The organism is Streptomyces sp. NPDC058295 (assembly GCF_042880655.1).
GTDB lineage: Bacteria > Actinomycetota > Actinomycetes > Streptomycetales > Streptomycetaceae > Streptomyces > Streptomyces coriariae.
Map to the genome: position 1 here is coordinate 1 of NZ_JBHVYO010000030.1, position 55,352 is coordinate 55,352.

Consider the following 55,352-nt stretch of genomic DNA (forward strand, 5'->3'; position numbering starts at 1 on the left):
CCGCTACGAAAAACGCGCCTACATCTACCTCGGCACCGTCACCCTCGCAGCCCTCACCATCTGGCTCCGAACATGATCCGAGAAACAGTCCCTAGTTCACGATGATGATCTCCGGTTGCCCGTGGCGGGGATTTCCGTTGCGTGGCCGAGGTGTTCGCCGCCAGGTACGGGAAATGCCGCGCCTGGGCGCTTGCGGTCGACCGCTTCGCCGAGGGTTGTTGCGCGGGTCATACAGCCCTTGCAGCACCTGTACGACGAGTGAGGAAGGGCCGATGCAGCACACGAGAACGCCTGACGGGGTCCGTATCGCCTACCAGGTCCTGGGCGGGGGAACGCCGCTCGTTCTGCTGGCGGGTCAGGCGAACAACCACCCCTGGTGGGACGGGGTACGCGACGACTTCCACGCCGAACGCAGCACCGTCACGGTCGACTACCGGGGCACGGGCGAGAGCGACAAGCCCGACAGCCCCTACAGCACCGAGATCTTCGCGCAGGACGTGATCGCGGTGCTCGACGCACTCGGCATCGACCGGGCCGACGTCTACGGCACGTCCATGGGGGCACCCACTGGCTAGGATCATCCGGATGCCAGGACCGACCGCAGGAAGCGTGAGCCGTACCCGTGGGTAGGGCCCGGACGCTCGCTCAGGTGTACCGGCACTTCGGTGAGGTCGACGCCGCCGGGACATCGCCGCTGTACGAGCGCGTCGCCGTCGCCCTGAGCGAGTCCGACGAGGCGCTGCGCGCCATCCGGACGGCACCGGCACGCAAGCGGCACCCCACGGTGATCCTCGCCGCGCTGCACGACCTCGCCCTCGCTGGCCGCGCCCCGGCGCTGGCCGCGGCCTACGCGTCGGCGGACGGCGACGCCGCCGCCGACGCGGCGATCGACACGCTGCTGCGGATGACCGACCCGGTCGTGGCGATCGCCGCGCGCCGCACGACGCGGGCCGACGAGACCGGCCGCTCCGCGGTGCTGTATCCGGCGATCGCCGAGGCGGCACGCCGGGTGGGCGCCCATGCGGTCGGGCTGATCGACGTGGGCTGCTCGGCCGGGCTCAATCTCCAGGTCGATCGCGTCGGCATCACGTACAGCAACGGACAATCGCTGGGCGATCCCTCGTCTCCCGTCCAGCTGTCGGCGTCGATCGTCGGAGCTCGGCCCCTCCCGACGCGGGCGATGCCTGAGGTCGTCGCCCGCGTCGGCGTCGACCTCGATCCGATCGACGTGACGGACGCGGAGGACGCCCGATGGCTGCGCGCCTGCCTCCGGCCCGATCAGCTGGAGCGGGCCGCGAGGCTCGAAGCAGAGATGGCGTGGGCGGCGACAGCCCCTGCGCTGCTGCTGCGAGGCGACGGCGTCGAGGTGCTGCCGGACGCCTTCGCCCGGGTGCCCGCGGACGTCCTGCCTGTCGTCACCACGACGTGGGCCCTGTCGCGCTTCCCGCTCGAGAGCCGTCTGCGCTTCCTGCGACGCCTCGAGGAAGCAGCGGCCGGCCGGGCGGTGGCGTGGGTGTCGGCGGAGGGGGTCGGAGTCGCGCCGACGGTACCGACACTCGGCGATCGCCGCGCCTCCGGCCACAGCATCATCGGCCTGGTCGTCTTCGACCGCTCGGCCGTGCGCTCCGAGGCCGTCGGCCGCTGCTGGTCGCGCGGTCGCTTGCTGGCGTGGCTGGCGGATTCCTAGCGCTCCGACCGCATTCCCGACGGTGATTCCTGGACGGCTCCGGATGAGCGCCGGTCACGCCCTGACGGCACCGTGCCGGGGGTCGCGAACGGGTCGACGGCAGCGCTCCGTCGCGGACGTCGATGGCTCCGCCCGTCTCAGCCGCCGTCAGGTTCTCGGCGCCCTGTGAGGGCGGTTCGGAGGGGCACGAAGGCGGGGTGACCGCGAGGACGCCCACATCGGCGCAGCCCAGGTCGATAGGTGCCGCCGGGGAGCCCCGCAAGATCCGCCGATCGGGCGGCTCCGGGGTCGGCCCGACCGCCTGGCGTCGAGCTGTCGGTGCGATGTGCGCGAACGTCCGCAGCGCGCATCGCTCCGTACAACCGTGGAAGAAGGGCCCCATGACTGCACTCACGGAACAGCAGAACATGGCCGACTTCTACGACTTCGAGTCCGCACTCACGGAGGAGGAGCGCAAGGTCCTGCTCAGGACCAGGTCGTTCATGCGCGACGAGGTCCAGCCCCTGGTGGCCGAGCACTGGGCCGACGGCACCTTCCCCATGGAGCTGATCAGTCGTTTCCGTGCGAGTGGACTGGTCGGTCTGTCGTACGAGGGCTATGGCGACCACGGCCCTGCCGCCAGCCATCTGCTGACCGGGATGATGGCGATGGAGATGAGCCGTGTCGACGCTTCGGTCGCCACCTTCTTCGGCGTCCACAACGGACTCGCCATGTACGCGATCCACGCGGGCGGCGACCAGGCCCAGCGCGACCGCTGGCTGCCCGGCATGGCGAGGATGGACACCATCGGGGCGTTCGCCCTCACGGAGCCGCTCGACGGTTCCGACATCGCGGCCGGCATGCGCACCACCGCCCGGCGGGACGGCGACACCTGGGTGCTCAACGGAGCCAAGCGCTGGATCGGCAACGCCACCTTCGCCGATCACATCGTCGTCTGGGCCCGCGATGTCGATGACGACCAGGTCAAGGGATTCGTCGTCGACCGGGGCACGCCCGGATTCGAGGCGGAGAAGATCGCCCACAAGACGTCGTTGCGCATCGTCGAGAACGCGGACGTCACCCTCACCGACGTCCGGGTGCCGGAGACCGGTCGGCTTCAGAACGCGTCCTCCTTCCGTGACGTCGCGGAAGTCCTGCGCGCCACGCGCAGCGGGGTCGCCTGGCAGGCCCTCGGCGTCATGATCGGCGCGTACGAGCTGGCCCTGCGCTATGCCACGCAGAGGCAGCAGTTCGGCCGTCCGCTCGCGGGCTTCCAGCTCGTGCAGGACCTCTTGGTGAAGAGCCTGGGCAACATCACTTCCAGCTGGGGCATGCTGCATCGGCTCGCCGGGTTGCAGGATGCCGGGGTGTTCCGGGACGAGCACTCGTCCCTGGCCAAGGCCCACGTAACCGCCCGCATGCGCGAGGTCGTGGCCTGGTCGCGGGAGATCTTCGGGGGCAACGGCATCGTCCTGGAGTACGACGTGGCGCGCTTCTTCGCGGATGCGGAGGCCATCTACTCGTTCGAAGGCACCAGGGAGATGAACACGCTGATCGTCGGTAAGGCGATCACCGGGCAGAGCGCCTTCGTCTGATCGGCCGGGGGAGTGACGCCGTGCACGGATGGGCGTACGGATCAATGAAGACGGCCGGCCGGGGTACTCGGTACTGCCCCAGGTTCCTCGTGACGAAAGTGAAGCCCGTTCCCATGGCCGACATGCCTGACACGCCCGACACGCGAGACGTCGTCGCACTCATTCTCCAGGATCACCGAAGAATGGAGGACCTCTTCCGCCTGATGCGCAGCGTCGAAGCCGACCGGGCAGCCGCCCTGCGGGAGTTCGCCGACCTGTTGATCGCGCACGCGCTCGCGGAAGAGGCGAAGGTGTACCCCGCCCTCAAGCGCTTCAAGAAGATCGACGACGAAGAGGTCGAGCACGGCGAGGAGGAGCACGAGGAGGGCAACAAGGCGCTCCTGGAGCTCCTCGAGGTCGACGAGGTGGGCTCCGAGGAGTGGGACGAGAAGCTGGAAGAGCTCGCGAAGGCCATCGCCCACCACACCGACGAGGAGGAGCGCACGATCCTCAACGGTGCCCGTGAGAACGTCGCCATGGAGCGGCGGGAGGAGCTGGGCGAGGCGTTCCTTGAGGAGAGGGAGCGTCAGCTGAAGGCCGGCTGCGGCGCTGTGGACAACGTGCGCAGCATCGTCCGCTCCTGACCGCGTCTCGTCGCGTTACCTCCGAATCCCGGCCGGCGAGCCCTTGCGGGAGCAACTCACGCCTCGGCTCGCCGGCGGCGACGCACCGTCGCGCCGCACCCGCCTTGATGCCTGCGGATTCGTGAGCTCAGACAGAGATTGAGCTGGGGTTGGGGCGGGCGTTGGAGCCGGGCCGGAGCCGGGATCGGCACCGAATGCGCAGGGCGGTGACTCGGCGCGTGGCGGCTTGCCGCCCGAGGCCTTCGTCGTCGGCCGATGGTGCCGACCTGCCGGCGACCCGCGGCTGGGTGGCGCCATCGGCACGATCCTCGCCTCAGTCGTCCGGGCCGTCGGCACGAGTGCGCAGGGCCTGGTACACAGACCACAGCACGGCCACCAGCGGTACGGCGACCACGGCGCCGATCACCCCCGCCGCGACCGCTCCGCCGACGACCGCCAGCGCGACCACCACCGGGTGCAGCCGGACGGCCCAGCTCATCACGATCGGGTGCAGGAGGTGGCCCTCGATCTGGCCGATGACCACGATCAGGGCCACGACCACCAGGGCGATGACCGCGCCCTTCGACGCGAGTGCGACGACGGCCGCGATCGACAGGGCGATCGGCGAGCCGATCAGGGGAATGAACGCGGCCAGGAACTCCAGCAGCGCCAACGGCACCGCCAGGGGCACCCCCAGAGCGAACAGCGCGATACCCACGAGGACCGCGTTGGTCGCGGCCACCAGCAGGATGCCGTGCGTGTAACCGGTGAAGGCCCGCCAGGCGGCCCGGCCCGCGACCGTGACCTGCCGCCGTGCCCCCTCGTGGAGCTGGTCGCACACCCACTGCCATTGCCGGTCGCCGGAGTACGTGAAGAAGACCGCGCAGAACACGGCCAGGGCGAGCACGGTCAGGACCTCGAGCAGTCGGCTCGCGCCGCTGAGCGCCGTACTGATGAGGGTGGAACGGTGGCTCGACAGGAGCTTGCCGATCCGGGACTGGAGATCGTCGAACGCGTCCGGGGGAAGGCGGAAGGGGGGTTCCTCCAGCTGGCGTTCGATCCGGTCGATTCCCGTGACGAACTCCCTCTCCAGCCCACTTCGCTGATCCGCCGCGGTCTCACCCACCAGGGCCAGCGCGCCGAGGACGAGGACGACGCCGCCGATGAGCGCGGCGGCCACCGCGAGCGGCCGGGGCATGAAGCGTGCGAGAAGGCCGGCCACCGGGCGGAGTACGGCGGTGATGACAAGCCCCAGGAAGACGGCGACGGCGATCCGGTGAAACTGCCCGAGCACGGAGAAGGCGACGTGGACGACGACGCCGACGGCGATGATCCGCCACGCGTACGCGGCCGCGGTCCGCAGCAGAGCCGGTACGTCCGGCTCCTCGCTGCTTGGACGTTCGAGCGGCACGGTGGGCTGATCGGGGGGTGTGGGCATCTCATGCCCGTACCACTCGCCGGCCGTCGGAGAGCGGCGGAGCCCCGAAGTTCCCCCGAAGGCCGGTAGGGACTGTGTCGTCTCACCGCGGCCGGGTCACAGTGCTTTGCCGAACCGGCCCCTGGGCGAGGGCCTCCGCCGTGCCCACCGTGGCGCCGGGACCCTTCGCGCATCACGTCCAGGGCCTGGTGCGCGATGGCGGCGCGGGGTGCGCATGGTGTTGTTCGGTCGACGGGCGTACCAACGCCGACGGCTCCCACCCGGAGGAAAGGGTAGGAGCCGTTCGGATGCCTTACCGTCTACGACGTCGGCGGTTCACGCGTGGCGGTGCGAACGCCGGTTGCCGGTGACGAGGCGGTAGATGGCGAGCAGGATGAAGGAGCCTATGATCGCGGCGATCCAGGTGGAGAGGTCGAAGAACCCGTCGATGGAGTCGACGCCGAAGATCTCCTTGCCGAGCCAGCCGCCGAGCAGACCGCCGGCGATGCCGATCAGCATGGTGATGATGATGCCGCCGGGGTCCTTGCCCGGCATCAAGGCCTTGGCGATGGCGCCGGCGAGCAGACCGATCACGATCCACGCGATGATGCCCATGGTGTCTCTCCGCTTCGTCGTGTAAAGACAGTGTCAGCTTCTCGTGTGCACCAATTGCCTTCGAACAAACGCCTATGGCGAATACTTGGTGGGATGAAAAGCGACGCCCGGCTTCGACGGGGGTGGGGAGGGCGGTGCGGGAGACGCGGTCGCGGTGCGGGTGTCTGTGGTGACGCATGATCTGCGCGGCTGCCTCCCCGATCCGGCCGACGGACTGCCGGGCCCCGACGCTGGTGGACCGTCACGGCCCCGACAGCCGGTGCACCGTCAGGGATCCGACGGCTGGTGGACTGTCAGGGCCCGACCGACCGGCGCCCGGTGTTCCGGGCGAGCGGTCCGGAGGTCGAGGTCCTCGGCTCTACAGCGAGGGTGCCGAGCCCGGCAGCGGCCGCCCCGCCGACTCGGCCATGAACCACACCGCCACTCCGCCGATCACGGCCGCGGCCATCATGTAGTACGCGGGCATCATCATGTTCCCGGTCGCCCCGATCAGGGCCGTCACCACCAGCGGGGTGGTGCCACCGAAGAGCGACACGGAGACGTTGAAGCCGATCGACAGCGATCCGTAGCGGACCTTCGTCGGGAACAGCGCCGGCAGGGCGGCCGGCATCGCGGCCGTGAAGCAGACCAGCAGCAGGCCCAGCGCGCCCATGCCGAGCGCGACGGCGAACAGGCTGCCCTGGCGGATCAGCAGCAGGGCGGGGACGGACAGCAACAGGAATCCCGCACACCCCGCGGCGATCACCGGTCGGCGGCCCACGCGGTCCGTCAGGGCTCCCGCGAAGGGCTGGACGATCATCATCACGGCCATCACGCCGAGTACGACGAGCAGGCCGTGCGTCTCGTCGTAGTGGAGCTCACCGGTCAGATAGCTCGGCATGTACGACAGCAGCATGTAGTCGGTGACGTTGAAGACCAGCACCAGGCCGACACAGAGCAGCAGCGCCCGCCACTGGCCCACGATCATCTGCCGCAGCGGCACCTTCGGGCGGTTCGACTCGGCCTTCTCGATCTCGGCCGCGAACGCCGGGGTCTCCTCCAGCCGCATCCGCAGGTAGAGGCCGACGATGCCCATCGGGCCCGCGATCAGGAACGGGATCCGCCAGCCCCAGCTCAGCAGGTCCTCCGTGGACAGCAGAGCGGTCATCACCGTGACCAGGCCGGCGCCGCCGATGTACCCGGCGAGCGTGCCGAACTCCAGCCAGCTGCCGAGGAAGCCGCGCCGCTTGTCGGGCGCGTACTCGGCGATGAAGGTGGAGGCGCCCGCGTACTCGCCGCCGGTGGAGAAGCCCTGCACCAGGCGGGCTGCCAGCAGGAGCACCGGGGCTCCGACACCGATCGACGCGTACGACGGGATGAGGCCGATGGCGAAGGTGCCCGCGGCCATCAGGATCATGGTGACGGCCAGCACCTTCTGACGCCCGACGCGGTCGCCGAGCGGCCCGAAGACCATGCCGCCGATCGGTCGGACGAGGAAGGCGGCGGCGAAGGCGCCGAAGGTGGAGAGCAACTGGGTGCTCGGGTTCCCGGACGGGAAGAAGACCTTGCCCAGGGTGACCGCGATGTAGCTGTAGACGCCGAAGTCGAACCATTCCATCGCGTTGCCCAGCGCGGCGGCCCTCACCGCGCGTTTCACCAGTGCGGGGTCCGTGACGGTGGCGTTCTCGGGGGCGGTGGCGTCCTTCGGGAGGGATGTCGGGGGAGAGGCGACTGTGGCAGTCGGCAAAGCTTCGCTCGCCTACTTTCGTCGGGGGCAGTGACGGGTCTGCTCGACGGCGCCGGCGGCAGGCCAGAGAGCGACGATAGGCGGACATGTCCCCTTCACGGGCTGTGCACACTTCGCTGCATACTGCAGGTAAATGCGGTGTGTGCAGGCCCGTAGCGCCGCTCCGGAGGGCACTTCACGGGATCATGTTGTGACCCATCTCGCGTCCTGCGAACGCAACCGAACCTCGGGGCCGGGCCGAGGGAGCTCGGGGCCGCGGCCCGGTCACGGACTCGGACACTTGAGGCAGCCTGTTCCGTACCCTGGCGGCATGCGCATGCGCCCCACTCTGAGCTGGACCCCCGCCGAGGACCTGCCGCCGGGCACGACCGATCCGGAGCAGGTCGTCGACGCGCTGAGCGCCGGCGGCGTACTGGTGCTCAGCGGGGCGGGTATTTCCACGGAGTCGGGCATCCCCGACTACCGGGGTGAGGGCGGGAGCCTGAGCCGGCACACTCCGATGACCTACCAGGACTTCACCTCCGATGCCCAGGCCCGGCGCCGGTACTGGGCGCGCAGCCACCTCGGCTGGCGCACCTTCGGGCGCGCCCGCCCCAATGCCGGGCACCGGGCCGTGGCCGCGTTCGCGCGGCACGGTCTGCTCTCGGGCCTGATCACCCAGAACGTCGACGGCTTGCACCAGGCCGCCGGCAGCGAGGACGTCGTGGAACTCCACGGGAGCCTGGGCCGGGTCGTCTGCCTGTCCTGCGGCGCCTTCAGCCCGCGTCACGAGCTCGCCCGGCGGTTGTCGGAGGCCAATGCGGACTTCGAGCCCGTGGCGGCGGCGATGAATCCGGACGGCGACGCCGACCTCACCGACGACCAGGTGGGGGACTTTCGGGTGGTGCCCTGCGCGGCCTGTGGCGGCATCCTCAAACCGGACGTGGTGTTCTTCGGCGAATCCGTTCCGCCGCCGCGCGTGGAGCACTGCCGCACTCTGGTCCGCGAGGCGGCTTCGCTGCTGGTCCTCGGCTCCTCACTGACCGTGATGTCCGGGCTTCGGTTCGTCCGCCAGGCGGGCCAGGCCGGGAAGCCGGTGCTCATCGTCAACCGGGACCCGACCCGGGGCGACCAACACGCGCTCACCCGGGTCGCGCTCCCCTTGGGAACGACCCTTACCACCGTGGCCGGGCGGCTGGGCATCCTGCTCGATGACCAGGCGGCCCCCGCTTAAGCCCGTGACGCCGAGGGTTCCCGCGTGTCGCCCTTCGTTCCTTCCGCGGGTGCTACCTGCCGAGGTCGCGCAGCACCTCCCTGGCAGCGCGCGCGCCCGAGGCCATTGCCCCTTGGACCGAGCCAGTGGCCCGATGGTCACCGCACACGTATCGGCCCCGGGACACCCGGGTCGTGCGGCTGAGTTCCTGAGGGGGCGCCATCGCGGGCAACGCGTCGGGCACCGTACGGACGGTCAGCAGCTCCCAGCGGCCGGCATCGGTGTCGTAGACCTCGCTCAGCGCCGCGCGCAGCGTGCGTTCCCGGCCTGCTGCGTCCGCGCCGAGCACCGAGGTGGCCACGAGTGCCCGGCCGGGGGGCGCGTAGGTGGCGGCCACATTGCTCAGCACGCACGTGTTGAGGAAGCGGCGCCGGGTGTCCACCAGCAGAGTGGGCTCGTTCAGCGGCGGGTCCGGCATGGCGTGGTAGTAGGTCGTCACCACGCGGTACGCGGGCACGGTGACGTCGGGCAGCAGGGTTCCGGCTGGTCCCGGGCCCGTGGCCACCACCACGGCGCGCGCCGGGACGAGTTCACGGTTGGCGGTCTCCACGCCGTCGTCCGTCAGACGCTCGACCGGCGTCTCCCGTCGCACGGTGCCCGTCGGCAGCGACGCGGCCAAGGCGAGCGGTACGGCACCGATGCCTGCGGCGGGCAGGCTCAGGGTGCCGCGCAGCATGCTGCGCCACACGAGATGGAAAACCCGCGCGGACGTCTCCAGCCGGTCTTCCAGAAACACCCCGGACAGGAAGGGCAGGAAGAAGCGCTCGACGAACGCGTCGGTGAAGCCCGCTTCGGCAAGAGCCTTGCGTGTGCTGCGATCCGGCCGCCGCTTCAGCCGGTGCGGCGGTCGGATCGCGTCCGAGGCCGAGAGGGCACCCAGCGCCGCCAGGTCGCGCGGTCCTGCCAAGCGCCCTGACAGGAGGTCGACGAGCGTGGCCGGGTGAGCGCGGGGGTCGGTCAGGCGGCGCCTGCCTGTGTCGGTGTGGATGAGGATGCCCCGGTCGAAGGGACGGAGGTCCAGCCCGTCCCCTGCCAGGCGTCGCCGGAGCTGTGGGTAGGACGGGTTGAAGACCTGGAAGCCACGGTCGATCACGAAGCCGCGCACACGGTCGGAGCGCATCCGGCCACCGACCCCGTCGGAGGCTTCCAGGATCCGCACGCGGACGCCGGCGGCCAGCAGGTCCTGAGCACAGGCGAGGCCGGCCACCCCTGCTCCGATCACCACGACGTCCGGTGATCGTTCGGTTGCGGTCACGTTGTCTGCCTCCCTCACCGGGTCGCCCACGGGCACGAACGCACCCGTGCCGGTGTGCGGCTTCGTGCCGTCCACCCCACTTCGCTCCGGACCGGGGGAGCGGATGCGGCTCGGCTCCGCTCTCAGGAGTCGTGGCGCGCGGCGGAGCCGAGTTCGGTCGTGTCACGCGCGGCGCCGAGTTCGCGTCCGGCAGGCGGGTCCGGCCGGAACGTCAGGTCAGCCACCGGCCGTCGCGCATCAGCTCGCGGCCGGACAGCTCGTTCTCCTCGCGCCAGGCCTGGATACGGCGCGGGACGATCCGGAACCAGCGGTACGAGGTGGCCTGCGTACGCGGATCGAAACCGGCGCGTTCGGCGAACCGGTCTCCTCGCTCCCCCGGCAGCCCGTCGAGGTCGAGGACTTCGACCTCGCCGTCGATCATGGTGACGTCGCGGGTGCGGCCGAGCGCCAGCCGGACGGTGCGGGTGGCGGCCAGGTTCCTGCCGGTGGGGCTGTTCGTCGGGGTGGCGGCCCACACGGCCTCCCCGTCCCAGTCGAAGGACAGCGGTACCAGGTACGGCGCGCCGTCCGCCGAGGCACTGGCCACCCAGACGTCCACGTCGTGGGTGAGCCGGTGTTCGGTGTCGTGCCGACGCTGAGCGTGGGAGCGGGGTTCGGCGTCCATGGGTCCTCCGGAATTCCTCGTGGCCACGATCGGCGGAAGTCCGGTCGTGGGTCGCGATCGCCCGGGGAAGCCCGCCGGGCCGATCGCCGTGGTCACAGACTCTCGCGGCACGGCTGCGGGCCGCCTCCGTGCCGACCACGGAAACCGCCACGGACACACGGATAATGAGGCGGTGATCAGTCCAGAGATAACCGCCCGGGAAGCCCAGGTGCTCGCACTGCTCGGGGAGCACCTGAGCAACGCGGAGCTCGCCGCGCGGTTGGTCATCTCCGTACGCACCGTCGAGTCGCATGTCTCCTCGCTGCTGCGCAAACTCCAACTGCCGGACCGGCGGGCGCTCGCCCGGCACGCGGCCGAGTTCGGCCGAACCGAGCCGTCGCGCCCGTCACCCGCCCTGCCGACACCGCTGACCGCGTTCGTCGGCCGGGTGGCGGAGCGCGGGCAGTTGGCCGAGGCGGTGACGGCGCACCCACTGGTGACCGTGGTCGGCCCGGGTGGCGTGGGCAAGACGCGCCTCGCGCTGGCGGTGGCGGCGGACGTAGCCGACGACTTCGCCGACGGGGTGTGGTTCGTCGACCTGGTCCCGGTGACCGAACCGGGCCGGGTGGGCGCGGCCGTCGCGGCGGCCGTGGGGGTGGGCGAGCAACCGGGACGGGGCATCGACGACGCGATGCTTGCCGCACTGGCGGACCGCCGGACGCTGCTGGTGCTGGACAACTGCGAGCGGGTGAGCGACGCGGTGGCGCCGTTCCTGGAACGGCTGTTGGCGGCCTGTCCGCGGTTGCGGGTGCTCGTGACCAGCCGGGCCAGGCTGATGGTGCCGTTCGAGCGGGTCTTCCAGGTCCCGCCGCTGTCGCGGGCCGGCGGTGACCGGTCGGAGGCGGTGGCCCTGTTCATGGACCGCGCGTCGGCGGTCGGCCAGCCGCCTGGTCCGGCATCGAACGAGGAGGTCGTGACCATCTGCGAACGGCTCGGTGGCATGGCGCTGGCGATCGAGCTGGCGGCGGCGCGGTGGTCCACCCTCGGACTGGACGGCCTCACGGCAGGCCTCTCCGATCAGCTGCGGATCCTCACCGGCGGGCCCCGCGCCGACGACCGGCACCGGTCGGTGCGGGCGGTGCTGGACTGGAGCCATGACCTGCTGGAGCCGCAGAGCCAGGCATTGCTGCGCCGGGTGTCGGTGTTCGTGGCGCCGTTCACCGCCGAGGCGGCCGCCGAGGTCGCCGGGTTCGGTCCGCTGGATCCGGCCGCCGTCGTCGACGGGCTCGGCAGACTCGCCGAGCAGAGCCTCCTGTCCGTGACCTCGTCGGCCACCGGGACCCGGTACCACGCGCTGGAGACCATCCGCCAGTACGGGACGGAGCGGCTCACCGACGCCGACGAGCTCGACCGGGTCCGATCGCGCCACCTGGACTGGTGCTCGACCGGCGCCCGTGTCCTCGTCGGAGCGTCGGGCGCGCACTGGCGTGCCCGGTTCGAGGCCGTGGCGGACGACCTCCGGGCCGCCCTCACCTGGGCGGCCGACCGGCCGGATCGGCGCGCGGACGCGCGTCGTCTCGCCCTGTCCCTGGCCGAGCTGGCCTTCTTCCGCAACCTGCTCGGCGAGTCCCAGCAGCGGTACGAGCAGGCGGCCGGGCTCTCCGACGACGCCGGCCGGGCCGCGGCACTGCGGCAGGCCGCCGCGGTGGCCGGGTGCCGAAGGCTGGGTGACGACATGTTCCGGCTGCACCGTGCCGCAGCGGACGCCGCGCGCCGGGCCGGCGACACCGCCGGTGCGGGCCGCGACCTGGCGGCCGCCGCCACCAACGCGTACCGCTTCTCCAGTACCTTCACGCAGGTCCCCCCCAGGGAAGAGGTCACGGCCCTGCTCGCGGCGGCGCAAGAGCTGGCCGGCGACGCCCCGGCCGCTCAGGCGGCTGTCGCGCTCGCCGAGGCGGCGGTGGTCGCGGACGCGTTCGGCGCCGTTCAGGGCGACCTGGACAACACCGTGGAGGAGACCGTCGTACGCGCCGAACGCGCTGTCGGCCTCGCCCGGTGCGCGGGCGACCCGGTGGCGGAATCGGCCGCCCTCGACGCGCTCTCCGGCGCCCGGAGCTGGACCGGTGAGGCCTTCGCCGCCGCGGCTGCCGCGCAGCGCCGGATCGACGTCCTGGACCCGGCGCCGCGTACCCCGGCCGGCGCGCACGAGCTCATGGACGCCCTCGCCATGGCCGCCGGAACCGCCGTCGGCGTGGGCCGGCTGCCGGAAGCCCGCCGGTGGGGCGGACAGCTCGCCGACCACCCGCTGCTGGCCGAGGTGGGGCACCACGCCACGTCCTGGCTGCTGGTCGCGGACGCGTTCGCCGGCCATACCGACCAGGTGCTCACCGGCGGTGCGCGGTTCCTCGACGCGTGGGAGCGGAGCGGCCGTCAGCGCTCCTTCTCGCTCGGCCCCGCCGCCGCTTCGGTCGCCATGGTGCACGGCCTGCGCGGCGACCACGACGGCCGGGAGACCTGGCGCGCGATCGTCGACCGGGCGGGCAACGCACCGGAGCACCGCCACGGCTACGGCGCGGTCTTCGACGCCATGGTGCTGCTCCACCACGGGGACGCGGACGCGGCGTCGCAGCGGGTCGCCCCGGCGCCGGAACAGGTGTGGAAGTGGGTGTCCTGGGTCTGGCTCCACTGGTACGTGGCGCTCCGGGCGGAAGCCGCGGTGCTCGCCGGGCACCCGGACGCCCGGGCCCGGATCGACGCCGCCCGGACCGTGGTCGTCGGCAATCCGATCGCCACCGCCCAGGTGGACCGCGCGCAGGCCCTGCTGGACGGCAACCCGGAGCGGCAACTCGCCGCCGCCGCGGCTTTCGAGGCGGCCGGCTGCCCCTACCAGTCGGCCCGCACCCTGCTGCTCGCCGGGGGCGAGCAGGCCGCCGCCGGTGCGGCCGTGCTCGCCGACCTCGGTCTCGCACCCGTGGCCGTCCGGTAGCCGCTCGACCCGTGCGGCCGGCGCGCCATCAGCTCACCGCCTGCTTCACCAGTGCGGCGATCCGCGCCTCCGCCTCGGCCGTCACCTCGGTCAGGGCGAAGGCGGTCGCCCACATCGTGCCCTCGTCCAGCTTCGCCGGGTCGTTGAACCCGAGGGTCGCGTAGCGCGACTTGAACTTGGCCGCGCTCTGGAAGAAGCAGACGACCTTGCCGTCCAGCGCGTATGCGGGCATCCCGTACCAGAGCTTCGGCGCGAGGGCCGGGGCGTTGGCCGTGACCACGGCATGGACCACCTCGGCCATCGTCCGGTCGGAGTCCTGCATCTCGGCGATCTTCGTGAGCACGTCCCGCTCCGCCTCCGCCGCCTTGTCCGCAGGCGAACCGCGACGCGCCGCCTTCTTCTGCCCCTCGGCGTGCTCCTTCATCGCGGCCCGCTCCTCGGCCGTGAATCCCTCGTACGTGCTGCCGTCAGTGCTGGTCATGTCTGCTCCCGTGGTCAAGGCGTGGGCCGCGATCGGCCCGGCGGATCCTGCCGGGCCCGTCGCTGTGGGTCACAGCCTCTCCCGGCCGGCCACGGAGCGCCTCCGTGCTGACCACGGAAACCACCACGGAGAGGGGCGGTGCCAGCCTCGGGGGGCAGGGTGCGCACGATGTGGTGAGCGGACACCCCGAGTTCGTCTTCCTCGACGACTCCGGCGGCACCCCGGAAGAGATCCGGCTGCGCACCTCTCCCGGCGACTACATCTTCGTCCCCCCGTTCGTGCCGCATCTGTACGTACTGGGGCGCGAGCAGGACTGACCGGCCGGGGACTCCCGAGTGCGGGACGGCTCAGTACGGGCTGGTCTCGCCCTCGGTCGTCACGCCGAAGGTGTTCAGGAAGTTGCTGACGAGCTGGTAGAAGCCGACCGTGATGACGAGGTCGGAGAGCTGACCCACCGTGAGGAACTCCAGCACCTCCGCGCGCTCGGCGTCGCTCAGGGTGTGCCGGGCGAGCAGGCGGTCCGTGCAGCGCAGGACCGCCGCCTCCTCGTCCGACAGCCCCTCCGTGGAACCGGTGGCGGCGGCGTCGATCGCGGCCTGGCCCAGACCGACCAGACGGCCGATGTTCTCGTGGTGGTGGACCTCGTACGGCGCCCGGTAGACGCGGCCCACCCGCACGATGGCGAGCTCGCGCGACCGGTCCGGGAGCGAGTTGCGCTGCAGGATCGCGTCGGCCATCTCCAGCAGTTCGGGGGCGAGTCGGGGCGAGTGCATGATCATGCGGAAGACGTTGAGCGAACCACGCGCGGTGACGGCGTCCCGCAGCTCCGCCGGCAGGGCCGTCAGGTCGGGGTACTCCATGGTGAACTCCTTCGTCGGGGGCGGCTCGGCCGGACTGCCGGATCGGATCGGTGCCGTCCCACTGTGCCGCGAGACCCCGGGGCGTCGCGAGGACACCACCCCGGGGCAGGGCACGGTCAGGGAGTTGCAGGCGCTCGGCCGGGCGGTCAGTGCGCGTCCGTGTCCCCCTGGCTGCGCACGACCTCCTTCACCTTGGCCACCGCGAAGCCCCAGCCCTGCGCGACGGTCGGCTTGGCCGGAACGGCGATCTCGTCGGGGTTGGTGAGCACGTCGAGCAGGACGGGCCCGGGGGTGCTGAAGGCCCGGCGGACGGCCTCCTCCAGTTCGGCCGGGTCGGTCACACGGATGCCGGTGATGCCCATGGCCGTGGCGACGGCCGCGAAGTCGGGGTTGTCCAGCACGGTGCCGAACTCCGGCAGCCCGGCCTGTTCCTGTTCGAGTTTGACCATGCCCAGCCGGCGGTTGTCGAAGACGACGAGCTTGACGGGGAGCCGGCTCGTCTTGAGTGTCATGAGGTCGCCGAGGAGCATGCTCAGCCCGCCGTCGCCGCAGAAGGCCACCACCTGGCGGTCCCGGTCCAGGCACTGGGCGCCGAGGGCCTGGGGCATGGCGTTGGCCATGGAGCCCAGGTTGTAGGAACCGATCAGCTGCCGCTCGCCGCGCATCTCGACGAAACGCGAGAGCCACACGGTGGCCATGCCCGTGTCGGAGGTGAAGACGGCGTCGTCGTCGGCCAGGCGGTCCACCACGGCGGCCAGCGCCTCCGGGCGGATGTCACCGGCGCGGTTGTCCAGCGCGGAGCGGAGGCGGCCCACAACCCCCTTGTCGTGGGCCGGGTCGGCGAGCCGCGCCTGACCCTCGCGCCACCGCTCGAAGCGTTTGCGGGCGTCCTCCAGGTGCGAGCGGTCGCGCGCGCCTTCGCCTCCGGCGGGCGCGGCGGCGAGCTGGGCCAGGAGATCCCGGACGGTCGCGCCCGTATCACCGACGAGCCCCACCTCCACGGGGACCCGGCGCCCGATGTGGGCGGCCTCGGTGTCCACCTGGATGACGGTTCGGCCCTCCGGATACCAGTCCCGGTAGGGGAAGTCGGTACCCAGCAGCAGGAGCGTGTCCGCGTCCTGGAGGGCCGACGCGGCCGCCGGGTTGCCGATCAGCCCGGTCTGGCCGACCTGGAAGGGATTGGCGTCGCCCTCGAACCCCTCCTTCGCCTTCAGCGTGAGCACCATCGGCGCGGCCAGCCGGTCGGCCAGGGCCAGTACGTCCTCTCGCGCGGCGCGGGCGCCCCGTCCGACGAGCAGCGTGACCCGCCGCGCCCGTTCGAGCAGTTCGGCGGCCCGCCGGACGGCGGACTCATCCGGTCGGCTCACCGGGGCGTTCAGCGAGAACCGGGCCGGCCGGTCCGCGCTCAGCTCCCGTTCCCCCAGGTCACCGGGGACGGTCAGCACGGCGACGCCCTTGCGGCCCAGCGCCGTGCGCACCGCCGTCTCCAGCATCTGCGGCAGCTGGTCGCCCGAGGTGATCGTCGCCCGGAAGACGGCCACGTCGCTGAAGAGCGCGTCGTTGTCGACCTCCTGGAAGTAGTCGCTGCCGAGTTCGGCGAGCGGGACCTGCCCGGCGATCGCCAGCACCGGCGTACGGCTCTTGGCCGCGTCGTACAGCCCGTTGAGCAGGTGCACCGAGCCGGGGCCGACGGTGCCCATGCACACGCCCAGAGTGCCGCTGAGCTGCGACTGGGCGCTCGCGGCGAAGGCCGCGGCCTCCTCGTGCCGACAGCCCACCCACTCCAGGCCCTCGGTGGTGCGGATGGCGTCGGTCAGCGGATTGAGGGCGTCACCGACGACGCCGAAGACCTGGCGCACGCCAAGTTCGCTCAGTGCGTCCACGATGACGCGCGCGACGGTTCGGGCCACGGGATCCTCCAGATCAGACGGTGAAACGGTCGGGGTCGGCGGCGTTCCAGTCGGCCGCCCAGGAGGCGGGCGGCTCGGCGAGCAACTGCCCGGGCGCCAGCCACTCGTAGAGCTCCTCGAAGGAACATTCGGTGCGGGGGTCGATGCGCCGGCGGAGCATATGGGGACGCAACTGCGCGGGATCGTCGACGCCCATGGACGCCATGATCTGCAAGGCGCTCGCCACCGTCGCCTCCTGCAGGCGCCGGACCCGGAGCGTCTTGTCGCCGACATGGAGTGCGCGGGCCCGCCGGGGGTCCTGCGTGGTGACACCGGTGGGGCAGGTGTTCGTATGGCACCGCTGCGCCTGGATGCAGCCGACGGCGAACATCATCGCCCGTGCGGCGTTGCCGTAGTCGGCGCCCTGCACCATGCGCTTGACCAGGTCGGTACCGGTGGCGATCTTGCCGCTCGCGCCGATCCTGACGCGGTCGCGCAGACCGGTGCCGACGAGGGCGTTGTGCACGGTCAGGAGCCCCTCGGTGAGCGGGGTGCCGACGTGGTCGGCGAACTCCAGGGGCGCGGCCCCGGTGCCGCCCTCCGCCCCGTCCACCACGATGAAGTCCGGGGCGGTGCCCTCCGCCAGCATCGCCTTGCACACGGCGAGGAACTGCCGGCGCGACCCCACGCAGAGTTTGAAACCGGTCGGCTTTCCACCGGACAGTTCCCGCATCCGGGCGATGAAGCGCACGAGTTCGCGCGGCGTGGAGAACACCCGGTGGTAGGGCGGTGAGATCACCGTCCGGCCTTGGGGCACCTCCCGCACCCGGGCGATCTCGGCGTTGACCTTCGCTCCGGGCAGGACTCCGCCGATGCCGGGCTTCGCACCCTGCGAGAGCTTGAGCGACACGCATTTCACCTGCTCGTGCGCGGACTTGTCGGCGAACTCCGCCGGGTCGAAGTCGCCGTCGTCGGTCCGGCAGCCGAAGTAGCCGGTGCCGATCTCCCAGACGAGGTCACCGCCCGGCCGCAGGTGGTACTCCGACAGTCCGCCCTCGCCGGTGTCGTGGGCGAAACCTCCTGCCGCGGCACCCCCGTTGAGCGCCAGGATCGCGTTCGCGGAGAGCGAGCCGAAACTCATCGCCGAGACGTTCAGCAGCGCCATGTCGTACGGACGGCCGCAGTCGGGTCCGCCGATCCGCACCCGTGGTGCGGTCTCCGGCACCGGACACGGCGCCATCGACGGCACCAGGAACTCGTAGCCGGGACGGTAGACGTCCCGCTCGGTGCCGTACGGCTGCTCGGCGGCGGTTCCCTTCGCCCGCTCGTAGACGATGGTGCGGGTGTCCCGGTCGAAGGGACGGCCGTCGAAGTTCCGCTCGATGAAGTACTGCTGCAGTTCCGGGCGGATCTTCTCCAGGAGGAAGCGGGCGTGCCCGAGGACGGGATAATTGCGCAGCACGGAGTGCCGGCGCTGCATCAGGTCCCATACGCCCAGCAGGCCCGGCACGAGCAGCGGCACGGCGGCGAACCACCACCACGGCGAACTTCCCCACGCGGCCGCGGCCGCCGCGAGCGCGACGGCCAGAACGAGGACCACCAGTGCGATACGTGTCACCTCCCCCGCCTTGCCCGACAGCCGACGATCATGTCCCCCGTTCCTTCCGGAGATCGTCAAGAATCGGACGCCGGGATTGACGAGGTGACCAGCACCCCTGCGTCCGAGGGTGGGCGTTGGCGCGGTAGCGCTGAGCTGTCGGTGAGGGAGGGGACGGCGGGCGAGTGCGCGGGGGACCTCGGGGACGCGCGGCCGCGCGAAGGGGCCGGCTGCCACCGGACACGGACGAGGGCCGGGCGCCGCAGCCGCGCGCCGGCCGCTCGCTCACGGACCGGCGCGAGGTCGCCGGGGCCCGGAGGCGGAGGAACCCGTACGCCGGGCCGGACCGGTGCTACCGGGTGACCACGTTGAACACCGGATAGGTGCGCGGTTGTACGTCCCCGAGACCGAGTTCCCGCAGGATCGGGACGAGGGTCTCACCGAACTGCCGGAACGCCTCCTCGGACTCCCACACGTCCACGACGAGCCAGCCGCTGTCGGTGGGGGCGGAAGTGTGCGAGATCAGACCGGCCACCGGCCAGTCGGCGGGGCTCTTGACCGGGCCGGGGCGGCCGGACACCTTCTCCGCGCTCAGTTCGTACTGGGCCTGGGTCATCCCCGGCATGTCGAGAACCACGACGACGGCCATGTTGAGTCCCTTGCAGAGAGATACGGAGCCTTCCGGCCAGTTGACCAGCCTGGTGAGCCGTCTGCGCGGGGGATTGGGCCGGACAGGGCACGGAGAGCGATCGGGACATCTGCGGCAGCCGGCCCACGAGCGCGGGAAGCGCGGGAGGTACGCCGCACCGGGCTTCGGCAAATCGATTGCTGTGTCCGGCATATAAGTCGGATAACCGCCGCGTGGACGGGGTAGGACGAACGCCGGGTGCCTTCCGGTCGTGGACGGCCCCGCACACAGGACAGCCGGGACCTCCCGGCAAGGATCGAAGGACGAGCAGCATGGCCAGCGGCACCGTGAAGTGGTTCAACTCCGAAAAGGGCTTCGGGTTCATCGCCCAGGACGGCGGCGGACCGGACGTTTTCGCCCACTACTCCAACATCTCCGGCAACGGCTACCGGGAGCTGGTCGAGGGAGAGCCGGTCACCTTCGACGTGACCCAGGGGCAGAAGGGGCCGCAGGCCGAGAACATCGTCCGCGGCTGAGACGGCCGCACGACGCAGCACCCCGTGGATCACGTGTAGGGTGGCATCACCGACGCGGGGTGGAGCAGCTCGGTAGCTCGCTGGGCTCATAACCCAGAGGTCGCAGGTTCAAATCCTGTCCCCGCTACGAGAAGAAGGGGCCCGGCATCGCCGGGCCCCTTCGCTGTGGGCACCGAGGGCTCGACGGCGGTCACGCGCCGGGTGATGATCGACCGGTCGGTTCCTGGACCTCGGCGACCGTGCCTGTTCCGGCTTTGTCGGCGGGGACCGGTGGCCGCGGGCGGCCGGGCAGGAGCAGGCACAGCGGGACGGCGACGGCGGTGAAGGCCACCGACCACCAGAAGGCGGCGTCGAAGCCGTCGGCCAGGCCGCCCGGGGTGCGGGCGTCCCCTGCGGAGTGCTGGAAGGTGACGGCGAGGACGGCGATCCCCACCGAGCCGCCGTTCTGCTGGGCGACGCGGGTGATGATGCCGGCGTCCGGGATCTGCTCATCCCGCAGGACGTCGGCGCGCTCGTCGCGCGCGGACTGGCAGGCAGGTACACCGACCGCTTCGGCCCCCGCCGGGTCGCCTTCACCGCGTTCGCCTTCGTCACCGTGGCCACGGTGACGTTCGCCTTCGTCACCGCCGAAACACCGACGAGGTCCTGCTCATGGGCGCACTGTTCGTCCGCGGCATCGGCTGGGCGCCGCCATGATCGCGCCCTTCGGCGCCGCCTACATGGGCCTGCTACCCGAGGAGCCGCAGATTGGCCAGCGCCCCGGCACGCGGCAGTGCCCAGGCGACGAAGCCGCCGACCAGGGCGAGTCCGCCGATCACCGGGATGAGGACGTCGGCGCTACCGGAGTTGCTTCTCGCGGCGGTCGCTCCTGCCGGCCCCGAGATCAATGATCGGAGAGGTCCTGGTTCGAAGGGCGCTCCGGGCCCGGTACGAACAGGCTCAGCCGATAGGTGGTGGGCTGCACCAGTCGCCCGCAGAGCGTGTCGACCCGGGTCATCGCCCAGTCGATCTGCTCCTCGGCGGAACGCAGACGGCGCAGATGTGAACGCCATTCGGACGCGTCCTGAGTTTCGAAGAGCACTTTCCAGTAGCCGGTGCCGGAAGCGGTGCGAGCGGCAGCCCGCCGACTCGCGTCCTGCTGCTGCCGTTTTCTCTTGCGCTGTCCTGGCACCACCACAGCATCGTCGGCTCGGTGCCCGCCGGCAACGGCAATTGCCCCACCGGAGGCCCGCCTCGTGAGGGCGCCGGTCCTCCGAGGTGGATCACGGCTGCGGACGGGCGGGCACCCGACGGCATCGCCCAACGGTCATGTCCTGGCGCCCCGTTGAGGACGCCTTCGCTCGCTGCGGGCAGGCCTCAGCCGCGTGCGGCGAGTGCCTCGCGCCACGCCGGGCTGTCGACGTAGTGGTTGTCGAACCGCTCCGAGGAGTCCTTGATCTCCTGCGGGTCGGCCTCGCCGCGCATGACCCGGCCGAGGAGCCGCAGGTAGTCGAAGCGGTCGGCACCCGGGGTGAAGACGAACAGCACGTCGGCGGTCCTGCCCGGCGCCGCGGCGAAGGCGTGCGGGGTGTGCGGCGGCACGACGAGGAAGTCGCCCGCCTCCAGGACGATGATCTCCTCACCCACCAGTACCTGGAGCGCTCCGTCGATCACGAAGAACGCCTCGGACGCCTTGGTGTGCAGGTGGGCGGGTGCCCCGACCGCGCCCTCGGCGAACGACGACCGGTAGCTGGTGAGCCGCCCTCCGGTGTGGGCGGAGTCCGCGAGCAGAGTCATGACACTGCTGGGATCACGGGTCGTCTCGGCGTCGGCGGCGCGGGTGAGGATCGGGGCGACGGTCGCGGTCTGAGCGGTCCGGGCGGGCTGCGTGTTCTCGTTGTTCTTCGTCATGGCTACGACTCTAGGGAGTCAATCGACCGGAGCCTGGGTGCATTTTGGAGTCAGAATCGTGGGTCAATTTTCGACCCCTCCCGTCTGCGGACGAGGTCGGCACGAGGAGGAGCTCGGCGTCGGAAGTAGGTTGTGCCGATGACCGAACCCCTGCCGCCCGGCGGCACTGTGCTCGATGCGGACGAACTGCACGCCCGGTGGGCGGATGCCTGGGCGCCGGAGCAGCTGGCGGCGCGGTTGAGTGGGGTGGATGCGCCTTGGTGCATCGCCGCGGGGTGGGCGCTGGATCTGTTTCGCGGGGCGCCGTCGCGGCCGCACGGTGATCTGGAGATCGCGGTGCCCGCGGCGGGATTCCCCGAGATCCGGGACCGCTTCCCCGAATATGCCTGGGACGCGGTGGGTTCGGGACGGGTCTGGGCGGAGGCGGGAGCTGAGGCACTGGCGGCCACGTACCAGACCTGGCTCCGGGATCCGCTGAACGGCCAGTTCCAGTTCGACGTCTTTCGCGAGCCGCACGAGGGCACGACGTGGGTCTGCCGGCGGGACGAGGGCCTGCGGCTGCCGTACGACGCGATCATCGAGCGGACGGCGGACGGGATCCCCTACCTGGTGCCGGAGTTGGTGCTGCTGTTCAAGGCGAAGGCGATCCGGCCCAAGGACCAGGCGGATTTCGACGGGGTGCTTCCGCTGCTGGGCCGGGCGCGGCGGGATCGCCTCAGCGGGTGGCTGGACCTTGTGCACCCCGGACATCCGTGGCTGGCGGAGCTGGCCCGGCGGTGATGCCGCGGAGTCCTTCATCCCTCCGTAAGGCCGTCATGGAGGTCGAGGATCCAGTTCTGGCTGACGAGGTCGGGGCCGAGACCGTGAGGGGGCTCTTCGTCGGCGAGGAGGAAGCCGAAGTGTTCGTAGATCCTGCGGGCGGACAGGAGGCACTCTTCGACGAGACGGGTGCCCGGACCGGGGCCCCGGGCGGCCGGGGTGACGAGCAGGACACGCGGCGACCCAGCCTGCCTCGTGGCCGGGGAGCGCCCTGCCTCGTACTCGGCCACGATCCTGGCCACCAGGGCCTTGAACTCGGTGTTCCAGCCGAACTGCTGGACGTACACCCGCTCCCTCGTCGAACCCGACGGCCCCTGGGCCGGGTTCGCCAAGGCCACCGTGGACGACTGGCTCGACGTCCTGGCCGCCTGCCAGCCGCCGTCGGAACGAGACACCGAGGACGGCATCGTCCGCCGCACTCTGACACTGGCGGTGCTCCGAGGGGCCCTGCTCGACCTTCTCGCCACGGACGACGAGCGCAGGGTCACCGCCGCCGTCCAGCGGCAACTGGCCCTCCTGCGCCGCGAGGACGGCGACGAGTCATGACCGGTTCGGTGGCCACCCGGCCCCGGTGGGCCCCTCCGCGCTCCCGGACGGTAGGAACCGGTCGCGTGAGCGCCTGCGCAGCGCGGCGACGGCCCGGCATGTCGTCGGTCTCCCGCGCCGCGGCCGCGCAGCCTCAGCGGGCGGGCGGGGCGAACTCGGGCTGGTCGAGCACACGCAGCCAGGTCCCGTCAGGCTGGCGTCGGACGACCTGTGCCCGGGCGCCGGCCCCGTCCCTAGGCGGGGTCGAGGTGAGGGCGATGTCGCCGCTGATCAGCGTCGGCAGCGGCGGTTCCGGTTCGAAGCGGGGACGGTTGGCCAGCACCTTCTCCCACAGCGCACGGATCGCGTCCCGTCCCACCGTCAGCTCCCCGGGCGGGTAGGCCATCACCGCGTCCTCCTCGTAGAGCGCGGCGACCCCGGCCGCGTCACCCGCGTTGGATCGTTCGACGAACAAGCGGGTGATGTCCTCGGGTCGCACGGCCTTCTCGTACTCCTGCACGGGTTCCTCCTGAGATCCGGCTTAGCTGCTCCCTAGCCTTGTCGGCCGCCGATCAGAAGTCCAACAGATGGATTTGCTAGGAGCTAGAATCTGCAGTCATGGACCTGAGGCAGCTCGAATACTTCGTCGCGGTCGCCGAAGAGCGGAACTTCACCCGGGCGGCCGGGCGGGTCCACATCAGCCAGTCCGGCGTCAGCGCCCAGATCCGCCAGTTGGAACGTGAACTCGGCGCCGAGCTGTTCGACCGGTCGGGGCGTACCGTCACCCTGACCGTCGCGGGAAGTGCCGCACTCGAACACGCCCGCGCCGCACTTGCCGCAGCCGAGGCGGTCGGCCAGGTGGTGGGGCAGGTGACCGGTCTGATCCGGGGCCGGCTCACCGTCGGCATGGTCATCGGCTGCACCCTCACCCCGTTGTTCGACGCCCTCGCCGCGTTTCACCGGGTTCATCAGGGTGTGGAGATCTCGCTGCTGGAGGACAACTCCGACAGGCTCGTCGAGGGAGTGCGCGCCGATGTCGTCGATCTGGCTCTCGTCGGTACCGCGGGCGCCGCCCCGGAGGGGCTGGAATCGCTGACGGTCATCAGCGAGCGGCTCGTCGCGGCCGTTCCCATGGGGCACCCCTTGGCGAAACAACGCCGGGTCACTCTGCGCGACCTGGTCGCCCATCCGATCGTCTGCATGCCCGTCGGTACCGGTCTGCGCGCGGTGCTCGACCGCGCCTGTGCCGCGCAGAGCCTGCAACCCGCGATCGGGCTGCAAGCCGGCGCCGCGGATGCCATCGCCGATCTGGCTTCCCGTGGACTGGGTGTCGCAGTCCTCAGCGAGTCGATGGCCGCGAGCTACCGTGACCGGCTCACCGCCCGCGTCATCGACGACATCGAAACACCAGCGGTACTCGGGCTGATCTGGAAGAGCACGCACAACCCGGCTGTGCGCGAGTTGATCGTGCACAGCCGACGAGTATTCACCAAGGTCGACCCTGGCCCAGGGCCGTCGCCTGTCCTGTGAGCGATCCAGGCCTGTGTCTCAGGTCGTGCCGGCGAACAGCTCCTGCAACGGCTGAGCCGAGTCGGTGCCGGAGTGGCCGAAGGGTGCGTCGAAGCTCCAGACCATGAAGAGCAGGAAGACCACCAGGGCGCTGAACGCGGTGGCCAGCATCAACTCCCGGGCCGAGCGACGGATCTGGAGGGCATAGAGCAGGCCGAGGGTGACGAACCCGCCGGCGATCAGGCCGAACCAGACCACCCCCGGCAGGGTGCTGCCGGCGCTGTCGAGGCGCTGGTGGCGCGCGTCATCGGCGGCGGCGACCTGGTCGAGGAGCGGCTGGTAGGCCTGGGCCTGGAGTTCGTCGGTGGGCGTGTGGTGCGCGATGTCGCTCCGGATGCGGGTCAGCAGCCGGCCCCCGGTGGCGTCGATCGGATCGTCGTCCTCCATGGCGGGCCACTCGGCGGTCACGGCGTGCCGGGCGTAGGCGTCGATGTGCTGCTGGACCCGGGTGTGGAAGGCGGCGGGGTAGACGTCCAGGCGCTGGTTGATCTCGTACAGCGCCTGGGCCTCGCGCTGCACGGTGTCCTCGGCGGCGCCGCGAGCCTCCCAGACGCCGGCGATCGCCAGGCCCAGGACGATGGCGTAGACGACGCCGACCATCATCACCATGTACTCGAGCACGTCGGGTGTCTGCGAGGTGTCCTCGTCGTCCGCCACACGGCGGTGGCGCATCACGGTGGCGGCGACCACGAAGGCGCAGACCAGCGCGCAGGCCAGGGTGTAGATCAGCCATTCCGGCACAGCAGGACTCCAGGATGAGCAGATGAACAGATGAGCAATGAGAGATGAGCGGATGGTCGGATGGGCGAGTTGAGTGGACGAGGCGACGGGCGGCCCGGGGGTGGGTCAGCCGGCGTTGCGGCGTCGGGAGCCCGGGCGTAGCGCGGCGGCGGCCAGGATCGCCGGCGTGGTGATCACGACGGTGGTCATCGTGGTGGACAGACCGGCGGGCGCCGGACGTGCCGAGCCGCCGCCGTAGTGGAAGCGGGGCACCCAGCGGAAGGGTGCGGCGCGGGGCGCCGGGGCGGGAGCCGGTGCCGGGGCGGGCGCGTCGTCGGCCTCGGGCGGCGGTTCCGGCGCGGGCACCGGGCGTACGGCGGGCCGGGGGAGCGGGGCTGCCGAACGAGGCGGAGCCGGTGGAGCACCGACAGGGCGAGGTGCGTGTGCCGCCGGTGCCGGCTGTTCCGCCGGTGCCGAAGGGACCGGCGTACGCGGTGGCCGTGGTGCGGGCGGAGGCGACGAAGGGGCAGCGGGCCGATGCCGGGAGGGGGCGCTGATCTCGACCCAGCCGTCGGCGGAACACATCACCACGTGTGTGGTGGTGGGAGTGGTGTCGACGACGACCGCGGGGCCGCCCGCACCCGGCAGGGGGCAGAGCGCGGCGGCGGTGCCGAGACCGACGTTGATCCAGCCGCTCACCAATGCTGTTCCTCTCGGCTGACGGGGTGTGCCTCGGACGGAGGCGCACAGGAGTGGATGCCGATGCGCTCACCGGTCGGTGGCCGTTCGGCAACAGGAGTAACGATCATGCTCGGCTCGGGGACACGGCCGAGCCTGCCCTGCGGCCCGCCGCTCTCTCCACGGCCCCTGACCCCACGGCCCCTGTCCCGGGCGTCGGGGACGTCGTGGCCGTCGGTCCGATCTGGTCCAGGCCCGTATGGTCCGGGCCCGTCTGGTCCAAGCCCGGTCCAGGCTGGTCCGGTTCTGGCCCGGCCGTTCGGGCCGGGTGGGTTCAGTGGCTCCTGGGGCTTGGCGGTCCCGCGAGGAGGACGGCTTCGATGGCGGCGTAACGCTCCCGTTCGCGTGCGGTCGCCTTTCTGCCGGACAGGACGGTGCCGAGGAGGCCGCAGAGGAATCCCGCCGGTACCGAGACGAGAGCCGTGGTGGTGAAGGGGAACCAGTTGAAGTCGACTTCCGGGAACGCTGATCCGGGAGAGCCGGAGACGAGGTTGGTGCCGGTCATCAGGACGAGAACGCTGACCGACCCGCCGATGAGCGTGCACAGCAGGCCGGCGCGGGTGAAGCGCCGCCAGAAGAGGCTGTAGACGAGAGCGGGGGCGATGGCCGACGCCCCGAGGCAGAAGGAGACGGTGGCGAGCGGCTGGAGGCTGCGGTGCTGGGCGACGACGGCGAGCAGGATGACGGGGACGCCCACCGCCAGGGCGGCCAGCCGCGCCAGGGCCATCTCGCGCAGCGGCGAGACGTTCGGGCGGGCCGCGGCGATGTCGTGGGCCAGGGAGTTGGCGCAGGCCAGCGTCATGCTGGCGACGGAGGCCAGCAGGGTCAGGAAGATCGCCGTCGTGACGGTGGTGAACAGCAGGCTCTCCGGGCGGGACAGGTGCATCCCGAACGCGGCGCGCGAACCGAGCAGGTAGGCGGTGTTGCCGCGCGGGTCGGCTCCGGCGACGCCCGCGCGCCCGATGAGGGCCGTGGCGCCCACGCCGATGACGGTGATCACGGCGATGAACAGGGTGACCGTCGAGATCGCCCAGGACATCGCGCGGCGCACCTGGGGAGCGCTGCCGGCGGTGTACATCCGCATGGTGACGTGCGGCAGGCAGGCGCCGCCCAGCACGATGGCGCACTGAGTGCTCACCATGTCGAGGCCGCGGTGCGGCCCGTTGGCGAACTGCAGGCCATAGCGCAGGTAGTTCTCCTCGGCGCCGCTGCCGTGGGCCGCGGCCTGGAACAGGTTCCGGGGGCTCCAGCCGAAGGTGTGCAGGATGAGTCCGGCGACGACCAGGCCGGAGCCGAGCAGGATCACCGTCTTGAGGATCTGGATCAGGGCGGTGCCGCGCATGCCCCCGATGGCCGCGTAGCTGATCATCAGGGTGCCCGCCCCGACGATGCAGCCGGTCCGCATCGCACTATCGGAGAAGCCGAGGACGTACGCCAGCAACTGGCCCACCCCGGCCAGTTGGACGACCATCATCGGCACCAGCGAGGCGAGGGTGACCACACACGCGGTGATGCGCACCGCGCGGCCGGGCAGCCGTCTGCCGAGCGCGTCGGCCATGGTGAACCGGCCGGTGTGATGCAGGGGTTCGGCCAGCAGGACCATCAGGAGCAGCAGGGACAGCACGGTGCTCAGGGCCAGTACGACGCCGTCGTAGCCGCACAGCGCGATGACCCCGCCGATGGTGAGCACGGTGGCGGCGGAGATGTAGTCACCGGCGATGGCGAGGCCGTTGCGCAGGGGCGACAGAGAGCGGTAGCCGGTGTAGAACTCGTCGAGGTCGTCGCGGTCGGGACCGGTCAGCACGCACAGCATGAGCGTCAGGGCCACGACACTCGAGAACGCCACCAGGGACCAGGACTGCGCGGAGCCGTCGAAGTCCGTCACGACCGTGGCTCCTCGGACGGGACGGGGTCGGGTCGGCGGTGTACGCGCCGGGCCAGCGGGTCGACGTACCGGCGCGCCGTGTACTCGTAGAGGAGCACGGCCAGCCAGGTGACCGGCAGTTGGACCAGGGCGAGGCAGAGTCCGGTGGGAAGGCCGCCCGGTGCGAGGCGGGTCATGACGGAGGGCGCTTCGACGGTGAGGGTGAGGAAGACGGCGAAGTAGCCGAGCGCGGCGAACGTGGCGACGCGCCGCTGCCAGCGGCAGGCCCGGCGCAGCCGGCGGAGGTCGCGATGGCTGCCGTTCCACTGCTGGGCACGTTCGGGCAGGCGCGTGTCGTCCGGCAGGCGCGCGTCCTCCGGCGGGGCGGCCCACCGCGGGGTCGCGGTGGGGGAGGCGTGCCGTCCGGGCCGGTGCCGCACCGGGTATAAGTCGGAGGTGTCGGAGGACATCCCAGGATCTCCTACTGGGTCGTGGGCCCCAAGAGGTGCGGCCCGCGCGAACATGGGGAGGGGGCTCGTGTGTTCGGGTCACCGCACGCTATGCGGGTGTCGGACCGTGCGCAGAGACTTCCGTGAACTCCCTGGTGAGGACCGCTGCGGCGCTCTGACCTCGGATGTTGTGGGAGTGGCGGGTGTGATGAGGGGGCACGGCGGTGCTGTGCAGGGCCGCGCGGGTCGAATCGTTCGAACGGGTGCCGGGAGAGGTTCGTGGGGATTCGGCGGCTCCCGGCGCACCGACGCGTCAGTGTGGCGGCTCATCCGTGCGGTGGCCGGTCGCCGTGCGGTGGACGACGTGTGCGGCGGCCACGTCCAGGGCGGCGTGGCCGGTGGACTTGAAGACGGTGAGCTGGTCCTGGGAGGTCCGGCCGGGCACCTCGCCGCACAGGACGGAGCCGAGGAGCACGACGGCGCTGTCTCTCGACAACCCCTGCAACTCGTGGGCGCCGGAGGGCGGGGGAGTGGCGGCGGCACCGGGCCACTCCGTGAAGAGTGCGGCGTCCCGGACGGTGTCGTCGTCGAGTTCGGGTCCGTGGGAGCCGCCGACCGAGCTCACGTGGGTGCCCGGGGCGAGCCATGCGCGGCGCAGGACGGGGCGGGTCGCGCCGGTGCAGCAGTACACGGTGGACGCCTCGCGTACGGCGGTCTCGATGCCGTCCTTCACACGGCCCGCCGGGTGCAGGGCGGCCAGCGCGCGGGCCGCAACGGGGTCGCGGCCCGCGACGGTGACGGGTTCGGCCGGGCGGAGCGCGGCGAGGAGCGAGACCTGGGCCCGGGCCTGGGCGCCGGTGCCGACGACCACGACGGGTCCGGGCCGGGCCAGGGTCCAGGCGCTGTGCGTGGCGGCCGCCGCCGTGCGCCAGGCCGTCACGGGTTCGGCGTCCATGACGGCCAGGGGACGGCCGTCCTCGGGGTCGAAGAGGGCCACGATTCCCCGGTGGGTGCTGCGCCCGGGGTGGGCGGGGTCGGCGAACACCGACACGAGTTTCGCCGCGAGGCCGAGACCCGGCACGTATCCGGGCATGGCGCCCAGCAGACCGCCGGGCGCGAAGGCCGCTATCCGGGGCGGCGCGGACACCGTGTCCCGTGCCACGGCGACGAGCGCGTCGGACACGGCGGCCATCAGGCGGCGCGGGTCGAGGGCCGCCTCGGTGGCCGCCCGGTCGAGGACGAGCACGTCGTTCACGCGCCGCTCGCCGTGCCCGGGCCGGACAGCAGGCCGCGGAGGGTGTCCACCGCCGAGGCGAGTTCCTCCCGCAGGCGGCGCAGCCGGGGTTCGTCGATCTCGGCATCCGGGCCGACCACGGTGACGGCGCACACCGGTGCCCCGGGGACCGGGACGACGGCGCGGCTCAGCGAGGCGACGAACTGCTCGTTGCGGCCGTGCTCGACGGCGAACCCGTCGGCCTCGGTCCGTTCGAGGTCGGCGAGCAGACCCGCGTCGCCGTCCAGGGGATGTCCGGCCTTGCGGGCCACGTCGAGGTAGGGGCCGCGGGCCTGCGGGGGCAGGGCGGCCACCAGGGCGAGGGGGCCGGCGAACCGGTGGACGGGCAGGGCCTCGTCCCGGAGTGTGCTGATCATCGCCAGCCGGTCCGGGCGGATCACGTCCACCACCCGGGAGCCGTCGTTCTCGAGGACCTGGAGGTTGACCATCATGCCGGTGCGCGCGGAGAGGTCCTCCAGCACCGGGCGGGCCAGCGAGGTCAGCGAGTTGTGCGCCGCCCGGGCCGACAGGCGCAGGACGGCGGTGCCCGGCAGATAGCGGTCGTCGACGCGCAGCACCCAGCCGCGGCGGACCAGGTCCACCAGGACGCGGTAGGCGGTGGCCCGGTGCAGCCCGACCTCGTCGGCGAGGTCGGTGAGCCGGGGCGGCCGGGGGGCGCGGGCGACGGCCTCGACCAGGTCCAGCGCCTTGTCCACGGCCGTTCGCGTTGCTTGCGTCGCCTGCGGCATCGAAACCCTTCCCGGAGACCGGACGGACCGTCCCCGGCGAGGCGTGTCCGACGCCGGGATTCGGGGGTAGGGTATCGCGTGTTTCGAGTAGCGAGAGAGTTGTTACGTAGAGCGTAACAGATCGAGAGTGGTGACCTTGACGAACGAGAGTTCCGGGGCGGCGAACCCCTTCGCGCCGCCCAAGGCCGGCGAGTTGGTGGTCTACCGCGGCCTCACGCTGTTCGACGGGACCGGCAGCGCGCCCCGGCCCGCCGTGTCACTCGTCGTGGACGGCTCCGTGATCCGGTCCGTCGCGGACGAGACGGACGTGGCCGCCGCCCTCGCCGACGGCGCCGAAGTCGTCGACCTCACCGGTCACTTCGTCACGCCCGGCCTCGTCGACGCGCACCAGCACCTCGCCACTCCGCCCGACCGTCCCGCCGCCGAAGCGGTCCTGCGCCGCCTCGTCCACAGCGGGGTCACGGCCGTGCGGGACATGGCGGACGACCTGCGTCAGGTCGGGGACCTCGCGCGGGCCGCGCTGGTGGGCGAGATCGCCGCCCCGGACATCCACTACGCGGCCCTCATGGCGGGCCCGGGCTTCTTCGACGACCCCCGCACCCACCAGGTGACCCAGGGCGCCGTCCCCGGACACGTGCCCTGGATGCAGGCCGTCACCGACACGACCGACCTCCCCCTGGCAGTGGCCCTGGCCCGCGGAACCTACGCGTCGGCCATCAAGGTCTACGCCGACCTGGAGGCGGACCTCGTCGCCGCCATCACCGCCGAGGCGCACCGCCAGGGCATCCCGGTGTGGGCGCACGCGGCCGTGTTCCCCGCCACCCCCGGCGAGGTCGTCGCGGCCGGCGTGGACACCGTCTCGCATGTGACCCTGCTGGCCCACGAGGCCGCCAAGGAGCCGCTGACCCGTTACCGGGCCAAGCCGGCCGTCGACCACGAGAGTCTGGTCACCGGCGAGGACGCGCGGCTCGACGCGCTCTTCGCCCGGATGCGGGAGCGGGACGTCGTCCTGGATGCGACCGCCGGCATGTGGGCGAGCGCGGAACTCGCCGACGACGACCCGGAAAGCGCCGAACGCGCCAGCCGGCAGACCGAGTTGGCCATCGCGCTCACGGCGCAGGCGCACCGGGCGGGCGTGCCGCTGGCCACCGGCACCGACTACGAGACCGCTCCCGACGAGCCGTTCCCCGCCCTCTACGAGGAACTCGCCTTCCTGGTGAAGCGGTGCGGCATCCCAACCCCCGACGTGCTCCGCTCGGCGACCCTCGTCGGCGCCCGCAGCGCCGGCACCGCACACCTGACGGGCAGCGTCGAGCCCGGCAAGCTGGCCGACTTCGCGGTCTTCGCGCGGGATCCGCTGGCCGACATCGACCACCTGCGCACCATCACCCTCACCGTCAAGCGGGGCCGCCGCTTCCCGCGCGCCGACTACGCCACCACCCCATCCCGGGAGACCCGTTGACCGCCACACCCCTGATCGTCAACGCGCTGGGGCAGCTCGACAACCCCAACGCCCCGCAGTCGATGGAGGCGGCGGGAGACCTCAACCCGACCGGCGAGCAGTACACCGTCGACGCCCGGACGCTGGCCGACGCGAGAGCCTCCGGCCTGACCGCCGTCAACATCACCCTGGGCTATGTGATGGGTGACCTGCCGCCCTACGAGCACACCCTGCACGAGATCGACCTCTGGGACGGCATCATCGACCGTCACCCGGCCGACCTGCTCAAGGTGACCGGCGTCGCCGACATCCGCACGGCCGCCCGCGACGGACGCGTCGGCGTCATCTACGGCTTCCAGAACGCGGTGGCCGTCGGGGACGACGTCGCCAGGATCGCCACCTTCGCCGAACGCGGTGTGCGCGTGGTCCAGTTGACCTACAACCAGGCCAACCACCTCGGCGGCGGCTCGACGGCACCCTCCGGCACGGGGCTGACCGCGTTCGGACGCGACGTGGTCGACGCCCTCAACGAGCACCACCTCATGGTCGATCTGTCGCACAGCGGCGAGCGGACCTGCCTGGAAGCCGCCACCCACTCCCGTGTCCCCGTGTCGATCAACCACACGGGGTGCCGCGCGCTGACCGACCTGCCCCGCAACAAGACCGACGAGGAACTGCGGCTGGTGGCCTCCCGCGGCGGCTTCGTCGGCATCTACTTCATGCCGTTCCTCAGCCCCACCGGGCACGCGCGCGCCGCCGACGTGGTCGAGCACATCGCGCACGCCGTGGACGTCTGCGGCGAGGACCATGTCGGAATCGGCACCGACGGCCCCGTCACCGCGATCGACGACCTCGACGCCTACCGGGCCCGGCTGGCCGAGCACGTGGCGCAGCGCCGGCAGGCCGGGGTCTCCGCGGCCGGTGAACGGGCGGACACCTACCCCTTCGTGGTCGACCTGCGGGGCGTGGACCAGTTCCGCGAGCTGATGCGGCTGCTGGAACAGCGCGGCTGCTCCTCCGGCCGCATCGAGAAGATCATGGGGCGAAACTTCGTCGACTACGCGGAACGGGTGTGGGCGGCGTAGCCCCGCGACGTGCGCCGTGATGTATCCCGCACGTCTGTCACCCGCCTGAGCGGGCACTCGCAGGAACAGGACGACAGGGAGGACATCGTGAGCCAATACCGCGCACACCACGTGCCGACCGCCGGCCACACCCCGGACGACGACCTGACCGGATACCAGGTCGACGCCACGGACGGTCACGTCGGCAAGGTCAGCAAGTACTCCAGGGACCTCGGCCCGCGCTTCCTGGTGGTGCACACCGGCCTGTGGGTACTCGGCAAGGACGTGGTGATCCCGTCGGGCGAGGTCCTGGGCATCGACCACGACGCCCGCATCGTGCAGCTGGCCCGGACGAAGGCACAGGCCAAGTCGGCACCCGTCTTCGACGCCGACACGTACCTGGGCGATCCGCGCCACCGCGACCAACTGGGCGGCCGGCACGGATCCGGCCACTGACGGAAGCGGCCCGCACCCCCGATGGGTGCGGGCCGCTCGCCGTTAAGGGGAGCGCGGCCTCGGGGGAGCCCGCTCCGTGCGCGTGCTGCGTCAAGTGGCCCATGACCCCGGTGACTTCGAGCAGGCGGGTGAAGTGGGTGGGCTGGTGGTGCAGGGACTGCACGGCGGTGACCGCCTGGTGCGCGGTGGCCAGGTGGGTGGGGATCGAGGCCGACAGCAGCACGGCGGCGGGGTTGGCGAGCTGTTCCGAGACCAGGTACGCCCAGCGCGGCAAGACCGTGGAGATCACCGGCCTGAACGAACCCAGCGCTCACCTGCACGGAAAGCTCAGCGGCGAGTTGTCGGTCGGGCACTGACGCCGCACGCACGGCCGGCCGAACCGCGGCCACCTGGGCATCAGCCGGCGGCACAGGCCGGGACCGGCGGCACAAGGCACATGCCGCGAGCGATCATCACCCCCTACTCTTCGGCTGGTTGACGAATCACCGATAGAGGATCACGACGGGGGAAGGCACCATGACATATCGGCGCGCGGTGATACCGGCACTGGTCGGCGGCCTGCTGATCACGCTGTTGTTGTGGTGGGCGGGGGCGAGCGAGCAGGCACTCCAACTGCGCGGCACCACCAGCGTCTTCGACGTCCAGTCCGTGAGCGAACTCCGGCGATGGCTCGCGCCCTGGTCGTACGACCCGCCGACGGCGTCGCTGTCGGACGGCGCCGCGGGCGGCGACACGGCCTCGACCGGAGGCACCCGGTACAGCGATCTGTACAGCACCGCCCTGCAGATCAGGTTCGTGGCCCTCTTCGTGTTCTTCCTGGCCGGCGCGCTGCTCCTGGTCCACCGGATTCCGCCGACGAAGGGCCGCACGCCGGCCACGCTGCTCGCACTGTGGGCCTGGGCTCCCGTGGCCGCGACACTGGCCGTGACGGTCTCCGCGCCGTGGCTGATCGCGTCCCGGGGCCACGGCAGCTACCGGTTCCTGCCCCAGCTGGCGGGCGTGATCGCGTCGAGCGGGCCGGTCACGGTGTTCGCGGGGCTGTTGACCGCCCTGGCCACGGTGCTCGTCGCGCGACTCACCGCCAAGGACGCGGAGCCGCAGCCCCGGCAGAGCGTGCCGCCGCGCGCCGCCCGCCTGGCCGCGAGTGTCGGGACCGCGGTGGTCGCGCTGTCGGTGGTGATCCTCTCGTACCAGTCGGTGGCGGCCTGGATCCAGACGTCGTTCGGCGGCGGAGGCCTGCTGTCCGAGCCCGGCGACCTGCTGCGTCAGTGGCTGCTGCTCGGCGCGTGGACGAGCCCGGCGACCGGACCGCTCGGTGACTGGCTGCTGTACCGAGCCGCCGACGTGCTCATGCTGGCCGTGGTGTGGTGGGCGCTGCGGCTGCTGCCCGGCGTGCTGACCCGGACCACGGTCCCCGCGATGGCGGCGGGCGCGGTCTGCGCAACGGTGTGGGGACTGCTGGCGAGCCAGGTGCTGCACATGGCGCTCGACGACACCGTCGACGTGTGGGGTCCCGTGTACCTGTTCTCGAAGCTCGGCACCGGCATCCCGGCCGCCCTCACCTTCGGCGTCCTGGCAGGACTCGCGGCCCTGGTGACACTGCGGCTGGCCGGGGGCCGGGACACCGGCGAGTCCCCCGGGGAAGCGAGCCAGTGAAGTGAGGTGAGGAGGTGAGGGAGCTTATTTGCGGAGCCAGAAGCCGGAACGTTCCAGCCACAGGGTCAGCAGGTCGGTGTCCCCGTACACCTCGACGGAGGTGTCGGCCGGGGTGCGGCGGCCGTACAGGAGCAGCACCAGGTCGGTGAGGGGGGCGCGTACCGCCACCGCGGCCTTCTCGTGGGTGTGGCTCCAGGTGATCGGCTCACCCGTGAGGTCCACCAGCCACTCGGCCGTACGGACGTCGGTCGCGTGCAGGTGCAGCGTGCGGCCCGGGCCGGTGAGCGGCGGGGCGTCCGGCCCGGCGGCCTCCAGGACCCGGGGCAGCGACCCGAAGCCCATCCACTCGTCCAGGGCGTCCCGGGCCAGGTCCTCGCGTACGGCGAAGGGGGCGTCCGTGACGAAGGCGGCGTCGGCGGCGTGCAGGGTCGTCTCGTGGGTCATCCGCCGGGCCCAGAAGCGCGCGGTGCCGCTCGGGGCGACCGTCCACACCGGGGCGTCGGGACCGGCATCGAGCAGAGCGCCGGTCAGCTCCGCGGCGCCCTCGGCGAGCCAGGCGTCCAGAGCGGCCGGGGTCTCGGGGCCGGGCGAGAAGACGTCGTCGACCAGGTCGTGGGGGACCGGCCCGGTGGCCCGGGTACGGACGATCCGCGCCGCCCAGCGATGGGTGCCGCCGACGTGCCGGGCGAGCTGGGTGAGGGACCAGCCGGGGCAGGTGGGAACGGAAGTGCCCGCCGGGCCCGCCTCGGCGCACCGCACCGCTGCGCGCAACTCGTCGGTCCGGGAGCTGATTTCGGAACAGTATGCGTCGAGGCTCACGTCATTCACCCGGACACCGTAGGACGCACGGACGGGGGCCGCGTCGAATCCGGTCATCGTGCCGGTCGCCGCCGTCGCTCACTTCGGCGCGTCCGGTGCCGGGAGGGCCGGACTCCGGCGTTCCGTCGTCGCCGCCGCTCCCGCAGCCCCCGCGACGACCCGGCCCGGGTCCGCCGGGCTTCGTCCGCCCGGACCCGGTCGGCCCGTCCGCCGGTCAGGGTCTGGCGACCCGCACGGTGAGCGGATTGTTGAAGTAGCCGGAGGCGGACTGCTGTTCGTGGAAGCTCTCGCCCGGGCCGCCGCCGTAGACGCGGAAGAACCAGGCACGACCGGTGTGATCCTCGAAGTCCTCCTGGAGCCTGCGCCGCGGGAGTCCCTGGATCTCCTTGATGGCCGGATCCGTGCACAGCCTGCGCATCACGTCGTCGAACTTCTTCTTGAACGCCTGCTGGTCGTCGGTCTCCTGCAGCGCGCTGACGGTGCTGAACCAGCCGCCGGACTTCTTCGCCCGCTGGTAGAGCGTCTCGTACAGCTCCTCACGCGCGACCCGGTCGAAGTCGTTGCGGGCGTAGTTCTCCAGCGTCACCCGGCAGCTGCCGTCCAGGGAGGAGGCGACGACAGCCGCGAAGTGATAGCCCCAGACGTTGTCGCCGCGGGCCGCGGGCGGCTGCACGGAGTGGTCGTGCTGGTCCTCGGCAGCCATGCTGAAGATCGCGAACCCCTCACCGACGCCGGGCGCCGCGTGCTGGTTGACCCCCAGCCGGGCGGCGGTCCCGTCGCGTCCGCCGTTCCTGACGGCCTCGCCGTACACCCGTCCGTTGTCCGGTGCCGCCCGGTCCCTGGCCCCGGCCGCGTCGACGGCCCCGGGCACGTCCAGGCCGCCGTCGGGTGAGGAGGCGATCTGCCCGGCGAGGCTGCTCATCCGTGGATCGCTGTCGGAGCCGGGCGTGATGTCGAAGCCTCCGGCGCCGCCACCGAGCACCACCCGGCTCGTCTTGTCCCGGCTGGAGCCCATCAGTTTGCAGGCCACCGTGATGCAGGTGCTGCGCACCAGCGAGACGAACTCCTCGCTCGCCGACTGCTGCGTCTGCTGGGCGAGGACCGGCTGTACCCGGGTGAGCCGCCGACCGCCGACGGTGATGCTCCTGCCCTGGAGAGCGAGCCGCACGATGCTGCCCGCGGCGTCCAGGGAGGCGTTGGCGTTGTCGACGACCTGCTGGACGGCGTAGAACTCCTTCGGCTCGTCCTTGTCGAGTACGGCGAGCGTGCCGTCGTTCGCGACGCGCAGCCCCGCTTCGGCCGGTTTGACCTCACGGGCGGGATACCGGATGCGCTCGGGGACGCCAGGAGGGCCCAGGGTGGCACCGCTGCCGGCCACCACCCGGGCATCCTGCTCCTGCTCCATGAAGTGAGGGCCCCTGTCGCCCTCCTCGCGGTGTGTCTCGTAGCTGCCGCCGGGGGCGGTGCCGATCCGCTGGACGACCTGGCGCGCGGAGCCGGCCGGGCCGCTGCTCCGCGAGCTGTCCACGGCGCCCACCGTCCGGCTGAGCGCCGCGTTGCCCGCGGTCTGTTGCAGCGCGGCGATGGTGTCCGCGCCGGCTCGGGTGGCGAGCCCCCGGCCCGAGAGGTCGGCCCAGACACGAGCCGCCACGCCGGGCGCCACGGGCACCGCCGGACGCCGGGCAGGCTGCTGTCCGGCATAGGCGGACGCCGGGTCCTGTTCTGCTCTGCGCACCATGTCCGTCTGTCCGTGTGTTTCCTCTTCAGGTGCCGGTCACGTGACACGTCCCCGCGTCGCGGGGGTGTCTCGTCGGCGTCGTACCGATCAGCGTGGACCGGCCGGGCAACCCGTCTCAAGGGCTGCGGGGCAGCCGGCGGGGAAGACTTCCGTGACCTTTCGAGCAGCCGCGATGTTCCTGACCGGAGTGGAACGGTCGCGGGGACACGAACGGTGGTAGCCGCGGTGTGCCGTTCTGGTCGTGTAGACCGATGACCGACGGGAACCAGAGTCTCGCCCGGCGCGAGGCCGGAGCACGGACGACGGCATCCCGGACGACAGGATCCCGGACGGCAGGGTTCCGGGCGGCCGGTGGAGGGGCAGGGGCATGACGGACTTCGACGCGTTCACCGACCGGCTGAATCCCGACATGTGCGTCGTGACGGCCGGGGCGGGTGGCGAGCGGGCGGGCTGCCTCGTGGGCTTCGCCTCCCAGTGCTCCATGCGGCCGGCGCGGTTCGTGGTGTGGCTGTCGAAGGTGAACCGGACCTATGCGGTGGCCCGCGCCGCCGAGTTCCTCGCCGTGCACCTGCTGACGCCCGAACAATTCGCGCTGGCCGACCTGTTCGGGGGCGAGACCGGCGACCGGGTGGACAAGTTCGCGCGGGCGCGCTGGACGGAGGGGCACGGCGGTGCCGTCGTCCTCCAGGACGCGGTCGCGTGGTTCGTCGGCAGGATCGAGCGGCGGATCGACGCGGGGGATCATGTCGGCTTCGTCCTCGACCCGGTGCGGTCCGGTGCGCGGGGCGAGCCGCACGGCCGTCCGCTGCTGAGGCTCGGGGACGCCCTCACCATCGAACCGGGGCACCCGGTGGACTGACCTGCGCGCGGGTGCGGTCGCACGGGATGTCCGATGCCGCGCATGACCCCAGAATTGGCGTTATGTGTTGTTCATGCCGGATCGGAGGCGTTCATGAAGGACCTCAAGTTCGAGCAGAAGCGTTCGCTGTCACGTCTGGAGGCGGCCGACCAGCTCACGGCCCTCGCGGCCGCGCTGCGGGAGGGCGGGGATGTGGAGCTGGAGTTCGGTCCCGGGACGCTGAGCCTGCGGATCCCCGACGACCTGCGCACCGAGATCGAGGTCGAGGTCGGCGACGGGGAGATCGAGCTGGAGTTCGAGTTCAAGTGGCCGACCGCGGCGACCCGGGCAGCGCCGGCGCGGGAAGGCGCGAGCACCGGGCAAGCCGTGAGCCGGAGGAGGGCGCCCGCCAAACCCGGTCGGAGCAGTGCGGGCACCAGTAGGAGCAGAAGCGCGAAACCGTCCGCGACGAAGACGTCCTGAGCCCTGCCGAGGGCTCCGGGGCCGGTGCGCCGAGTGCGCCGGGCCCGTCGGTTCAGCGAATGCGGGTCACACCCGCTTGGACGCGGGGGACGCCTCGGATCGTTCCGGCCCCTGGCGCGGGTGAAGCCGGCAAACCAGCGGCCGCCGAGCCGCCCGAACCGCCGAGCCGCCGTCCCCCGTCACGGTCCCGCCCTCGTCACGGTCCCGCCCCCGTCACGGTCCCTCGCTCGTGCGCGCGGCCTGGTCACCGCGACGGGCGCTCGTCGCGGTGCCGGGCCTACCGGGCGAGCAGCCAGGACCGGCTGGTGGCGATGGTCTTGAGTTCTTCGGCCGTGATCAAGGGGGCGGCGCCGCTCTTCTTGGACGTCGGACTCGGAGCGTTGTAGGCGGAGACGGACATCCACAGCCCGTTCACCCGGAGTGCGTCGACCCGGAACTGGACGACTCCAGGCTGCCGGCCGGGCTGTTGCCGGGTGCCCACCTTGGTGCCGTCGGACAGGGTCTCGTTCCATGTCACCTTGTCGCCGGCGGTCCGCATCGCTTCGATGTAGCTCCGCCGGCCACTCTTGGAGTCGACGACCACGACATGGCCCTCCGCTCCGCTGCCACCTTCCGAGTAGACGTGGAGGCGCTCGGGCAACAGCTCCTTGAGCAGGGGCAGGATGTCGCCCGGTTCGGCCTGGGAGCCGGGATCGATCGTCCCCAAGGAGCCGGGCTCCCCGGCCGGGGTGAACGAGCCGTCGACGAACATCGCCAGATACCGCAGCTTGCCCGGGTCCATCCGCGGGTTGCGGGTCACGGGTTCCGTGTCGGCGTTGATCGTCGACACCACGTTCTGGGTGGCGACCTCGATGAGGTACCCGTTGGGCGAGAGCATCGTGACCGCCCACTTCTTGATCCCGCCCGCCTTGCCCGCCTCGGTGTACCCCTTCACGGCCCGGTTGTCGGGCTGTGTCGTGCACTCCTCGTACGGAGAATCCTCTTCGGGCGGGCAGGTGATCAGCTTCTGCAGGTCCTGCTCGGCCGGGTCGACGCGGCGCACCGAAAGGGTGACCCTCGCCGCGCCGAAGCCGTCCTCGAAGCCGATCGAGGCCGTCGCGGACCGGCTCGCCTCGGAACTGCCCGTCGTCCGGAGCGTCGGGTGTCCGATGGCGATCCCGGAGCGGCCCATGCCGTTGCGGAGGATGTTCCGCATCTCCTCGGCGGTGACCGCGAAGTGTCCGTAGCCGTCTCCCGGTGGCGGCGTCGAGGCCAGGCCGCCGACCTTGCCGTCACCGTCCTGACCGCCGCCCAGTTGGACACCGGCCGTCGCCACGAGTACGACGGCCAGGGCACTCCCGGCCATGGCGGAGGCGCGGCGGCGGGCCAGCCTGCGGCGGCCGCGCAGCAGGCTGCCCTCCGCCAGGGACCGCCGGTCGGCGGTGAAGGAGCCCGCCGTGTCGCGGAGTACCTTCCCGAGTTCGTCTTCGAAGGGCATACGGAACCACCAGTTCCTGTGTTGGTGCGGACGAGAGTGCGGAGCGATGAACGGGGCGGGCCCTCGTCGGCCCGGTTGTTCGCAGCAGCGGGGGAAATGAACGGCGGGAGGCCGGGCCGGGTGTCAGCCCGGGGTGATCAGTTCGGCGAGGCTGCCCCCGAGCCGTTCGCGGAGTTTCGCCAGCGCCCGGGTCGAGCGGGTGCGTACGGCCGCGGAGCTCACGTTCATCGCGTCGGCCGTGTCCTCCACGCTGCGGTCCTCCCAGTACCGCAGCACCACCACCGCCCGGTCCTTGGGCGGCAGTTCCCGCAGGGCCTGGAGCAGCGCGAGCCGCAGAGCCGGGTCGTCCGTACTCCGGGTCGCAGGGGCGTCCGGCAGGTCCGCCAGCGGCCGCTCGGCCGCGGAGTACCGTCGACGATGTGTCAGGAAGGTACGGACGAGAACGGTCTGGGCGTACGCCGCAGGATTGTCGATCCGGGACATACGACCCCACAGGGCGTACATCCGGCTGAGTGTCTCCTGCACCAGATCCTCGGCGAGGTGGGTGTCTCCACTGGTGAGCAGGCACGCGGAGCGGAGCAGATGCCCGGCGCGTCCGGTGGCGAACTCCATGAACTCATCTGTCCGGGACGATGTCCGGGACCTTCTCATTCCCACCCCTCGGTGCCTTTCCGTCGGCCTACACCTCACAGACGCGGTGGACCGCGGCAAATGTTTCAGACGAGTTCGGCGAGCGCCCGGTAGGTGCGCGCGGGGAGGGGCGAGTGGGTTTCGAGCGAGGCCCCGTTTGGTTTTGAGCGGCGTGTTGGAGGGTGGGGGACGGAACGAGCGCCGACGGCCGTAGGGAGGTGGGGACATGGGGAGCGAGGTCGCTCGGGACGCGGCGGTGGCGTCCCCGCCGGCCGCCCGGCGTGCCGATGTGTGTTGAGGGGCGGGTCGGTGTCTGCCGGAACGGCAGGGCCTGAGCGGGAGTTCCGGCTACCGCCCGCCGCACAGCCCTCGGCAGGCCTGGCGTTGTCACCCCTGCCATGTGAACCGCGTGGACGGTTCGTCGTGGTGGGGGTTTCGGGGGTGCTGGGTTCGTTACGACGGAGGGACATGCCGTGAGCGGTGTAGACGAGTTTTCCCACGTTCCTGGTAGCCGTGTGGCGGTGGCGGAGTTGCTGGAGGTGCGTGCGGAGGCGGTGGCCGGGCCGAGTGGTGGGGCGGGCGGCGCCCGGAGGCTGTCGGCGCGGGACCGGGTCGGTCTGTTGCTCGACGAAGGGTCCTTCGTCGAGGTGGGGTTGTTGCGGCGGCATCGGGCGAGCGGGTTCGGGCTGGAGGCACGGCGCCCGTACACGGACGGTGTGGTGACGGGGTGGGGCACGGTCGAGGGCCGGCAGGTCTTCGTGTACGCCCATGATTTCCGTGTCTTCGGGGGCGCCTTGGGCGAGGCGCACGCGGAGAAGATCCACAAGGTGATGGACATGGCTCTGGCGGCGGGTGCGCCGCTGGTGTCGCTGAACGACGGTGCGGGTGCACGTATCCAGGAGGGCGTGGTCGCGCTGGCGGGTTACGGCGGAATCTTCCGCCGTAACGTGCAGGCGTCGGGGGTCATTCCGCAGATATCGGTGGTGCTGGGGCCGTGTGCGGGAGGCGCCGCCTACAGCCCGGCGCTGACCGATTTCGTCTTCATGGTGCGGGGGACGTCACAGATGTTCCTGACGGGGCCGGACGTGGTGCGGACGGTGACCGGTGAGGAGGTGACCCGCGACGGTCTGGGCGGGGCGGATGTGCACGCGGAGACTTCCGGCGTGTGCCATTTCGCCTACGACGACGAGGAGACGTGCATCGCGGAGGTGCGGTATCTGCTGTCGTTGCTGCCGCAGAACAACCGGGAGTGCGCGCCGCGGGGGCCGGTGACGGATCCGCCGGGGCGGCGGACGGAGGCGCTGGTGGATCTCGTACCGGCGGACGGCAGCCAGCCCTACGACATGACCGAGGTGATCGGTCACCTCGTGGACGACGGGGAGTTCCTGGAGATCCACGAGAGCTGGGCCCGCAACCTCGTGTGCGCGCTGGCGCGGCTGGACGGGGAGGTCGTGGGAATCGTGGCGAGCCAGCCCCGGGTCCTGGCGGGGGTCCTGGACATCGAGGCGAGCGAAAAGGGCGCCAGGTTCGTTCAGATGTGTGACGCCTTCAATATCCCGCTGGTGACGTTGGTGGATGTGCCGGGGTTTCTGCCGGGCGTCGACCAGGAGCACGGCGGCGTCATCCGGCATGGCGCGAAACTGCTGTACGCGTACTGCAATGCGACCGTGCCGCGCATTTCCTTGATCCTGCGCAAGGCGTACGGCGGCGCCTACATCGTCATGGACTCGCAGTCCATCGGCGCGGACGTCACCTACGCCTGGCCGACGAACGAGATCGCGGTGATGGGCGCCGAGGGTGCCGCGAACGTCATCTTCCGGCGGCAGATCGCGGAGGCGGACGAGCCCGAGGCGATGCGGGAGCGCATGGTGAAGGAGTACCGGGCGGAGCTGATGCACCCGTACTACGCGGCCGAACGCGGCCTGGTGGACGACGTGATCGACCCCGCCGGCACCCGGGAGACGCTGATCCGCGCGCTGGCGATGCTGCGCACGAAACACGCCGACCTGCCTGCGCGCAAGCACGGCAACCCCCCGCAGTGACGGCCGCGGGCGCGGCGACCGGTCCGGGATGTCGGCCACCCGTACCACCCGTGCCGCCCGCGGACACCGTCAGCGGGTCCGGCGGATCCTGATCGGACCACGGGCCGTGGTCGGGTCTACGGGCTCTCCGCCCTGCGTGATCTCCACCAGGCCTGCCCGGGACAGCCGTCGGGCCGCGGCACGCGTGGGCTCCATGAGCTGCCGCCACCCGTCGCCCGAACCGTGGTGGACCGACCGGGCGACCTCGGACGGGCAGACCGACGCGTCCGGCCGCCGTCGTCCCAGGAGGTCGAGGATGGCGCGTTCGAGCCGCTTCTCCTCGTCGGATGTCATCGGTGGGCCTCCTCTCGGTGGCCGCGCCTCTCATCCCGAGCCGGTTGTTCCGGGCGCGGCGGGCGGGGGTGCTTGAAAGCAGGCGGTGACGTTCTTGCCGCGGGGGCAGGGATAGGCCTCCCATTTGTCGGCGAGGGCGTCGACCAGCAGCAGACCGCGCCCGCCGGGGGCACTGGTGCCCGGATCGCGCGGCTCGGGCAGCCGAGGTGAGTCGTCATGCACGGTGACGTGCAGGCACTCCTCGTCCCAGGTGAGGATCAGCTGCGCCGGGCTACGGGCATGCACATGGGCGTTGGTGACCAGCTCGGACACCGCCAGCAGAATCGAATCCACCAGATCCGGCGCGGTCCGCGACCAGCCGAGCGTGTCCACATGCTCACGCGTCCACTCCCTGGCGACCTTCACCCCGCTGCTCACCGGGAGCGAGCGCGCCCATCCGACAGCCTTCAACGGTGAGTCCTTCGCCATTCTCTCTCCTTGGGCCGACCAGCCGGGTTCGTGTCCCGGGTGCCCAGAAACCCCAGGTCCACGCCGGACACGAGGGCGGGCGCGGGCGGGCGCGGGCGCGATGCCGGGGCGTTGGGCCCCGGCAACCCGGCGGATCCGTTCAGCGCTGTGGCGGATCCGGTCGGCGGCAGAGGTCGAAGGCACTCACGACCCGGCTGTGAAGCGCAGGCCGTGGCCGAAGGGGTAGAGCGGGTCGGCGCTCTCCTGGGGCACGTCGGGGTGCCCGGCCTCGACCTCGGCCATGGAGCGGGGGAGTTGGAAGGGCAGCGAGCCCTCCGGCACTGCCCGGCCGAACAGGAGGTCGAGCAGGGCGCGGTCGTTGGTGCCGTACACGGCGAGGAGTGCCGCCGAGCGGTCGGCGATCTCCGGGATGACGGCCGGGCGTTCCAGGTGGATCGCCACGACCGTGGGTACGGCGTCGAGCAGGCGGAGGATCTCCTTGAGGCGCTCCTCGGGGAAGTCGAGCCGGCCGGCGTGGAAGAAGGACTCGAACAGTCCGGGCCGGGGTTCGTACGGCGTGGTCAGGCGCAGCACCGCGAGGTCGGCGTCGGCGGGGTCGGCGACGAGGTCGGCGTACTCGGCGGCCGTCGTCGGATCGACGCCCTCGACGTAGAGACGGGGCCTACCGGACAGGGGCAGCGGCCCGCTCTTCAGCAGGGTGGCCGAGCGGCGCTGCGCGACCTCGCCGGCGGCGTGGAAGTCGGCATGGCCGACGGTCTCCTCGGCGGCGTCGGGATCGACGTAGCGCCGGTCGTCGAACAGGCCCAGGCGGAACTTCTCGCCGAGCAGCCGGACCACGGAGGCGTCGAGCCGCGACTCCTCGAGCCGGCCCGTGCGCACCAGGTCCACGATCAGTTCGGGGCAGGACTCGCCGCCGACCTGGTCGGCGCCCGCGTGCAGGATCTTCAGCAGCCGCTCGGCGGGGGAGAGGTCCTCCACGCCCCAGGCTCGCGCCAGGTGCGGCTCGCCCATGACCAACTGGTCGGTGACCAGGCCCCAGTCGGTGCAGATGATGCCGTCGAAGCCCAGCTTCTCGCGCAGCAGTCCGGTGATGATGCCGCGGTTGAAGCCGAAGCCGACCTCCTCGTGCTCGGTGCCGACGGGCATGCCGTAGTACGGCATGACCTGGGTGGCGCCCGCGTCGATGGCGGCCTTGAAGGGCTTGAGGTGGTAGTCGAAGAGGCCGCCGGGGTAGACCTGCTCCTTGCCGTAGGGGAAGTGCGGGTCCTCGCCGTCCTTCTGCGGTCCGCCCCCGGGGAAGTGCTTGACCATCGCGGCGACGCTGTCGGCGCCGAGGCCGTCGCCCGGTCCGCTCAGTCCCTCGATGTAGGCGGCGACGAGGCGTGACGTCAGGTCGGCGTCCTCGCCGAACGTGCCCGAGCCGCGCGCCCAGCGGGGCTCGGTCGCCAGGTCGATCTGCGGGTGCAGGGCGACCCGCAGGCCGACGGCCAGGTACTCGCGGCGCACGATGTCCGCGTACCGCCGTACGAGTTCGGCGTCGCCGACGGCCGCGAGGCCCAGCGACTCCGGCCACTGGGAGAACGGGCCGGCCAGCATCGCGGTGCCCGGGTTGTCGGTGAAGGCGTGGCGGGGGTCGGTGGAGAGGGTGACCGGAATGCCGAGGCGGGTGTCGGCGGCCAGTTGCTGGAGACGGTTGTGCAGGCCTGCCATCTCGCGCGGACTACCGGATCCGAGCAGGTTGAAGTGGGACATCAGGCTCTCGGACATCATCTGCTCGGCGGTGCGCCCGGCGGGTGCGGGCCGCTCGCCGATGCCGATGGCGTGGTGGAAGAGCAGCCCGGCCTTCTCTTCGACGGTCATGCGCGCCAGAAGGTCGCTCACGCGCTCGGTGACGCTGTTACGGGGGTCCTGGTACGGGTGGGTCACTGCTTGCTCCATGGGTGGGGGTTCGCGGGTGGGGGAGTACGGGGTGGCGCGGGGTCGGCGGCCGGCGGAGCAGCGGCGGCGAGGCGCCGTGCGAGGGCGGTCGCGCGCACGGAGGTCTCGGTGCCTGTGCGGCCGTGCGTCACGTGTGGGGCTGTGGCTGGGACCGTCGCCGCGGAAGCGGGGTGTGGAAGGTGTGCCGTCCGGGTCCCGCGGTCACGGGTTCGGCGCCCGGCAGGTCGACCAGGGCGGAGGTGTCCGGCGGCACGAGGAGGTCCAGCAGAAGCAGGTCGCCCTCGACGCGCCAGGCGGTCTCGGCCCGGCCGTACGGAGTCTCGTGCGCGGCGCGGGCCCAGGTGAGGCCGCCGCCCGGGCGGGGACGGACCAGGAGTCGGCGGTAGCCCGGTTCGGCGGGTGCCAGACCGGCGACGGTGCGGTGCATCCAGTCGGCGACCGCTCCGAGGGCGTAGTGGTTGAAGGAGGTCATCTCGCCGGGATTGACGCTGCCGTCGGGAAGCATGCTGTCCCAGCGCTCCCAGACGGTCGTGGCGCCCATGTCCACCTGGTACAGCCAGGACGGGGCGGAGCGCTGCGTCAGCAGTCCGAAGGCGGTGTCCACGTGTCCGGTGTCGGTCAGCGCGTCGCACACCAGCGGGGTGCCGAGGAACCCGGTGCCGATGCGGTGGTCTCCCGACGCCACGAGGTCCGCCAGCCGGCGTCCGGCCTCGGCGCGTTCGGCGGCGTCCTCCAGCAGTCGGAAGCACAGGGCCAGGGCGTACGCGGTCTGGGTCTCCTCCACCAGCTGCCCGCCGCCGGCGTGGAAGCGGTGCCGGAAGGCGTCGCGGACCGAGTCGGCCAGGGCGCCGTAGTGCTCGGCGTCGTCCTTCTCCGCCAGCACGTGGGCGGTACGGGCCAGCAGCCGGGCCGAGTGTGCGAAGTACGCGGTGGCGACCAGGCTGGAGGAGGTCGTCGATCGTCCGGGGTCGTCGGCGGGCGCGGCCGGGTCCAGCCAGTCGCCGAACTGGAAGCCCTCACCCCAGATCCGGCCGTCTCCGGCGAGGCGGTCGACCGCGTCGACCCAGCCGCGCATGGAGGCGTACTGGGCGCGCAGCACCTCGGTGTCTCCGTAGCGCTCGTACAGCACCCAGGGGACGATCACGGCCGCGTCGCACCATCCGGCCATCGGCGGATTGCCGGGCGGGATCGCGACGGGGGTGATCACCGGGATGGCGGGGCTGAACACCGGCGGGACGCCCCGCTCGTCGTCGCGCTGGTCGGCGGCCAGATCGCACAGCCAGGAGCGCAGGAACGCGCGGACGTCGTAGAGGAAGGCTGCGGTGGGGGCGAAGACCTGCACGTCACCGGTCCAGCCGAGCCGCTCGTCGCGCTGCGGGCAGTCGGTGGGGACGTCGAGGAAGTTGCCGCGCATGCCCCACACCACGTTCTCGTGCAGCCGGTTCAGCGAGGCGTCGGAGCAGGAGAACCAGCCGGTGGGGCGCAGGTCGCTGTGCAGGACGACGGCGCTCACGTCGGCCGGGGCCGGCTCGCCGGGCCAGGCGTCGATCTCTGCGTAGCGGAAGCCGTGGAAGGTGAAGCGGGGTTCCCACACCTCGCCGTCCGCGTCGCCGCGCAGGGTGTAACGGTCGGTGGCGGTGGCGTGCCGCAGCGGACGGGTGCAGAGTTCGCCGTCCTCCAGGACCTCCGCGTGCCGCAGGGTGACGGTTCGGCCCGCCTCGCCCCGGACGCGGATGCGCAGCCGTCCGACCAGGTTCTGGCCGAGGTCGACGAGGGTGCGGCCGGCGGGGGAGGTGGTGACGGCGACCGGGGCGACATGCTCGATACGGCGCACGGGCGGGCTGTCGGCCTCGAAGAGCACGGAGGTGTCGAACGGCAGGAGTCGAACCGGCGCCCAGGCCGAGTCGTCGAAGCCCGGCTCGCTCCACCCGGCCTGCTCGCGGCGCGCGTCGTACTCCTCGCCCTCGTACAGACCCGCCGCCGTCACGGGGCCGGCGCTCCAGCGCCAGTCCCCGCCGGTGGTGACGGTGTGGGCGCTGCCGTCGGTGTACTCGATCCGCAGTTCGGCGAGCAGGCCCGTGTCCTCGCCGTAGATGTTCCGGGTACCGCCGTTGAAGCCGAGCAGCCCCCGGTACCAGCCGTCCGCCAGGTGTGCCCCCCAGACGTTGGCCCCCTCGCGCAGCAGGTCCGTCACGTCGAAGACCTGGTAGCGGTGGCGGTGCCGGTAGCTCGTCCAGCCGGGGGCGAGGACGTGGTCGCCCACCACGGCGCCGTTGAGTTCCAGCTCGTAGACGCCGAGCGCGGTGACGCAGAGCCGGGCCGCTCTGACCGCCGCCCGCACGGTGAACTCGCCGCGCAGCAGAGCGGCCGGCCGGGCCGCGGTGGCGGACGGCAGTGCCGGCCGGGAGGGGGAGATGACGCGGGCGGTCCAGGGGTGGGGCATGTCGAGTCCTCGGCGCCGTGGGCGTTGGTGTCGGGTGCGTGGGGTCCCGTGGGACCGGGACGGAGATGAGCAGGCTCGATCATGCGCGCCAATACTTAGTGAACGCTAGGTGTTGGCCTGTATGACGTGAATCACATGGGCTCAATGGGCATGGGCATGACATCTCAAGTGCCGTTGCGGGCCGCCGATGGTGAGTCCTTGCCGGGCGCGAGGGTGCCGTGCGTAGGGGCGCCGCGCGTAAGGGTGCTGCGGGTACGGGATCGCCCCGAGTTGCCTTGCCCCGGCTGCCTTGCCCGAGCCGCCCTACAGCCCATGCCCGTCGGCGGAGATGGAGCGCATCAGGCGGTCCAGGTGGGCGTGCATCACCGGGATGAGGTCGAAGGAGCGGCCGGAGGCGAGCCACTGCTGCCGCAGTCCGGCGTCGACGGCCGCGCATTCGCGCGCGATGCCGTCGTGGTCCAGATCGGGCAGGAGTTCGCCGTTGTGGCTTCCGGCGCGCAGTCGCTCCGCGAGCTCCTTCACGCCCTTCTCCTGCCAGTGGGCGAAGAACTCGTGGGCCGGATGGTCCGGGGCGGTCGCCTCGGCGGAGACGACGACGGCGAGCTCCACCATGCCCGGCATGGTGAGGGTCTCCGCGGTGTCCTCCACATGGCAGCGGAACGCGTCCCGCACCGACTCCGACACCCGCTGCCACTGGGTGTCCATGCGGTCGTGCCAGTGCTCGACCACGGCCAGCAGGAGCTGCTGCTTGTCGCGGAAGTGGTGCAGCAGTCCGGCGTCGGTGATCTCGGCGTCCCGGGCGATACGGGCGAGCGAGGTCTTGCGGTAGCCGTCCTGTCCGAAGCGCAGCAGGGCCGCCTCGAGGATCTGGGTGCGCCGTGCCCGGCCTGCCGTGTAGCCGCCGCGCGGTCCTCTGGGTGTCGCCATGGAAGAACGGTACCGGGGCGCTGTGAGGGGTCCATGGCGGTCGAGGAGTGCCGGACATGTGTGTGACATGGGTCACTCTTCGAACACCTAGTAAGCACTAGGTGTTCGGGTCATCATCGACGTCACGCGACGACGGATTGCCACGCTGTTGCCTCCTGGTGAACGACGTGTCACGGCGGGTTCGATCCTCCGCGCACCCCCACAGCTCCTCTCACTCCCTTCGGCACCTCCGTGAAAGGAGGGCTGGCATGACACCGACGTCGCCAAGCCCCTCACTCGACACCGCGCCGTCCGCCAAGACCGGCGGAGGCTGGAACCTCCGCCTGGTCGCGGTGCTGATCGCGCTCGCCTGGCCCACCCAGCTGCTGGCCGCTGGCGGAATTCTCGGCGCCAACGCCACCGCGAGCGTCGCGCAGAGCTTCCACACCACCCAGGTGGCGTGGTTCGGCCTCACGCTCACCCTGGTGAGCATCCTGCTGACGCCGTTCGCCATCAAGCTGGGCGACCTGTACGGCAGGAAGCGCGTCATGCTCGCCATGATGGCGCTGGGTGCCGGCGGGGAGGCGCTCGCCGCCCTGGCCGGAGAGTTCTGGCTGGTGCTGGTCGGCCGCGCGATCGCCGGTTTCTACGGCCCGTTCGGCGCCCTCTCCTTCGCCGCGGTGCGCGACATCTTCCCGCGTCGGCTGGTCAAGTCGGCCAGCGGAATGATCGGCAGCAGCGTGGGACTGGTCGCCCTCGGCACGCCCTTCCTCGCGGGACGGCTCGTCGACCAATGGGGCTACCGCGGCGCCCTGTGGTTCCTCGCCGCCGCCACCGCCGTCGCGTTCCTGCTGGTCGCCGTACTGGTGCCGGAGACGCCGCGGCACGCCTTCGGCTCGGGTTTCGACTGGCTGGGCGGACTGGTCCTCGGCGGCGGTCTCACCGCCGTGATCTACGCCGTCGGGCAGGGCCAGAGCTGGGGCTGGACGGACGCCCGGACGCTCGGCTGGATCGGTGCCGGCGCTGCCGCCCTGATCGCGTTCCTGTTCGTCGAGCGGGCCAGCGCCCACCCCATCCTCGACCTGACGGTGCTGCGCCGACGCCCCGTGGCCCTGGCGCTCACGGCCGGCGGCCTCGCCCAGACCGTCGCGTTCACGATGCCGGGACTGGCCATTCTGCTCGCCCTCTTCCCGCACATCCCCGGTGTCTCGGACGGACTGGGATGGACGGCGCAGCACAACGCCGTGGTCAGCGTGAGCTGGAACCTGGTGATGTTCGGGACCGGCATCCTCGTCAGCCGCTTCCTGCGCAGCCTGGACCCGCGCAAGGTCTGGATCGCCGGCCTGACGGTGATGGCCGTCGGCTACGCGCTCGTCGGCTTCTTCCACGGCGACGAGCTGGAACTCTCCCTGTCGTCCTGCGTCGCCAACGTCGGCGCCGGTGTCGTGGTCGCGGGAGCGCCGGTGCTCGTGGTCGGCGTCGTCTCCCGTGACGAGCAGGGGCTGGGCAGCGGCATGCTCAACATGCTGATCAGCCTGTTCGGCGCCATCGTCACCGCCGGCGCGTACGCCCTCCTCAGCGCACACAGCACCGTGGTCGACGGCACCGCCTTCTACCAGGACGCCGGCTACGCCTGGATCTTCTGGCTCGGCGCCCTCGTCACCCTGCTGGCCCTGGTGCTCTCCCTGTTCATCCCGCCGCTGCGTGACCCCGAGACCGACGACGCGGTGACCGAGGCCGAGGTGGCCGTCTGAGCGGACCGGACGCCCACCCCTGGCCCGCCCCTCACTCCACCCCCGACCGACCACCAGAAAGCCACGCCGTGCAGCTGCCCGTCCGTCCGGTCCTCCCCGGATTCCATCCCGACCCCAGCGTCTGCCGGGTGGGAGACGTGTACTACCTCGCCAACTCCAGCTTCGAATACGCACCGGGAGTGCCGATCCACCGGTCGACCGACCTGCGCACCTGGGAGCACCTCGGCCACGCGCTCGACCGGCCGTCGCAGCTGCCGCTGGAGGGGGTGTCGGCCTCGGGAGGCATCCTGGCGCCGACCCTTCGCCATCACGACGGCCGCTTCTGGATGATCAGCACCCCCCTGGTGGGCGAGCCGAGGATGTTCCTGGTCACCGTCGAAGACGCGGCCGGCCCCTGGTCGGACCCGGTGTGGATCCCCGACGCGCTGGGCATCGACCCCGACCTCGCCTGGGACGACGACGGCGCCTGCCTGCTGACCTGGACCCGCTTCGGCGAGGGGATCGTGCAGGCCGTGCTGGATCCGCGGACCGGCGCCCTGCTCACCGAGCGACGGCGGCTGTGGCAGGGGGCGGGCGGCAAGTTCCCCGAGGGCCCCCACCTCTACCGCATCGGCGCGCTCTGGTACCTGCTCATCGCCGAGGGCGGCACCGAACGCGGTCACGCCGTCACCCTCGCCCGGGGTCCCTCGCCGTCCGGCCCCTTCGAGGCGTGCCCCGGCAATCCGATCCTCACCGCGCGTGGCAGCGACGCCCCCGTCCAGAGCACCGGTCACGCGGACCTCGTGCAGCGTCCCGACGGTACGTGGGCGATGGTCTACCTGGGCGTGCGGCCGCGCGGCAGCAGTCCCGAGTGGCACGTACTCGGCCGGGAGACCTTCGCCTGCGAGGTGCGCTGGAGCGAGGGCTGGCCCGGCACCGCCGAACCGATCCAGCCGGACGGCGCACCGGAGCTCACCGAGCACCTCACGGAAGCGGGGCAACCCCTGCCCCCGTCCTGGGTGGCGCCCGGCGCGTTCCCCGCCGAGGTGCTGAAGGCGACGGAACACGGCCGACGACTGACCGCGACGGCCGGCCCGGCCTTCGTGGGCCGCCGCCAGGAACACCTCTACCTGCGGGCGCGGGCAACGGTGGTCACCGCCGGCGCCGCCGGGGGACCCGGCGGATCCGGAGGACTGGAGCTGCGGATCGACGCCCGTCACGCCGTGCGCGTCGAAGTGGCGGACGGCCGTGTGCGTGCCGTCGCCCGGATCGGCGCGGCGCACGCGGTGCTGGGCGAAGCCGCCGCCACGGAGACCGCCGCCACCGGCGGGACGACCCTCGAACTGCGCGTCGTACCGCACAGCGCCGCCACGCCCTTCGGCACCGACATGGGGCCCGACGAAGTCGTCGCCGGCCTCCACGGCACGGAGGGATTCCGGGAACTCGGCCGTATCGACGGCCGGTACCTCTCGACCGAGGTCGCCGCGGGCATGACGGGCCGGACGATCGGACTCACCTGCTCCGCGGGCGAGGTGCTCTTCAGGTCGTTCACCTACAGCGGCGCCGACGAACCGGAGGCACTGGACGGACGGTGAGAGGGGTCCCCGTTCGGGGAACGCGGAGGACGAGCGGAGCGTTCGAGGGAGGAACGGACATGACCAGGCTCAGTACCGCCGACTCCGTACGCACCACCCCTGAAGGCCTCCTCTGGGAGCCCAGCCCGCGCTGGGTCCGGGGCCGCAAGGGCGAGTTCACCGTCGTCGACAGCCGGCATCCCGTCCTCGTGTGGGAGCCCGGCGTGCCGGTGCCCCTGTACGCCTTCCCGCGCGAGGAGGTCCGCGAGGACCTGCTGCGGCCGGCGAAGAACCCGCCGGTCGGCACGCACACGGGCTCGCGGGTCTTCTACGACCTCGAAGTGGCCGGCGAGCTGCTGGAGAACGCGGCCTGGACCTTCCCCGCGAAGGACCTGGCCGGTCACCTCGCCTTCGAGTGGTTCCGGCGCACGGGCAGGGGACTCGACCACTGGTACGAGGAAGAGGAGGAGATCTTCGTCCACCCCCGCGACCCGCACAAACGTGTCGACGCCCTGCCCAGCAGCCGGCACGTCCGGATCGAGATCGACGGCACGGTCGTCGCCGACACCCGCCGCCCGGTCCTCCTCTTCGAGACCGGCCTGCCCACCCGCTACTACATCCCCCGCGAGGACGTCCGCCTGGACCTGCTCGCCCCCACCGACCACCGCACCGGCTGCCCCTACAAGGGCACCGCCAGGTACTGGTCCTGGACCGGCGAGGCGGACGTCCCGCCCGACATCGTGTGGAGCTACCCCACGCCGGTGCCCGCCGTGGCCGCCATCGGTGAGCTGCTCGCCTTCTACAACGAGGCGGTCGACCTCACCGTCGACGGCGAGCGCCTCGAACGCCCCGTCACCCCCTTCACGCATACGCTGTTGTCCCGCCCGGCGCCCTGACGGCGTCGTCGAACGGCAGAGGAGATGGTGGAGATCACGACGAAGGTGGGCGTCGCCGCGCAGTCCCGCCCGCCGCTGAGCAGGGGACGGGTGCTGAGTGCCGCCGTCGCGCTGGCCGACGAAGGCGGAGTCGACGCGCTCAGCATGCGCAACATCGCCCAGGCGCTCGGCGTCGTGCCGATGGCGCTGTACAAGCACGTGGCCAACAAGAACGAGTTGCTGGACGGCATGATCGACGTCCTCATGGACGAGATCGACCCGCCGGCCTACGACACCGACTGGAAGACCACCGTGCGCCGGCGGGTCCTGTCGGCCCGCAGCATGCTGTTGCGCCACCCGTGGGCGCCCGCGGTCATCGAGTCGCGGACGAAGGCGCGGGCCACTCCGACCCCCGCGGTGATGGCGTACCTGGACTCGATGATCGGGATCTTCCGGGCCGGGGGCTTCTCGATCCGCCTGGTCCATCACGCGATGCATGTCATGGGCAGTCGTCTGCTCGGCTTCTCCCAGGAGCTCTTCGAGGACAGCGCCGACAGCGGTGAGCCGGACCCGGACGCGCTGCCGCCCGAGGAGATGGCCGCGCGCTACCCGCACATCACCGAACTGGCCACGGCGGTCGCCCATGACCCGGAGTCCGTCGTCGGCGCGGGCTGCGACGACCAGTTCGAGTTCGAGTTCGCTCTGGACCTGACGCTGGACGGCCTCGAACGGCTCCTGTCCACGACCTGACCGTCGTTCCTCCTTCCCTCCCCCTTGACGGGTGTACGCCGTACACCTACCGTGCCCGACAGAGGTGTACGGCGTACACCCGTGGGGTCGAAGGTATCTGTCGGGGGATCCTCGGCCATCGATGCCGTGACAGAGGGGGCGACTCGATGAAGGCGATCGTGCAGGAGAGGTTCGGCCCGCCGGACATCCTGAAGCTGGTGGACACCGACCGGCCCGAGGTCTCGGCCCGCCAGGTGTCGGTACGAGTGCGCGCCGCCGCGCTGAACCCCTACGACTGGCACATGCTGCGCGGCGATCCCTACGTGGCGCGGCTGATGGGAGGCGTGGGGCGGACGCGGCCGAAGTACCGGGTGGCCGGCATCGACGTCGCCGGACAGGTCGAGTCGGTCGGCGCCGACGTACCAGGCCTCCGGCCGGGCGACGAGGTACTGGGCTTCTGCCACGGCTCCTTCGCCGAGTACGCGAGCACCACCGCGGATCTCCTCGTCCCCAAGCCCGCGGGCCTGACCTTCGAGCAGGCCGCTGCGGTGCCGATGGCGGCGGTGACCGCCCTGCGTGGCATCAGGACCGTGGGCCAGGTACGGGCCGGGCAGCGGGTGCTGATCAACGGAGCCGCCGGTGGCGTCGGGACGTTCGCCGTGCAGATCGCGGTGGCCCTGGACGCGGAGGTCACCGGGGTGTGCGGCACTGCCAACGTCGACCTGGTGCGCTCCCTCGGCGCCGCGCACATCGTCGACCACACCCGGGACGACTTCACGGAAGGGCGCGAGCGCTACGACGTGATCCTGGACAACGTCGGCAACCACCCGCTGGGCCGGCTGCGTCAGGTCCTCACCCCGACAGGCGCACTCGTGGCCAACGGCGGCGGCTCGCCCGGCCGGGTCTTCGGGGCGGTGGGCTCCATGCTCCGGGTGATCGCGGTCAACGGGTTCGTCCGGCAACAGCTCCGCACGATCCTCCCATCGGCCCCGGCCGGACCGACCCGGGAGGACCTGCTCGCCGTCACCGCGCTCATCGAGGCGGGCAGACTCACCCCGGTGATCGGCCGGACCTACCCACTGGCCGACGCGGCCGACGGCGTGCGGCATCTGGAACGGGGGCATGCGCGCGGCAAGGCCGTGATCACGGTGCCGTGACGGGCCGTCAGAGCGGGCGAGGTCCGGCCGCCTCCGCGCGGCCCACCATGCCGAGGCAGAGAAGGATGCGCCGCTCGGCGTTCTCCGCCGCGCGAAGAGGGGCCGTCGGCCCGGTACCAGGCGGCCACCCCCTGGCACATGATCAGGGCAGCTCGGCCCGTGTCGGCCGGGACGGGCGTGGTGAACACCCCCTGGGCGATGCCCGCCC

At 71.7% G+C, this 55,352-nt stretch carries 53 protein-coding genes, 1 tRNA gene and 4 pseudogenes (2 of these 58 only partly in view); 26 read left to right on the forward strand and 32 right to left on the reverse strand.

All coding sequences use genetic code 11. The features are described 5' to 3' along the window. Window positions 1-272 precede the first annotated feature (272 nt). The 4 genes and pseudogenes from ACFVYS_RS28260 to ACFVYS_RS28275 all read left to right on the forward strand — a co-directional run. Window positions 273-560 (forward strand): annotated as a pseudogene (locus tag ACFVYS_RS28260) (alpha/beta fold hydrolase); the annotation flags it as partial. Between the two features lie 89 nt (window positions 561-649). Beyond that, window positions 650-1,687 carry a DUF2332 domain-containing protein gene (locus tag ACFVYS_RS28265; RefSeq protein ID WP_389506472.1) on the forward strand — a complete coding sequence of 346 codons (1,038 nt, stop codon included), beginning with the start codon at window positions 650-652 and terminating at the stop codon, window positions 1,685-1,687. Window positions 1,688-2,067: 380 nt separating this feature from the next. Then, window positions 2,068-3,261, forward strand: coding sequence for an acyl-CoA dehydrogenase family protein (locus ACFVYS_RS28270; RefSeq protein ID WP_389506473.1), 1,194 nt, complete (start codon window positions 2,068-2,070; stop codon window positions 3,259-3,261). Window positions 3,262-3,383: 122 nt separating this feature from the next. Further along, a complete protein-coding gene (locus tag ACFVYS_RS28275) occupies window positions 3,384-3,884 on the forward strand; it encodes a hemerythrin domain-containing protein (RefSeq protein WP_389506475.1) in 501 nt (166 codons plus the stop codon). Between the two features lie 313 nt (window positions 3,885-4,197). On the opposite strand, the gene ACFVYS_RS28280 is transcribed toward ACFVYS_RS28275, so the two are convergent. The 3 genes from ACFVYS_RS28280 to proP form a co-directional block, all read right to left on the reverse strand. After that, window positions 4,198-5,301, reverse strand: coding sequence for an AI-2E family transporter (locus tag ACFVYS_RS28280; protein ID WP_389506476.1), 1,104 nt, complete (start codon window positions 5,299-5,301; stop codon window positions 4,198-4,200). A 315-nt stretch (window positions 5,302-5,616) separates the two neighbouring features. Then, window positions 5,617-5,895, reverse strand: a complete 279-nt coding sequence (locus ACFVYS_RS28285; RefSeq protein WP_389506477.1) for a GlsB/YeaQ/YmgE family stress response membrane protein — start codon at window positions 5,893-5,895, stop codon at window positions 5,617-5,619. A gap of 358 nt (window positions 5,896-6,253) precedes the next feature. Beyond that, entirely contained in the window at window positions 6,254-7,621 is a 1,368-nt protein-coding gene (gene proP, locus ACFVYS_RS28290) for a glycine betaine/L-proline transporter ProP (RefSeq protein ID WP_389506478.1), read from the reverse strand. A gap of 310 nt (window positions 7,622-7,931) precedes the next feature. Between proP and ACFVYS_RS28295 the strand changes: the two genes are divergently transcribed. Next, window positions 7,932-8,834: an NAD-dependent protein deacetylase gene (locus ACFVYS_RS28295; RefSeq protein WP_389506479.1), complete on the forward strand. Its 903-nt coding sequence runs from the start codon at window positions 7,932-7,934 to the stop codon at window positions 8,832-8,834. 52 nt (window positions 8,835-8,886) lie between these two features. On the opposite strand, the gene ACFVYS_RS28300 is transcribed toward ACFVYS_RS28295, so the two are convergent. Both ACFVYS_RS28300 and ACFVYS_RS28305 read right to left on the reverse strand, forming a co-directional pair. Beyond that, window positions 8,887-10,128, reverse strand: a complete 1,242-nt coding sequence (locus ACFVYS_RS28300; RefSeq protein WP_389506481.1) for an NAD(P)/FAD-dependent oxidoreductase — start codon at window positions 10,126-10,128, stop codon at window positions 8,887-8,889. A gap of 211 nt (window positions 10,129-10,339) precedes the next feature. Further along, complete coding sequence (locus ACFVYS_RS28305; protein WP_389506482.1) at window positions 10,340-10,792, reverse strand: pyridoxamine 5'-phosphate oxidase family protein; 453 nt, start codon at window positions 10,790-10,792, stop codon at window positions 10,340-10,342. Window positions 10,793-10,964: 172 nt separating this feature from the next. Here ACFVYS_RS28305 and ACFVYS_RS28310 point away from each other — a divergent pair, with 172 nt between their 5' ends. Beyond that, window positions 10,965-13,757, forward strand: coding sequence for an ATP-binding protein (locus tag ACFVYS_RS28310; protein ID WP_389506484.1), 2,793 nt, complete (start codon window positions 10,965-10,967; stop codon window positions 13,755-13,757). Window positions 13,758-13,785: 28 nt separating this feature from the next. On the opposite strand, the gene ACFVYS_RS28315 is transcribed toward ACFVYS_RS28310, so the two are convergent. After that, on the reverse strand, window positions 13,786-14,238 hold the full coding sequence (locus ACFVYS_RS28315) for an iron chaperone (RefSeq protein ID WP_389506486.1): 453 nt from the start codon (window positions 14,236-14,238) through the stop codon (window positions 13,786-13,788). 161 nt (window positions 14,239-14,399) lie between these two features. Here ACFVYS_RS28315 and ACFVYS_RS28320 point away from each other — a divergent pair. Then, window positions 14,400-14,555, forward strand: a pseudogene (locus tag ACFVYS_RS28320) (cupin); the annotation flags it as partial. A gap of 30 nt (window positions 14,556-14,585) precedes the next feature. On the opposite strand, the gene ACFVYS_RS28325 reads toward ACFVYS_RS28320, so the two are convergent. The 4 genes from ACFVYS_RS28325 to ACFVYS_RS28340 form a co-directional block, all read right to left on the reverse strand. Beyond that, window positions 14,586-15,098, reverse strand: a complete 513-nt coding sequence (locus tag ACFVYS_RS28325) for a carboxymuconolactone decarboxylase family protein (RefSeq protein ID WP_389506488.1) — start codon at window positions 15,096-15,098, stop codon at window positions 14,586-14,588. Window positions 15,099-15,244: 146 nt separating this feature from the next. Beyond that, window positions 15,245-17,008 (reverse strand): thiamine pyrophosphate-dependent enzyme, encoded by a 1,764-nt coding sequence (locus ACFVYS_RS28330; RefSeq protein WP_389506490.1) that lies wholly within the window; start codon window positions 17,006-17,008, stop codon window positions 15,245-15,247. A gap of 13 nt (window positions 17,009-17,021) precedes the next feature. Continuing rightward, complete coding sequence (locus ACFVYS_RS28335) at window positions 17,022-18,605, reverse strand: FMN-binding glutamate synthase family protein (protein WP_389506492.1); 1,584 nt, start codon at window positions 18,603-18,605, stop codon at window positions 17,022-17,024. A 331-nt stretch (window positions 18,606-18,936) separates the two neighbouring features. Then, window positions 18,937-19,233 (reverse strand): hypothetical protein, encoded by a 297-nt coding sequence (locus ACFVYS_RS28340; protein ID WP_389506494.1) that lies wholly within the window; start codon window positions 19,231-19,233, stop codon window positions 18,937-18,939. Window positions 19,234-19,544: 311 nt separating this feature from the next. On the opposite strand from ACFVYS_RS28340, the gene ACFVYS_RS28345 reads away from it, so the two are divergent. Both ACFVYS_RS28345 and ACFVYS_RS28350 read left to right on the forward strand, forming a co-directional pair. Then, window positions 19,545-19,748, forward strand: a complete 204-nt coding sequence (locus ACFVYS_RS28345; protein ID WP_009192932.1) for a cold-shock protein — start codon at window positions 19,545-19,547, stop codon at window positions 19,746-19,748. A gap of 53 nt (window positions 19,749-19,801) precedes the next feature. Next, window positions 19,802-19,875 (forward strand) — tRNA-Met (locus ACFVYS_RS28350). Between the two features lie 63 nt (window positions 19,876-19,938). Here ACFVYS_RS28350 and ACFVYS_RS28355 read toward each other — a convergent pair. The 4 genes from ACFVYS_RS28355 to ACFVYS_RS28370 all read right to left on the reverse strand — a co-directional run bounded on the left by ACFVYS_RS28355 (window position 19,939) and on the right by ACFVYS_RS28370 (window position 21,638). Next, the gene (locus ACFVYS_RS28355; protein ID WP_389506496.1) at window positions 19,939-20,181 is read right to left on the reverse strand and encodes a hypothetical protein; all 243 of its coding nucleotides are present in this window, start codon (window positions 20,179-20,181) and stop codon (window positions 19,939-19,941) included. Window positions 20,182-20,476: 295 nt separating this feature from the next. Further along, window positions 20,477-20,635, reverse strand: a complete 159-nt coding sequence (locus tag ACFVYS_RS28360; RefSeq protein ID WP_389506498.1) for a hypothetical protein — start codon at window positions 20,633-20,635, stop codon at window positions 20,477-20,479. Continuing rightward, window positions 20,632-20,919, reverse strand: coding sequence for a hypothetical protein (locus tag ACFVYS_RS28365; protein WP_389506500.1), 288 nt, complete (start codon window positions 20,917-20,919; stop codon window positions 20,632-20,634). Before ACFVYS_RS28365 ends, ACFVYS_RS28360 begins: the two co-directional genes overlap by 4 nt. Window positions 20,920-21,104: 185 nt before the next feature. After that, window positions 21,105-21,638, reverse strand: coding sequence for a cupin domain-containing protein (locus tag ACFVYS_RS28370; RefSeq protein ID WP_389506502.1), 534 nt, complete (start codon window positions 21,636-21,638; stop codon window positions 21,105-21,107). 138 nt (window positions 21,639-21,776) lie between these two features. Here ACFVYS_RS28370 and ACFVYS_RS28375 point away from each other — a divergent pair, with 138 nt between their 5' ends. Next, entirely contained in the window at window positions 21,777-22,418 is a 642-nt protein-coding gene (locus tag ACFVYS_RS28375; protein ID WP_389506503.1) for a nucleotidyltransferase domain-containing protein, read from the forward strand. Window positions 22,419-22,432: 14 nt separating this feature from the next. Here ACFVYS_RS28375 and ACFVYS_RS28380 read toward each other — a convergent pair whose 3' ends face one another. Continuing rightward, window positions 22,433-22,744 carry a hypothetical protein gene (locus tag ACFVYS_RS28380; RefSeq protein ID WP_389506505.1) on the reverse strand — a complete coding sequence of 104 codons (312 nt, stop codon included), beginning with the start codon at window positions 22,742-22,744 and terminating at the stop codon, window positions 22,433-22,435. On the opposite strand from ACFVYS_RS28380, the pseudogene ACFVYS_RS28385 reads away from it, so the two are divergent. Further along, a pseudogene (locus ACFVYS_RS28385) lies at window positions 22,740-23,003 on the forward strand (TetR family transcriptional regulator); the annotation flags it as partial. The gene ACFVYS_RS28380 and the pseudogene ACFVYS_RS28385 sit on opposite strands and share 5 nt — an antisense overlap. Before the next feature lie 133 nt (window positions 23,004-23,136). Here ACFVYS_RS28385 and ACFVYS_RS28390 read toward each other — a convergent pair. Beyond that, window positions 23,137-23,502, reverse strand: a complete 366-nt coding sequence (locus tag ACFVYS_RS28390) for a YybH family protein (protein ID WP_389506507.1) — start codon at window positions 23,500-23,502, stop codon at window positions 23,137-23,139. 98 nt (window positions 23,503-23,600) lie between these two features. On the opposite strand from ACFVYS_RS28390, the gene ACFVYS_RS28395 reads away from it, so the two are divergent. Then, entirely contained in the window at window positions 23,601-24,512 is a 912-nt protein-coding gene (locus ACFVYS_RS28395; RefSeq protein ID WP_389506509.1) for a LysR family transcriptional regulator, read from the forward strand. Between the two features lie 18 nt (window positions 24,513-24,530). On the opposite strand, the gene ACFVYS_RS28400 is transcribed toward ACFVYS_RS28395, so the two are convergent. The 6 genes from ACFVYS_RS28400 to ACFVYS_RS28425 form a co-directional block, all read right to left on the reverse strand. After that, window positions 24,531-25,292: a hypothetical protein gene (locus ACFVYS_RS28400; RefSeq protein ID WP_389506511.1), complete on the reverse strand. Its 762-nt coding sequence runs from the start codon at window positions 25,290-25,292 to the stop codon at window positions 24,531-24,533. 105 nt (window positions 25,293-25,397) lie between these two features. Next, window positions 25,398-25,637: a hypothetical protein gene (locus ACFVYS_RS28405; RefSeq protein WP_389506513.1), complete on the reverse strand. Its 240-nt coding sequence runs from the start codon at window positions 25,635-25,637 to the stop codon at window positions 25,398-25,400. Window positions 25,638-26,283: 646 nt separating this feature from the next. After that, on the reverse strand, window positions 26,284-27,894 hold the full coding sequence (locus ACFVYS_RS28410; protein ID WP_389506515.1) for a cation acetate symporter: 1,611 nt from the start codon (window positions 27,892-27,894) through the stop codon (window positions 26,284-26,286). Further along, window positions 27,891-28,343 carry a DUF485 domain-containing protein gene (locus ACFVYS_RS28415; protein ID WP_389506517.1) on the reverse strand — a complete coding sequence of 151 codons (453 nt, stop codon included), beginning with the start codon at window positions 28,341-28,343 and terminating at the stop codon, window positions 27,891-27,893. Before ACFVYS_RS28415 ends, ACFVYS_RS28410 begins: the two co-directional genes overlap by 4 nt. A gap of 292 nt (window positions 28,344-28,635) precedes the next feature. Next, complete coding sequence (locus tag ACFVYS_RS28420) at window positions 28,636-29,577, reverse strand: ornithine cyclodeaminase family protein (RefSeq protein WP_389506519.1); 942 nt, start codon at window positions 29,575-29,577, stop codon at window positions 28,636-28,638. Next, window positions 29,574-30,344, reverse strand: a complete 771-nt coding sequence (locus ACFVYS_RS28425; protein ID WP_389506521.1) for an IclR family transcriptional regulator — start codon at window positions 30,342-30,344, stop codon at window positions 29,574-29,576. The genes ACFVYS_RS28420 and ACFVYS_RS28425 overlap by 4 nt, the downstream gene beginning before the upstream one ends. Before the next feature lie 130 nt (window positions 30,345-30,474). On the opposite strand from ACFVYS_RS28425, the gene ACFVYS_RS28430 reads away from it, so the two are divergent. The 5 genes from ACFVYS_RS28430 (at window position 30,475) to ACFVYS_RS28450 (ending at window position 34,961) form a co-directional block, all read left to right on the forward strand. Further along, window positions 30,475-31,806 carry an amidohydrolase family protein gene (locus ACFVYS_RS28430; protein WP_389506647.1) on the forward strand — a complete coding sequence of 444 codons (1,332 nt, stop codon included), beginning with the start codon at window positions 30,475-30,477 and terminating at the stop codon, window positions 31,804-31,806. After that, complete coding sequence (locus ACFVYS_RS28435; protein ID WP_389506523.1) at window positions 31,803-32,870, forward strand: dipeptidase; 1,068 nt, start codon at window positions 31,803-31,805, stop codon at window positions 32,868-32,870. The genes ACFVYS_RS28430 and ACFVYS_RS28435 overlap by 4 nt, the downstream gene beginning before the upstream one ends. Before the next feature lie 87 nt (window positions 32,871-32,957). Beyond that, window positions 32,958-33,305, forward strand: coding sequence for a PRC-barrel domain containing protein (locus ACFVYS_RS28440; protein ID WP_362273059.1), 348 nt, complete (start codon window positions 32,958-32,960; stop codon window positions 33,303-33,305). Window positions 33,306-33,415: 110 nt separating this feature from the next. Beyond that, window positions 33,416-33,661, forward strand: a complete 246-nt coding sequence (locus ACFVYS_RS28445; protein ID WP_389506661.1) for a hypothetical protein — start codon at window positions 33,416-33,418, stop codon at window positions 33,659-33,661. Window positions 33,662-33,821: 160 nt separating this feature from the next. Continuing rightward, entirely contained in the window at window positions 33,822-34,961 is a 1,140-nt protein-coding gene (locus ACFVYS_RS28450) for a hypothetical protein (RefSeq protein WP_389506525.1), read from the forward strand. A 24-nt stretch (window positions 34,962-34,985) separates the two neighbouring features. Here ACFVYS_RS28450 and ACFVYS_RS28455 read toward each other — a convergent pair whose 3' ends face one another. Further along, window positions 34,986-35,780, reverse strand: coding sequence for a maleylpyruvate isomerase family mycothiol-dependent enzyme (locus ACFVYS_RS28455; protein ID WP_389506527.1), 795 nt, complete (start codon window positions 35,778-35,780; stop codon window positions 34,986-34,988). A 214-nt stretch (window positions 35,781-35,994) separates the two neighbouring features. Beyond that, window positions 35,995-37,518, reverse strand: coding sequence for a hypothetical protein (locus ACFVYS_RS28460; RefSeq protein ID WP_389506529.1), 1,524 nt, complete (start codon window positions 37,516-37,518; stop codon window positions 35,995-35,997). A gap of 367 nt (window positions 37,519-37,885) precedes the next feature. Between ACFVYS_RS28460 and ACFVYS_RS28465 the strand changes: the two genes are divergently transcribed. Continuing rightward, entirely contained in the window at window positions 37,886-38,377 is a 492-nt protein-coding gene (locus ACFVYS_RS28465; RefSeq protein WP_389506531.1) for a flavin reductase family protein, read from the forward strand. A gap of 93 nt (window positions 38,378-38,470) precedes the next feature. Beyond that, on the forward strand, window positions 38,471-38,839 hold the full coding sequence (locus ACFVYS_RS28470; RefSeq protein ID WP_389506533.1) for an amphi-Trp domain-containing protein: 369 nt from the start codon (window positions 38,471-38,473) through the stop codon (window positions 38,837-38,839). A gap of 277 nt (window positions 38,840-39,116) precedes the next feature. On the opposite strand, the gene ACFVYS_RS28475 is transcribed toward ACFVYS_RS28470, so the two are convergent. Together ACFVYS_RS28475 and ACFVYS_RS28480 are read right to left on the reverse strand one after the other, a co-directional pair. Continuing rightward, window positions 39,117-40,316: a hypothetical protein gene (locus ACFVYS_RS28475; RefSeq protein WP_389506535.1), complete on the reverse strand. Its 1,200-nt coding sequence runs from the start codon at window positions 40,314-40,316 to the stop codon at window positions 39,117-39,119. 123 nt (window positions 40,317-40,439) lie between these two features. Beyond that, window positions 40,440-40,967, reverse strand: a complete 528-nt coding sequence (locus ACFVYS_RS28480) for a SigE family RNA polymerase sigma factor (protein WP_389506537.1) — start codon at window positions 40,965-40,967, stop codon at window positions 40,440-40,442. A gap of 452 nt (window positions 40,968-41,419) precedes the next feature. Between ACFVYS_RS28480 and ACFVYS_RS28485 the strand changes: the two genes are divergently transcribed. Then, window positions 41,420-42,988: an acyl-CoA carboxylase subunit beta gene (locus tag ACFVYS_RS28485; RefSeq protein ID WP_389506539.1), complete on the forward strand. Its 1,569-nt coding sequence runs from the start codon at window positions 41,420-41,422 to the stop codon at window positions 42,986-42,988. A gap of 69 nt (window positions 42,989-43,057) precedes the next feature. Here the strand turns inward: ACFVYS_RS28485 and ACFVYS_RS28490 are convergent, their stop codons facing one another. From ACFVYS_RS28490 to ACFVYS_RS28510, 5 genes are all read right to left on the reverse strand, one after another. Then, window positions 43,058-43,321, reverse strand: coding sequence for a DUF3253 domain-containing protein (locus ACFVYS_RS28490; RefSeq protein WP_389506541.1), 264 nt, complete (start codon window positions 43,319-43,321; stop codon window positions 43,058-43,060). A gap of 30 nt (window positions 43,322-43,351) precedes the next feature. Then, entirely contained in the window at window positions 43,352-43,789 is a 438-nt protein-coding gene (locus ACFVYS_RS28495; RefSeq protein ID WP_389506543.1) for an ATP-binding protein, read from the reverse strand. 183 nt (window positions 43,790-43,972) lie between these two features. Then, window positions 43,973-45,727 carry a glycoside hydrolase family 3 protein gene (locus tag ACFVYS_RS28500; RefSeq protein ID WP_389506545.1) on the reverse strand — a complete coding sequence of 585 codons (1,755 nt, stop codon included), beginning with the start codon at window positions 45,725-45,727 and terminating at the stop codon, window positions 43,973-43,975. A 127-nt stretch (window positions 45,728-45,854) separates the two neighbouring features. Beyond that, window positions 45,855-48,170: a family 78 glycoside hydrolase catalytic domain gene (locus ACFVYS_RS28505; RefSeq protein ID WP_389506547.1), complete on the reverse strand. Its 2,316-nt coding sequence runs from the start codon at window positions 48,168-48,170 to the stop codon at window positions 45,855-45,857. 303 nt (window positions 48,171-48,473) lie between these two features. Beyond that, window positions 48,474-49,097: a TetR/AcrR family transcriptional regulator gene (locus ACFVYS_RS28510; RefSeq protein WP_389506549.1), complete on the reverse strand. Its 624-nt coding sequence runs from the start codon at window positions 49,095-49,097 to the stop codon at window positions 48,474-48,476. Window positions 49,098-49,345: 248 nt separating this feature from the next. Here ACFVYS_RS28510 and ACFVYS_RS28515 point away from each other — a divergent pair, with 248 nt between their 5' ends. The 5 genes from ACFVYS_RS28515 (at window position 49,346) to ACFVYS_RS28535 (ending at window position 55,144) form a co-directional block, all read left to right on the forward strand. Further along, window positions 49,346-50,830: an MFS transporter gene (locus ACFVYS_RS28515; protein ID WP_389506551.1), complete on the forward strand. Its 1,485-nt coding sequence runs from the start codon at window positions 49,346-49,348 to the stop codon at window positions 50,828-50,830. A 68-nt stretch (window positions 50,831-50,898) separates the two neighbouring features. Then, window positions 50,899-52,404 (forward strand): glycoside hydrolase family 43 protein, encoded by a 1,506-nt coding sequence (locus ACFVYS_RS28520; RefSeq protein WP_389506553.1) that lies wholly within the window; start codon window positions 50,899-50,901, stop codon window positions 52,402-52,404. Window positions 52,405-52,463: 59 nt separating this feature from the next. Beyond that, window positions 52,464-53,279 (forward strand): DUF427 domain-containing protein, encoded by an 816-nt coding sequence (locus ACFVYS_RS28525; RefSeq protein ID WP_389506555.1) that lies wholly within the window; start codon window positions 52,464-52,466, stop codon window positions 53,277-53,279. A gap of 24 nt (window positions 53,280-53,303) precedes the next feature. Next, window positions 53,304-54,008, forward strand: coding sequence for a TetR/AcrR family transcriptional regulator (locus tag ACFVYS_RS28530; protein WP_389506556.1), 705 nt, complete (start codon window positions 53,304-53,306; stop codon window positions 54,006-54,008). A gap of 146 nt (window positions 54,009-54,154) precedes the next feature. Continuing rightward, complete coding sequence (locus tag ACFVYS_RS28535; RefSeq protein WP_389506558.1) at window positions 54,155-55,144, forward strand: NAD(P)-dependent alcohol dehydrogenase; 990 nt, start codon at window positions 54,155-54,157, stop codon at window positions 55,142-55,144. Here the strand turns inward: ACFVYS_RS28535 and ACFVYS_RS28540 are convergent. Further along, window positions 55,060-55,352 carry the 3' portion of a hypothetical protein gene (locus ACFVYS_RS28540; protein WP_389506560.1) on the reverse strand. The gene runs 4 nt beyond the window's last position, so 293 of the gene's 297 nt are visible here — the last part of the coding sequence; the start codon falls outside the window, past its right edge; it ends in the stop codon at window positions 55,060-55,062. The genes ACFVYS_RS28535 and ACFVYS_RS28540 overlap by 85 nt on opposite strands. After that, window position 55,352: pseudogene (locus ACFVYS_RS28545) on the forward strand (enoyl-CoA hydratase-related protein); its annotated part runs 267 nt beyond the window's last position; the annotation flags it as partial. The gene ACFVYS_RS28540 and the pseudogene ACFVYS_RS28545 overlap by 5 nt on opposite strands.

Excerpts from the sequence above, each read along its gene's own strand:
- ACFVYS_RS28270 (WP_389506473.1), top strand. The coding sequence starts at position 2,068 with ATGACTGCACTCACGGAACAGCAGAACATGGCCGACTTCTACGACTTC.
- ACFVYS_RS28275 (WP_389506475.1), top strand. The coding sequence starts at position 3,384 with ATGCCTGACACGCCCGACACGCGAGACGTCGTCGCACTCATTCTCCAG.
- ACFVYS_RS28280 (WP_389506476.1), bottom strand. The coding sequence starts at position 5,301 with ATGCCCACACCCCCCGATCAGCCCACCGTGCCGCTCGAACGTCCAAGC.
- ACFVYS_RS28285 (WP_389506477.1), bottom strand. The coding sequence starts at position 5,895 with ATGGGCATCATCGCGTGGATCGTGATCGGTCTGCTCGCCGGCGCCATC.
- ACFVYS_RS28295 (WP_389506479.1), top strand. The coding sequence starts at position 7,932 with ATGCGCATGCGCCCCACTCTGAGCTGGACCCCCGCCGAGGACCTGCCG.
- ACFVYS_RS28305 (WP_389506482.1), bottom strand. The coding sequence starts at position 10,792 with ATGGACGCCGAACCCCGCTCCCACGCTCAGCGTCGGCACGACACCGAA.
- ACFVYS_RS28315 (WP_389506486.1), bottom strand. The coding sequence starts at position 14,238 with ATGACCAGCACTGACGGCAGCACGTACGAGGGATTCACGGCCGAGGAG.
- ACFVYS_RS28325 (WP_389506488.1), bottom strand. The coding sequence starts at position 15,098 with ATGGAGTACCCCGACCTGACGGCCCTGCCGGCGGAGCTGCGGGACGCC.
- ACFVYS_RS28340 (WP_389506494.1), bottom strand. The coding sequence starts at position 19,233 with ATGGCCGTCGTCGTGGTTCTCGACATGCCGGGGATGACCCAGGCCCAG.
- ACFVYS_RS28345 (WP_009192932.1), top strand. The coding sequence starts at position 19,545 with ATGGCCAGCGGCACCGTGAAGTGGTTCAACTCCGAAAAGGGCTTCGGG.
- ACFVYS_RS28370 (WP_389506502.1), bottom strand. The coding sequence starts at position 21,638 with ATGACGAAGAACAACGAGAACACGCAGCCCGCCCGGACCGCTCAGACC.
- ACFVYS_RS28375 (WP_389506503.1), top strand. The coding sequence starts at position 21,777 with ATGACCGAACCCCTGCCGCCCGGCGGCACTGTGCTCGATGCGGACGAA.
- ACFVYS_RS28395 (WP_389506509.1), top strand. The coding sequence starts at position 23,601 with ATGGACCTGAGGCAGCTCGAATACTTCGTCGCGGTCGCCGAAGAGCGG.
- ACFVYS_RS28415 (WP_389506517.1), bottom strand. The coding sequence starts at position 28,343 with ATGTCCTCCGACACCTCCGACTTATACCCGGTGCGGCACCGGCCCGGA.
- ACFVYS_RS28425 (WP_389506521.1), bottom strand. The coding sequence starts at position 30,344 with ATGCCGCAGGCGACGCAAGCAACGCGAACGGCCGTGGACAAGGCGCTG.
- ACFVYS_RS28450 (WP_389506525.1), top strand. The coding sequence starts at position 33,822 with ATGACATATCGGCGCGCGGTGATACCGGCACTGGTCGGCGGCCTGCTG.
- ACFVYS_RS28460 (WP_389506529.1), bottom strand. The coding sequence starts at position 37,518 with ATGGTGCGCAGAGCAGAACAGGACCCGGCGTCCGCCTATGCCGGACAG.
- ACFVYS_RS28465 (WP_389506531.1), top strand. The coding sequence starts at position 37,886 with ATGACGGACTTCGACGCGTTCACCGACCGGCTGAATCCCGACATGTGC.
- ACFVYS_RS28470 (WP_389506533.1), top strand. The coding sequence starts at position 38,471 with ATGAAGGACCTCAAGTTCGAGCAGAAGCGTTCGCTGTCACGTCTGGAG.
- ACFVYS_RS28475 (WP_389506535.1), bottom strand. The coding sequence starts at position 40,316 with ATGCCCTTCGAAGACGAACTCGGGAAGGTACTCCGCGACACGGCGGGC.
- ACFVYS_RS28480 (WP_389506537.1), bottom strand. The coding sequence starts at position 40,967 with ATGAGAAGGTCCCGGACATCGTCCCGGACAGATGAGTTCATGGAGTTC.
- ACFVYS_RS28490 (WP_389506541.1), bottom strand. The coding sequence starts at position 43,321 with ATGACATCCGACGAGGAGAAGCGGCTCGAACGCGCCATCCTCGACCTC.
- ACFVYS_RS28495 (WP_389506543.1), bottom strand. The coding sequence starts at position 43,789 with ATGGCGAAGGACTCACCGTTGAAGGCTGTCGGATGGGCGCGCTCGCTC.
- ACFVYS_RS28500 (WP_389506545.1), bottom strand. The coding sequence starts at position 45,727 with ATGGAGCAAGCAGTGACCCACCCGTACCAGGACCCCCGTAACAGCGTC.
- ACFVYS_RS28505 (WP_389506547.1), bottom strand. The coding sequence starts at position 48,170 with ATGCCCCACCCCTGGACCGCCCGCGTCATCTCCCCCTCCCGGCCGGCA.
- ACFVYS_RS28510 (WP_389506549.1), bottom strand. The coding sequence starts at position 49,097 with ATGGCGACACCCAGAGGACCGCGCGGCGGCTACACGGCAGGCCGGGCA.
- ACFVYS_RS28515 (WP_389506551.1), top strand. The coding sequence starts at position 49,346 with ATGACACCGACGTCGCCAAGCCCCTCACTCGACACCGCGCCGTCCGCC.
- ACFVYS_RS28525 (WP_389506555.1), top strand. The coding sequence starts at position 52,464 with ATGACCAGGCTCAGTACCGCCGACTCCGTACGCACCACCCCTGAAGGC.
- ACFVYS_RS28530 (WP_389506556.1), top strand. The coding sequence starts at position 53,304 with ATGGTGGAGATCACGACGAAGGTGGGCGTCGCCGCGCAGTCCCGCCCG.
- ACFVYS_RS28535 (WP_389506558.1), top strand. The coding sequence starts at position 54,155 with ATGAAGGCGATCGTGCAGGAGAGGTTCGGCCCGCCGGACATCCTGAAG.